Source organism: Autumnicola aciditolerans, assembly GCF_041679265.1.
Classification (GTDB): Bacteria; Bacteroidota; Bacteroidia; order Flavobacteriales; family Flavobacteriaceae; genus Autumnicola.
In genome coordinates, this window is sequence record NZ_JBGFSM010000001.1 from 230686 (window position 1) to 287875 (window position 57190).

General features: G+C 40.2%; 56 protein-coding genes and 1 pseudogene (2 of these 57 running past the window's edge). 31 read left to right on the forward strand and 26 right to left on the reverse strand.

Annotation, left to right across the window (positions count from 1 at the left end; genetic code table 11):
* Positions 1-598, reverse strand: the 5' end (the start) of a protein-coding gene (gene topA / locus AB8M93_RS01035) for a type I DNA topoisomerase (protein WP_373055716.1). It extends 1925 nt beyond the left edge of the window; only the first 598 of its 2523 coding nucleotides appear in the window; the start codon lies at positions 596-598; its stop codon lies off the left edge, out of view.
* A gap of 157 nt (positions 599-755) precedes the next feature.
* Positions 756-2006, reverse strand: coding sequence for an LVIVD repeat-containing protein (locus AB8M93_RS01040; RefSeq protein ID WP_373055718.1), 1251 nt, complete (start codon positions 2004-2006; stop codon positions 756-758).
* 136 nt (positions 2007-2142) lie between these two features.
* On the opposite strand from AB8M93_RS01040, the gene miaB reads away from it, so the two are divergent.
* The 8 genes from miaB to groL all read left to right on the forward strand — a co-directional run bounded on the left by miaB (position 2143) and on the right by groL (position 9345).
* Positions 2143-3588 carry a tRNA (N6-isopentenyl adenosine(37)-C2)-methylthiotransferase MiaB gene (miaB, locus tag AB8M93_RS01045; protein ID WP_373055720.1) on the forward strand — a complete coding sequence of 482 codons (1446 nt, stop codon included), beginning with the start codon at positions 2143-2145 and terminating at the stop codon, positions 3586-3588.
* A 51-nt stretch (positions 3589-3639) separates the two neighbouring features.
* A complete protein-coding gene (locus tag AB8M93_RS01050) occupies positions 3640-4029 on the forward strand; it encodes a four helix bundle protein (protein ID WP_373055722.1) in 390 nt (129 codons plus the stop codon).
* 31 nt (positions 4030-4060) lie between these two features.
* Positions 4061-5329, forward strand: coding sequence for a sigma-54 interaction domain-containing protein (locus tag AB8M93_RS01055; RefSeq protein ID WP_373055724.1), 1269 nt, complete (start codon positions 4061-4063; stop codon positions 5327-5329).
* Positions 5330-5434: 105 nt separating this feature from the next.
* The gene (locus tag AB8M93_RS01060) at positions 5435-5938 is read left to right on the forward strand and encodes an LptE family protein (RefSeq protein ID WP_373055725.1); all 504 of its coding nucleotides are present in this window, start codon (positions 5435-5437) and stop codon (positions 5936-5938) included.
* Complete coding sequence (locus tag AB8M93_RS01065; protein ID WP_373055727.1) at positions 5938-6852, forward strand: DUF8458 domain-containing protein; 915 nt, start codon at positions 5938-5940, stop codon at positions 6850-6852. Before AB8M93_RS01060 ends, AB8M93_RS01065 begins: the two co-directional genes overlap by 1 nt.
* A 2-nt stretch (positions 6853-6854) precedes the next feature.
* Positions 6855-7187, forward strand: coding sequence for a preprotein translocase subunit SecG (gene secG, locus AB8M93_RS01070; protein ID WP_373055728.1), 333 nt, complete (start codon positions 6855-6857; stop codon positions 7185-7187).
* 146 nt (positions 7188-7333) lie between these two features.
* Complete coding sequence (locus tag AB8M93_RS01075) at positions 7334-7609, forward strand: co-chaperone GroES (protein ID WP_311532931.1); 276 nt, start codon at positions 7334-7336, stop codon at positions 7607-7609.
* Between the two features lie 98 nt (positions 7610-7707).
* The gene (groL, locus tag AB8M93_RS01080) at positions 7708-9345 is read left to right on the forward strand and encodes a chaperonin GroEL (protein WP_373055729.1); all 1638 of its coding nucleotides are present in this window, start codon (positions 7708-7710) and stop codon (positions 9343-9345) included.
* Positions 9346-9460: 115 nt separating this feature from the next.
* Here the strand turns inward: groL and AB8M93_RS01085 are convergent, their stop codons facing one another.
* Positions 9461-10102, reverse strand: a complete 642-nt coding sequence (locus tag AB8M93_RS01085) for a copper homeostasis protein CutC (protein WP_373055731.1) — start codon at positions 10100-10102, stop codon at positions 9461-9463.
* A gap of 27 nt (positions 10103-10129) precedes the next feature.
* Positions 10130-11149 carry a helix-turn-helix domain-containing protein gene (locus tag AB8M93_RS01090; protein WP_373055733.1) on the reverse strand — a complete coding sequence of 340 codons (1020 nt, stop codon included), beginning with the start codon at positions 11147-11149 and terminating at the stop codon, positions 10130-10132.
* A 678-nt stretch (positions 11150-11827) separates the two neighbouring features.
* On the opposite strand from AB8M93_RS01090, the gene AB8M93_RS01095 reads away from it, so the two are divergent.
* The 5 genes from AB8M93_RS01095 to arsM all read left to right on the forward strand — a co-directional run bounded on the left by AB8M93_RS01095 (position 11828) and on the right by arsM (position 15732).
* Positions 11828-12163 (forward strand): arsenosugar biosynthesis-associated peroxidase-like protein, encoded by a 336-nt coding sequence (locus AB8M93_RS01095; protein WP_143411608.1) that lies wholly within the window; start codon positions 11828-11830, stop codon positions 12161-12163.
* 101 nt (positions 12164-12264) lie between these two features.
* Positions 12265-13323: an arsenosugar biosynthesis radical SAM (seleno)protein ArsS gene (gene arsS, locus AB8M93_RS01100; protein ID WP_373055734.1), complete on the forward strand. Its 1059-nt coding sequence runs from the start codon at positions 12265-12267 to the stop codon at positions 13321-13323.
* A 6-nt stretch (positions 13324-13329) separates the two neighbouring features.
* On the forward strand, positions 13330-13953 hold the full coding sequence (locus AB8M93_RS01105; protein ID WP_373055736.1) for a TIGR04282 family arsenosugar biosynthesis glycosyltransferase: 624 nt from the start codon (positions 13330-13332) through the stop codon (positions 13951-13953).
* Complete coding sequence (locus AB8M93_RS01110; protein WP_373055737.1) at positions 13950-14762, forward strand: purine-nucleoside phosphorylase; 813 nt, start codon at positions 13950-13952, stop codon at positions 14760-14762. The genes AB8M93_RS01105 and AB8M93_RS01110 overlap by 4 nt, the downstream gene beginning before the upstream one ends.
* Before the next feature lies 1 nt (position 14763).
* Positions 14764-15732 (forward strand): arsenosugar biosynthesis arsenite methyltransferase ArsM, encoded by a 969-nt coding sequence (gene arsM, locus AB8M93_RS01115; protein WP_373055739.1) that lies wholly within the window; start codon positions 14764-14766, stop codon positions 15730-15732.
* Between the two features lie 157 nt (positions 15733-15889).
* Here arsM and AB8M93_RS01120 read toward each other — a convergent pair whose 3' ends face one another.
* Entirely contained in the window at positions 15890-16597 is a 708-nt protein-coding gene (locus AB8M93_RS01120; protein ID WP_373055740.1) for a DUF547 domain-containing protein, read from the reverse strand.
* An 86-nt stretch (positions 16598-16683) separates the two neighbouring features.
* On the opposite strand from AB8M93_RS01120, the gene AB8M93_RS01125 reads away from it, so the two are divergent.
* From AB8M93_RS01125 to AB8M93_RS01145, 5 genes are all read left to right on the forward strand, one after another.
* On the forward strand, positions 16684-17982 hold the full coding sequence (locus AB8M93_RS01125) for an NAD(P)/FAD-dependent oxidoreductase (RefSeq protein WP_373055742.1): 1299 nt from the start codon (positions 16684-16686) through the stop codon (positions 17980-17982).
* A gap of 18 nt (positions 17983-18000) precedes the next feature.
* Positions 18001-19587, forward strand: coding sequence for a 4Fe-4S binding protein (locus AB8M93_RS01130; RefSeq protein ID WP_373055743.1), 1587 nt, complete (start codon positions 18001-18003; stop codon positions 19585-19587).
* 72 nt (positions 19588-19659) lie between these two features.
* Positions 19660-20352 (forward strand): glycosyltransferase family 2 protein, encoded by a 693-nt coding sequence (locus AB8M93_RS01135; protein WP_373055744.1) that lies wholly within the window; start codon positions 19660-19662, stop codon positions 20350-20352.
* On the forward strand, positions 20352-21824 hold the full coding sequence (locus AB8M93_RS01140; RefSeq protein WP_373055746.1) for a cellulose synthase family protein: 1473 nt from the start codon (positions 20352-20354) through the stop codon (positions 21822-21824). Before AB8M93_RS01135 ends, AB8M93_RS01140 begins: the two co-directional genes overlap by 1 nt.
* Positions 21825-21903: 79 nt before the next feature.
* The gene (locus AB8M93_RS01145) at positions 21904-23271 is read left to right on the forward strand and encodes an MptA/MptB family glycosyltransferase (RefSeq protein ID WP_373055747.1); all 1368 of its coding nucleotides are present in this window, start codon (positions 21904-21906) and stop codon (positions 23269-23271) included.
* Here the strand turns inward: AB8M93_RS01145 and AB8M93_RS01150 are convergent.
* The 10 genes and pseudogenes from AB8M93_RS01150 to AB8M93_RS01195 form a co-directional block, all read right to left on the reverse strand.
* Positions 23261-23896, reverse strand: a complete 636-nt coding sequence (locus tag AB8M93_RS01150; RefSeq protein WP_373055749.1) for a lipid-A-disaccharide synthase N-terminal domain-containing protein — start codon at positions 23894-23896, stop codon at positions 23261-23263. The two genes, AB8M93_RS01145 and AB8M93_RS01150, sit on opposite strands and share 11 nt — an antisense overlap.
* A 102-nt stretch (positions 23897-23998) precedes the next feature.
* A complete protein-coding gene (locus tag AB8M93_RS01155) occupies positions 23999-24970 on the reverse strand; it encodes a deoxyhypusine synthase family protein (protein WP_373055750.1) in 972 nt (323 codons plus the stop codon).
* The gene (gene speB, locus AB8M93_RS01160; RefSeq protein WP_373055751.1) at positions 24963-25841 is read right to left on the reverse strand and encodes an agmatinase; all 879 of its coding nucleotides are present in this window, start codon (positions 25839-25841) and stop codon (positions 24963-24965) included. Before speB ends, AB8M93_RS01155 begins: the two co-directional genes overlap by 8 nt.
* 54 nt (positions 25842-25895) lie before the next feature.
* Complete coding sequence (locus AB8M93_RS01165) at positions 25896-27299, reverse strand: arginine decarboxylase (protein ID WP_373055752.1); 1404 nt, start codon at positions 27297-27299, stop codon at positions 25896-25898.
* Positions 27300-27672: 373 nt separating this feature from the next.
* Positions 27673-28521 carry a pseudouridine synthase gene (locus tag AB8M93_RS01170; RefSeq protein ID WP_373055753.1) on the reverse strand — a complete coding sequence of 283 codons (849 nt, stop codon included), beginning with the start codon at positions 28519-28521 and terminating at the stop codon, positions 27673-27675.
* 104 nt (positions 28522-28625) lie between these two features.
* Positions 28626-29102: a nucleoside deaminase gene (locus AB8M93_RS01175; RefSeq protein WP_373055755.1), complete on the reverse strand. Its 477-nt coding sequence runs from the start codon at positions 29100-29102 to the stop codon at positions 28626-28628.
* 145 nt (positions 29103-29247) lie between these two features.
* A complete protein-coding gene (locus AB8M93_RS01180) occupies positions 29248-30153 on the reverse strand; it encodes a geranylgeranylglycerol-phosphate geranylgeranyltransferase (RefSeq protein ID WP_373055756.1) in 906 nt (301 codons plus the stop codon).
* 13 nt (positions 30154-30166) lie between these two features.
* Entirely contained in the window at positions 30167-31105 is a 939-nt protein-coding gene (locus AB8M93_RS01185; RefSeq protein ID WP_373055757.1) for a mevalonate kinase family protein, read from the reverse strand.
* 36 nt (positions 31106-31141) lie between these two features.
* Positions 31142-31494: pseudogene (locus AB8M93_RS01190) on the reverse strand (four helix bundle protein).
* 9 nt (positions 31495-31503) lie between these two features.
* On the reverse strand, positions 31504-32595 hold the full coding sequence (locus tag AB8M93_RS01195) for a diphosphomevalonate decarboxylase (protein ID WP_373055759.1): 1092 nt from the start codon (positions 32593-32595) through the stop codon (positions 31504-31506).
* 94 nt (positions 32596-32689) lie between these two features.
* Between AB8M93_RS01195 and AB8M93_RS01200 the strand changes: the two genes are divergently transcribed.
* Complete coding sequence (locus tag AB8M93_RS01200) at positions 32690-33172, forward strand: TspO/MBR family protein (protein ID WP_373055761.1); 483 nt, start codon at positions 32690-32692, stop codon at positions 33170-33172.
* Here the strand turns inward: AB8M93_RS01200 and AB8M93_RS01205 are convergent.
* Entirely contained in the window at positions 33165-34376 is a 1212-nt protein-coding gene (locus AB8M93_RS01205) for a BaiN/RdsA family NAD(P)/FAD-dependent oxidoreductase (RefSeq protein ID WP_373055763.1), read from the reverse strand. The two genes, AB8M93_RS01200 and AB8M93_RS01205, sit on opposite strands and share 8 nt — an antisense overlap.
* Before the next feature lie 329 nt (positions 34377-34705).
* A complete protein-coding gene (locus AB8M93_RS01210; protein ID WP_373055765.1) occupies positions 34706-35392 on the reverse strand; it encodes a glycerophosphodiester phosphodiesterase in 687 nt (228 codons plus the stop codon).
* Positions 35393-35577: 185 nt separating this feature from the next.
* On the opposite strand from AB8M93_RS01210, the gene AB8M93_RS01215 reads away from it, so the two are divergent.
* Genes AB8M93_RS01215 through AB8M93_RS01225 form a run of 3 tightly spaced genes read left to right on the forward strand, consistent with a single transcriptional unit; the run spans position 35578 to position 37265 of the window.
* Positions 35578-36426, forward strand: coding sequence for an SDR family oxidoreductase (locus AB8M93_RS01215; RefSeq protein ID WP_373055767.1), 849 nt, complete (start codon positions 35578-35580; stop codon positions 36424-36426).
* A 48-nt stretch (positions 36427-36474) separates the two neighbouring features.
* Positions 36475-36996 carry a DUF421 domain-containing protein gene (locus AB8M93_RS01220; RefSeq protein WP_373055769.1) on the forward strand — a complete coding sequence of 174 codons (522 nt, stop codon included), beginning with the start codon at positions 36475-36477 and terminating at the stop codon, positions 36994-36996.
* A gap of 2 nt (positions 36997-36998) precedes the next feature.
* Positions 36999-37265: a SemiSWEET family sugar transporter gene (locus AB8M93_RS01225; RefSeq protein ID WP_373055771.1), complete on the forward strand. Its 267-nt coding sequence runs from the start codon at positions 36999-37001 to the stop codon at positions 37263-37265.
* On the opposite strand, the gene AB8M93_RS01230 is transcribed toward AB8M93_RS01225, so the two are convergent.
* Positions 37266-37703, reverse strand: coding sequence for a hypothetical protein (locus tag AB8M93_RS01230; protein WP_373055772.1), 438 nt, complete (start codon positions 37701-37703; stop codon positions 37266-37268). It lies immediately after the preceding gene.
* Positions 37704-37875: 172 nt separating this feature from the next.
* On the opposite strand from AB8M93_RS01230, the gene gntA reads away from it, so the two are divergent.
* Genes gntA through AB8M93_RS01255 form a run of 5 tightly spaced genes read left to right on the forward strand, consistent with a single transcriptional unit; the run spans position 37876 to position 41330 of the window.
* Complete coding sequence (gene gntA / locus AB8M93_RS01235) at positions 37876-38586, forward strand: guanitoxin biosynthesis heme-dependent pre-guanitoxin N-hydroxylase GntA (RefSeq protein ID WP_373055774.1); 711 nt, start codon at positions 37876-37878, stop codon at positions 38584-38586.
* A gap of 5 nt (positions 38587-38591) precedes the next feature.
* On the forward strand, positions 38592-39212 hold the full coding sequence (locus tag AB8M93_RS01240) for an FMN-binding negative transcriptional regulator (protein WP_373055776.1): 621 nt from the start codon (positions 38592-38594) through the stop codon (positions 39210-39212).
* 11 nt (positions 39213-39223) lie between these two features.
* Complete coding sequence (locus tag AB8M93_RS01245; protein ID WP_373055778.1) at positions 39224-39844, forward strand: DNA polymerase ligase N-terminal domain-containing protein; 621 nt, start codon at positions 39224-39226, stop codon at positions 39842-39844.
* Positions 39825-40739, forward strand: a complete 915-nt coding sequence (gene ligD / locus AB8M93_RS01250; protein WP_373055780.1) for a non-homologous end-joining DNA ligase — start codon at positions 39825-39827, stop codon at positions 40737-40739. The genes AB8M93_RS01245 and ligD overlap by 20 nt, the downstream gene beginning before the upstream one ends.
* Positions 40740-40748: 9 nt before the next feature.
* Positions 40749-41330: a DUF1989 domain-containing protein gene (locus tag AB8M93_RS01255; protein WP_373055781.1), complete on the forward strand. Its 582-nt coding sequence runs from the start codon at positions 40749-40751 to the stop codon at positions 41328-41330.
* Here AB8M93_RS01255 and AB8M93_RS01260 read toward each other — a convergent pair.
* Both AB8M93_RS01260 and AB8M93_RS01265 read right to left on the reverse strand, forming a co-directional pair.
* The gene (locus tag AB8M93_RS01260; RefSeq protein WP_373055783.1) at positions 41320-42033 is read right to left on the reverse strand and encodes a TerC family protein; all 714 of its coding nucleotides are present in this window, start codon (positions 42031-42033) and stop codon (positions 41320-41322) included. The genes AB8M93_RS01255 and AB8M93_RS01260 overlap by 11 nt on opposite strands.
* Before the next feature lie 60 nt (positions 42034-42093).
* Positions 42094-42591 (reverse strand): hypothetical protein, encoded by a 498-nt coding sequence (locus AB8M93_RS01265; RefSeq protein ID WP_373055785.1) that lies wholly within the window; start codon positions 42589-42591, stop codon positions 42094-42096.
* Positions 42592-42781: 190 nt separating this feature from the next.
* Here AB8M93_RS01265 and AB8M93_RS01270 point away from each other — a divergent pair, with 190 nt between their 5' ends.
* Positions 42782-43228, forward strand: a complete 447-nt coding sequence (locus tag AB8M93_RS01270; protein WP_373055786.1) for a GNAT family N-acetyltransferase — start codon at positions 42782-42784, stop codon at positions 43226-43228.
* A 150-nt stretch (positions 43229-43378) separates the two neighbouring features.
* Here AB8M93_RS01270 and AB8M93_RS01275 read toward each other — a convergent pair whose 3' ends face one another.
* The gene (locus tag AB8M93_RS01275; RefSeq protein WP_373055788.1) at positions 43379-43633 is read right to left on the reverse strand and encodes a hypothetical protein; all 255 of its coding nucleotides are present in this window, start codon (positions 43631-43633) and stop codon (positions 43379-43381) included.
* A gap of 421 nt (positions 43634-44054) precedes the next feature.
* Between AB8M93_RS01275 and AB8M93_RS01280 the strand changes: the two genes are divergently transcribed.
* Positions 44055-44519 (forward strand): (2Fe-2S)-binding protein, encoded by a 465-nt coding sequence (locus tag AB8M93_RS01280; RefSeq protein ID WP_373055789.1) that lies wholly within the window; start codon positions 44055-44057, stop codon positions 44517-44519.
* 19 nt (positions 44520-44538) lie between these two features.
* Entirely contained in the window at positions 44539-46818 is a 2280-nt protein-coding gene (locus AB8M93_RS01285) for a xanthine dehydrogenase family protein molybdopterin-binding subunit (RefSeq protein WP_373055791.1), read from the forward strand.
* A gap of 133 nt (positions 46819-46951) precedes the next feature.
* Here AB8M93_RS01285 and AB8M93_RS01290 read toward each other — a convergent pair whose 3' ends face one another.
* Both AB8M93_RS01290 and AB8M93_RS01295 read right to left on the reverse strand, forming a co-directional pair.
* Positions 46952-47620, reverse strand: coding sequence for a DedA family protein (locus AB8M93_RS01290; RefSeq protein WP_373055792.1), 669 nt, complete (start codon positions 47618-47620; stop codon positions 46952-46954).
* 11 nt (positions 47621-47631) lie between these two features.
* Positions 47632-48195 (reverse strand): phosphatase PAP2 family protein, encoded by a 564-nt coding sequence (locus AB8M93_RS01295; RefSeq protein WP_373055794.1) that lies wholly within the window; start codon positions 48193-48195, stop codon positions 47632-47634.
* Positions 48196-48670: 475 nt separating this feature from the next.
* On the opposite strand from AB8M93_RS01295, the gene AB8M93_RS01300 reads away from it, so the two are divergent.
* Positions 48671-50161, forward strand: a complete 1491-nt coding sequence (locus tag AB8M93_RS01300; protein ID WP_373055796.1) for an SLC13 family permease — start codon at positions 48671-48673, stop codon at positions 50159-50161.
* A 172-nt stretch (positions 50162-50333) separates the two neighbouring features.
* Here the strand turns inward: AB8M93_RS01300 and AB8M93_RS01305 are convergent, their stop codons facing one another.
* From AB8M93_RS01305 to gltB, 3 genes are all read right to left on the reverse strand, one after another.
* Positions 50334-51305, reverse strand: coding sequence for an NAD(P)-dependent alcohol dehydrogenase (locus AB8M93_RS01305; RefSeq protein ID WP_373055797.1), 972 nt, complete (start codon positions 51303-51305; stop codon positions 50334-50336).
* 217 nt (positions 51306-51522) lie between these two features.
* Positions 51523-52983: a glutamate synthase subunit beta gene (locus AB8M93_RS01310; RefSeq protein ID WP_373055799.1), complete on the reverse strand. Its 1461-nt coding sequence runs from the start codon at positions 52981-52983 to the stop codon at positions 51523-51525.
* Positions 52984-52985: 2 nt separating this feature from the next.
* Positions 52986-57190: the 3' portion of a glutamate synthase large subunit gene (gene gltB / locus AB8M93_RS01315; protein ID WP_373055800.1), read on the reverse strand. It continues 316 nt past the right edge of the window; 4205 of the gene's 4521 nt are visible here — the last part of the coding sequence; its start codon lies off the right edge, out of view; its stop codon occupies positions 52986-52988.

A 57190-nucleotide genomic window follows, 5' to 3' on the forward strand; every position in this document is an offset into this window, starting at 1 on the left:
CAGTGGCAAACTCAGCATCTATACGGTAAGAAGCTTCTGCAGTAAAATCCTGGATTTCGCGCTCCCGCTCCACGATTAACCTTACCGCCACGCTTTGCACTCTTCCGGCAGAAAGCCCTCCTTTTACTTTTCTCCATAAGACCGGGGACAATTCATATCCTACCAGCCGGTCTAACACCCGTCTCGCCTGTTGAGCGTTTACCAGGTTATAATCTATCCCACGCGGATTTTCAATCGCTTTTAAAATTGCAGATTTCGTGATCTCATGAAATACAATTCTTTTTGTCTTGGCTTTATCCAGCTTTAGCTCTTCTGCCAAGTGCCAGGCAATGGCTTCTCCCTCCCGGTCCTCATCACTCGCCAACCATACCATACCTGCATCTTTAGCAAGCCCTTTAAGCTTTTTAACCACATCCTTCTTGTCCCTTGAGACTATATATTTAGGAGTAAAATCCCCTTCGGTATCCACTCCAAGCTCCTTGGTTGGCAAATCTGCGATATGCCCAAAGCTGGAAGTGACCTTATAATCCTTTCCCAAAAACTTTTCTATAGTTTTGGCCTTAGCAGGAGACTCCACAATCACTAAATTCTTTGCCATAAATTTTATCTTTATCGGTACAAAAGTATATCAATTTTTTTTTAACCTGATAATTCTCTGGGATATTCCCTTTTTATTTCTTCCTGAACGGAAGATTGGAGATTAAAAAAGCCCGCTGATAAAGCGGGCGTTTCAAAAAACCAAACAAAGAAAACAATTAATTCAAACTGAAGGAACTTATCAAATTCACCTCATCGTTTTTATAATTGTACTGATAAAGAATATTATCCCCGATCATTAACAAAACATCATCCAGCGGGATTACGTCATAGGTGTTAACATCCTCAAAATGATCTGCCAGAACAAGATCGGGGGTAGTGGTTAAATCGTATACTTTAAGTCCTGCGGTACCGTCGCAAACAAATAATTTACCTTCTCTAACACCAAGGCCGTATGGATTTTCCATCTCGTAGGTAGAAAGAGTTTTTGGAGCAGCTTTATCAGAAACATCAATAAGCACCAACTCGCTCTCTTCCTGCCCACACCAGTTTCCTCCCCTAATGGTTACGTAAGCGATATCATCCTGCACCACCACAGGGTCACAGCCCATTACATGCTGTACCCGGGATACAAAAGCAGGTTTTTCAGGATTTTCTATACTATATATGTACATGCCGGTGGTGCTACCAAGAAACAAATGGTCTTTTTCCTGAAAAATTGTTTCTACATCCCAGCCCACATATTCTTCGGAAATCTTCTGTGGATTGGTAAGGGAAGAAATATCAAAAACCATAATATTCTGCTGGTCTATAGCATAAAGATAATCTGTAACAATTTTAAAGCGGGCAAGGGAGCCGCCGGTACCGGAATTCCCGCCACCTGCAGAATAAGCGGCTTCCGCATTGTTAAAGAATACCATATCATCCCCATAATCTGTCATTTCGATTTTCCGGGATTCCATCACATATCCTACGACCACATCTTTTTGGGGATCAAAATTTTCATTATCCACAAAGGCCGCTCCTTCAGGAACCATGTAATTGGTATTAGGGAAGACATTCTCCAGTCTTTCCACCTGCCTGATGTTATTAATATCTGAAATATCAAAAACCACCAGGTCCATTCCGCTATCGGCATAAAGCATCTCGTCTTTCACAGCGATATCCACATTCTTGGGAATTTTGAGGTAGGCAATCTTCTCTGGCACATAATGATCCCGGTTGTCAATAACATGAATTCCCTGATATTTGTCATTTACAAACACATAATCCTTATAGGTGTAAATTTTCCCCGCTTCAGTTATTGCTTTTGGCTCCTGGATTTTTACGGAAGCACGGAATTCTGCAATTGGCTGTGTGATGGGCACAGCAACTTCATACATCTCTTCTTGAGCCGTTTCCTGTTTTTCACAGGCATTCAACAGGAAAAAAAGCAGGGGCAAAAATGGAACAACTATTCGTTTTTTCATGATGGTTGATTTCTTACTAGACGCTGCCTTTTAAAAAAGGTTGCGTGAACTTCAGAAAAAAATCACTGTCACTTTGTCATAAAATTGTTTAGTCCTATCTTTGCCCGTCAAAATACCGCAAAGGCATTATTGAATTATGGAGAAGATATTAGACGAAAAACAACAGGGAAACACATTGGTTATGGAGCCAAAAGCAGAGAACAACCGCAAGCTTTTTATTGAAAGTTACGGTTGCCAGATGAATTTTAGCGATAGCGAAATTGTGGCTTCCATCCTTTCTAAAGAAGGCTATAACACTACCCAAAACCTGGAAGAGGCTGATCTGGTTTTGGTAAACACCTGTTCTATCAGGGAAAAAGCTGAACAAACCGTTCGTAAGCGGCTGGAAAAATATAATGCGGTAAAAAGGATAAATCCTAATATGAAAGTGGGCGTTTTAGGCTGTATGGCTGAACGCCTGAAAAGTAAATTCCTGGAAGAGGAAAAAATTGTAGACCTGGTAGTGGGGCCAGATGCCTATAAAGATTTGCCAAATCTTATTAATGAAGTTGAAGAAGGCCGTAATGCTGTAAATGTGATTCTTTCTAAAGAAGAGACTTACGGTGATATTTCGCCGGTACGCCTGCAAACCAATGGAGTTTCCGCATTTGTTTCTATTACGCGGGGTTGTGACAACATGTGTACTTTTTGCGTGGTGCCTTTTACCCGCGGCCGGGAACGCAGCCGGGACCCGCAGAGCATTGTGGAAGAAGTGAACGACCTTGCTGCAAAAGGCTATAAAGAAATTACCCTCCTTGGACAGAATGTAGACAGTTACCTCTGGTATGGCGGCGGGCTTAAAAAGAACTTCAAAAATGCTTCGGACATGCAAAAGGCCACGGCAGTGAATTTTGCAAATTTATTAAAACTTGTTGCCGAGGCCCAGCCCAAAATGAGGATCCGTTTCTCTACTTCCAATCCTCAGGACATGACCATGGATGTAATAGAAGCTATGGCCAGGCACCGCAATATCTGTAATTATATTCACCTGCCAGTGCAGAGCGGCAGCGACCGTATCCTGAAAAAAATGAACCGCCTGCATACGCGCGAAGAATACTTCAGGATGATCGATAATATTAAAAAACTAATTCCCGACTGCGGAATTTCTCACGATATTATTACCGGCTTTCCTACAGAAACCGAAGAAGACCACCAGGATACCTTAAGCTTGATGGAATATGTAAAATATGACTTCGGGTTTATGTTTGCTTATTCTGAAAGGCCCGGAACCATGGCCGAGCGAAAATTTGAAGATGATGTGCCGGAAGAGATTAAAAAAAGAAGGCTCACTGAAATTGTTAACCTTCAGCAAAAACACAGCAGGTACAATACCGAAAGATTTCTTGGTAAGACCGTGGAAGTTTTAATTGAAAAAGAATCTAAAAAATCTGATGCTCACTGGAGCGGAAGGACTTCACAAAATACCGTTGCAGTTTTCCCTAAAGAACATTATAAAATTGGTGATTTTGTAAATGTAAAAATTGAAGACTGTACCAGCGCCACCCTTATAGGTGAAGCGGTGGGGTATAGTGATAATAATTGAATTCAGGTTTTAAATATAAAGTTTCAGGTTTCAGGTTTTAAGTTTTAAAAAATGGCCACAGTACATAGATTTGAAGACCTGGAAATATGGAAAGAAGCAAGAAGATTGGCAAAAGTCATTCATATCATAGCTATTGAAACCGATTTAAAGTCTGATTTTAAATTAAAACAACAAATCAAATCATCTTCTGGATCTATTATGGATAATATTGCTGAAGGATTTGAAAGAGATGGAAATCTTGAATTTAGACAATTTCTTTCTATAGCTAAAGGATCTGCTGGAGAAGTAAGGTCTCAACTTTATCGCATATTTGATTGTAATTATATTGATAAAGAAGAATTCGAAAAGATTGTAAAGGATTATGAAAACTTAAGTGGAAAATTAAAAAACTTTATTTCGTATCTAAACCAAAAACACTACCAAGGGAATAAGTTTCGCTAACCTGAAACTTAAAACCTGAAACAAAGAACTAATGGAATCAGTACAAGCAATAAAACAACGTTTCGGTATCATTGGGGATGACCAGAAATTAAACCGTGCCGTGGAAAAAGCCATACAGGTTGCCCCTACAGATATTTCAGTGCTGGTTACAGGGGAAAGCGGGGTTGGAAAAGAAAGCATTCCTAAAATTGTCCACGCCCTCTCTCACCGGAAACACAATAAATACATTGCGGTAAACTGCGGGGCCATTCCTGAAGGCACCATAGACAGTGAACTTTTTGGGCACGAAAAAGGCGCTTTTACAGGAGCTACCCAAACCCGGAGCGGCTATTTTGAAGTAGCCGATGGCGGCACTATTTTTCTTGACGAAGTGGGGGAATTACCGCTGCCTACCCAGGTACGTCTTTTACGGGTTTTAGAAAACGGGGAATTCATCAAAGTAGGATCTTCAAAAGTTCAAAAAACCAATGTGCGAATTGTTGCCGCCACTAATGTTAACATGTTTGAATCTATTAAAAAAGAAAAGTTTCGGGAAGACCTGTACTACCGTTTAAGCACGGTGGAAATAAACCTCCCCCCGCTTAGGGATAGAAAAGAAGATATTCATTTGCTGTTTAGAAAATTCGCTTCAGATTTTGCCCTTAAATACAAAATGCCCACCATAAGGCTGGAAGAGGACGCGGTGGAATTACTACAAAAATACCGCTGGGGAGGGAATATTCGCCAGCTTCGGAATATTGCCGAACAAATTTCGGTGCTGGAACAGGAACGCAGTATTACTGCAACAGGCTTAAAACATTATCTTCCCGATATTGGCAGTAACCTGCCCGCGATTATTTCAGAAAAAAGAAAGGAAGGAGATTTTAGCAATGAGAGGGAGATCCTGTACAAAGTGTTGTTCGACATGAAAAACGACCTGAACGACCTTAAAAAACTCACTCTTAAATTGATGGAAGACGGGAATTCGCAAAAAGTTCAGGATGAAAATGAAAGTCTTATCCAGAAGATTTATGGTGAAGACGGTACCGATGTTGATACGGAAGAACTGGAAGAAAACGGGATGGAAGTTTTACAAATTCCGCAGAACAGTCCGCAACATGAGCTTCAGGATAACAGTAAGGACAAATATTATTTTGCGGAAGAAATTGAAGAAGAAGAAACTCTTTCCTTACAGGACAAAGAGCTCGAACTTATCAAGAAGTCTCTGGAAAGGCATGGAGGAAAAAGAAAAGCCGCGGCTGAAGAACTAGGGATAAGCGAAAGGACACTTTATCGTAAAATAAAACAGTATAATTTGTAAGGGAAGAGTGAAGTTTAAAATTCATCATTGAAAATTCAAAATTTAAGACAATAATAATCTTGTAGCCTTTAGCTTATCACTTAATGCCTGCAGCTTTTAAAAATTATGAAAAAGACGCTATTCATTTTTTGCTCGATTTTACTGTTAAGCCTCCAGTCCTGTGGAATTTATTCCTTTACCGGGGCTGATATTGGAAACGCTGAAACCTTTCAGGTGAATTTTTTTGAAAACCAGGCCGATCTGGTAGAACCAGGAATTGCAAGACAGTTTACGCTTTCCCTCCAGGATTTAATACTTAATCAAACCAACCTTAGCCTTACCAATAACAATGGAGACCTTATTTTTGAAGGAGAAATTGTAGATTACTATATTGCTCCCATGACGGCCACGGCAGATAACACCGCCGCCCAAAACAGGCTAACCATTGCTGTGAATGTTCGATATTACAACACGCTGGAGCCAGAGAAAGATTTTGAGAGGACCTTCTCCTTTTATTATGATTATGATGCTAATGTCACCCTGGTGGGAGGCGAACTGGAAACTGCGGTAGATGAAATTTTTACCCGCATTACCCAGGATATTTTTAATGCCGCATTGACCGATTGGTAATGGATTTGAAGGATTTCACATATTTGTTGGAAAACCCGGGAAAAGTATCTTCACGGGACATTTCCCTTTTCGAAGAAATCCTCCAAAAATATCCTTATTTCCAGGCTGCAAGGGCACTAAGACTTAAAGGGCTTAAAGAACACCAATCCTTTAGTTACAATACCGCCCTAAAAAAAACCGCCGCTTATACTGCAGACAGGAGTGTGCTTTTTGATTATATCACCTCAGCGGAATTCAATCAAAATGAGATTGCTGAGCAAATAAAACAACAGGAAAAGCGCCTGAAGGAAATCACGGTGTATGAAGCAGAAGAAGTCTTTGGCAAACGCAGCATCGCCATAGACGAGGCCATTAAGATGAAGCAGTCAGAATCTGATAGGGTCATGGATCCTGCTTTATTTGAAAGACCTGAAAACCCTACAAAGACGAAGGAAGCTGAAAAAGAGCAAATTTTAGAAGACCCTAGCGCAGCAGAAGAGCTTGGAATTGGAGCGCCACTGGATTTTAACGCTTCAGAATCCCATTCTTTTTCGGAATGGTTACGTCTTACTTCAGCAAAACCGGTAACAAGGCAAGATGTCCCGGAGAAGCAGCCGGAGGATGAAAAAGAGCAAATTTTACAAGCCACTTCTATTCAGCATAAAAAATTTGAGCTAATAGATGAATTTATTTCGAAAAGCCCTAAAATTAAACCTGGTAAACCTGCCAATAAAGCCAACCTGGCAGAACGCAATGCCATTACCCCTGAGGCCTTAATGACAGAGACGTTAGCAAGGGTTTACCTTGAACAGAAAAACTTTAAAAAAGCCATACAGGCATATAAAATATTAATTTTGAAAAATCCCGAAAAAAGTGGTTTCTTTGCAGACCAAATTCGGGCAATAGAAAAATTACAAGATAACAATACTGACTGATAATGAGCACATTCACAATTTTTTTAGCTTTAATAGTTATCGTAGCATTTTTGCTAATCGTAGTAATTATGGTACAGAATCCTAAAGGAGGCGGACTATCTTCTTCTTTTGGCGGTGGCGGCCAACAAGTAGGCGGCGTTCAGAAAACCAATGATTTTCTTGACAAAAGCACCTGGACCCTTGCCACCTTGCTACTGGTGCTTATTCTGCTTTCTAATGTCACCATTATGGGCAATGGCACTTCTTCAAGCGGGGTTTTTGAGAGTGATGAGGATGTGGAGATGAATGTTCCCCAACAGCCTGCACCACAACAACCGGTGGAAGAACAGGAATAAAGGTAATCCTTAAAAATAGTAATGATGCCAGCTTATGACAAGCTGGCATTTTTTTTTTAGAATTGGCAGTCTTTTTTCACTGGCACAATTTTCGAAATATATACAGCCGAGTTAAAAAAATTAATTAACCTAAATAATATCAAAAAATGGCACTAAACATTAAACCGCTCTCAGACAGAGTTCTTATTGAGCCTGCAGCAGCTGAAACTAAAACTGCATCGGGAATTTATATTCCTGAAACCGCTAAGGAAAAACCACAAAGAGGAAAAGTTGTGGCAGTAGGTAAAGGAACAAAAGATCACGAGATGACCGTAAATGTTGGAGACATGGTTCTTTATGGCAAATATGCCGGTACCGAGCTTAAACTTGAAGGTACAGATTATCTAATCATGAGAGAAGACGACATACTTGCGATTGTCTAAATCTTTTCTGCGGGGTTCACCCGAATATTGAAAAATCAACTAAAAAATTATTAACCGATATTTTCCGCCAGGCGGAAAAGCATAAAAATTAATAAAAAATGGCAAAAGATATAAAATTTGACATCCAGGCGCGCGACGGAATCAAACGCGGTGTGGACGCTCTTGCAAATGCAGTTAAAGTAACTTTAGGGCCAAAAGGCCGTAACGTAATCATCAGTAAATCTTTTGGTGCGCCAACTGTTACCAAAGATGGTGTTACCGTGGCTAAAGAAATTGAACTGGAAGACCCAATCGAAAACATGGGAGCCCAAATGGTAAAAGAAGTTGCTTCCAAAACCAATGATCTTGCCGGAGACGGTACTACAACCGCAACTGTTCTTGCACAAGCCATTGTAAAAGAAGGCCTTAAGAACGTTGCTGCAGGAGCCAACCCAATGGATCTTAAAAGAGGTATAGATAAAGCTGTGGAAGCTTTAACTGCAGACCTTGCCAAACAGACTAAAGAGGTTGGGGATTCTTCTGAAAAGATCAAACAGGTAGCTTCCATTTCAGCCAATAATGATGACCATATTGGAGAATTAATTGCTGAAGCTTTTGGAAAAGTAGGTAAAGAAGGTGTAATTACCGTTGAAGAAGCAAAAGGTACAGATACTTATGTAGATGTGGTGGAAGGAATGCAATTTGACAGAGGTTATCTTTCTCCTTATTTTGTTACCAATAGTGAGAAAATGACCGCAGACCTTGAAAACCCATATATCTTGTTATTCGACAAGAAGATATCTGCGATGAAAGATCTTCTTCCAATCCTTGAACCGGTGGCACAATCTGGAAAACCACTATTAATTATTGCTGAAGATGTAGATGGGGAAGCCCTTGCTACTTTAGTAGTAAACAAACTTAGAGGTTCTTTAAAGATTGCCGCCGTAAAAGCACCAGGCTTTGGAGACCGAAGAAAAGCAATGTTGGAAGATATCGCTCTTCTTACCGGTGGTACTGTAATTTCTGAAGAAAGAGGATTTACTTTGGAAAATGCTACAATAGAGCAATTAGGTACTGCAGAAAAAGTGGCTATAGATAAAGACAACACTACTATTGTGAATGGTGCCGGAGAAAATCAGGCAATTCAGGATCGTGTAAATCAGATTAAAGCCCAGATAGAATCTACAACTTCTGATTATGATAAGGAGAAACTTCAGGAACGCCTTGCAAAATTAGCAGGCGGGGTAGCCGTACTTTATGTAGGTGCAGCTTCTGAGGTTGAAATGAAAGAGAAGAAAGACCGTGTAGACGATGCCCTTCACGCTACCCGTGCGGCGGTGGAAGAGGGAATTGTTGCCGGTGGTGGTGTGGCCCTGGTGCGCGCTATCAAGGCTCTTGAAAACCTTAAATCTGAAAATTCAGATGAAGCTACCGGAATTCATATTATTGCCCGGGCAATTGAGGCACCGCTTAGAACAATTGTTGAAAATGCCGGAGGCGAAGGATCTGTAGTGATTAATAAAGTAATTGAAGGCGAAAAAGACTTTGGTTACGATGCTAAAACCGACACTTTTGTTGATATGATGAAAGCCGGTATTATTGATCCCAAGAAAGTAACCCGTGTAGCTCTTGAAAATGCTGCATCTGTTGCCGGAATGATCCTTACTACTGAGTGTGCATTAATTGATATCCCTGAAGATAACGCCGGAGGCGGTATGCCAGGCGGAATGGGTGGCGGTATGCCAGGAATGATGTAAAAAAAGAAGTTAGACGTTAGATTTTAGACGTAAAACTTTTAATAGTAAGAAAAACCCGCTTTCCTTGGAAGGCGGGTTTTTTATTGGCAATCTCTGCTTATCTCGTCGATCTTTTTTATTCCAGTTTCCCCACTATTAGCTTCCCATGATAAACTTTTGCGCCTAACTGCAGGTGAATATCTTCAACATTCTCGCTGGTTATATTTCCTGCCGGTATAATCTCCACCTGATTTCGGGAAATTTCAATCATATTCTTTAGAACAGGAATTCCTTCAAGCGCCCTTAATTTTCCCCCGGAAGTAAGGATGCTGGTAATTCCACCAATTTGGCAGAGTTCTTTTACGGCTGTTAAAATATGGGGAGTTTCATCAATTGCTTTGTGGATAATTACCTTTAAAGGAAGGGCAAAATTGACCAATTTTGAAATCGCATCTAAATTTAAGGTTTTATCTTTGTTTAGAATTCCGAAGACTACTCCATCTACTCCCAGATCTTTGCAAAATCGGATAGAAGACTTCATCTTTTCCATTTCTTCTTCAGAATAAACAAAATCTCCCGCCCGTGGCCTTATCATTATCCTTAAAGGGATATTCAGCCTATCCATGCATTGTTTTATAAGCTCTTTGGAAGGTGTTATTCCTTCCAGGTCAAGGCGGGCGCAAAGCTCTATCCTGTTCGCTCCAAGATTTTCTGCATTCATCGCCTGCTGAAAAGTTTCTACACAGGCCTCTTTTAAATAATTAGTGGAAATGGACATTTATAAAATAGAGGCTGAAAAAGAAATTTAATCCTGCTTCTTCCTTGTCTTAAGGAAATATTTAGGATTTACACCATACTTTTCCTTAAAAATTTTTGAAAAATAACTGCGATTATTAAGCCCAATCGCCACCACAATTTCAGAAATATTTTTTTCAGAATTAATAAGCATTTCTTTTGCAGATTCCAGCTTTATATGCTGCATGTATTTGTTCACGGTAAGATCATAAACATATTTAAAGCCTTCCTGCAGCTTATTCACGTTTGTTCCCGCCTCTTTGGCAAGGGCTTCCACAGTTAAATTGCTGCCAAGATCCCCCTGTATCCGCTTTGCCACATAGTTTACCTTTTCAATATCAGATTTTCGCAGAATTTTAGGCAGCCTGTCTTCATCTTCATCATCCTGGTACTGGGCAATCTGGATCACCAGCATCTGGAAAGCTTTTCCCTCCAAAAAAAGAGACCTTAGAAAACCGGTAAAATCTTTCCTGTTAATTTCATCCATGAGATCTGCAGCCTTAATGCTGTAATTACCCTGGTAAAAAAATTGCTTTTCAGAAACCTCATCCCTAAAAAGTTCCTTTAAAGTGGGATCCAGGTCCTTGAAATTATAATTAGATCTGTGGGTAAAGACAGACCTGATAATTTCCAGGCTGGCCACATGAGCGGCAACATTTGCTTTAAAATGAAGGGAATGCCCGTTGTAACCGCTACTGGAAACAATTATATTCTGATAAGTATCTATATTATTAATCTTGCCTGAATCTTGAAAGGAATGTCCAACCCTGCCTTCAGAACAAAAAATAAATTTTAGAGGGTGTATGCTGTTCAGGGTAAAACAAATTTCCACATCCTGGAAAAACTTACAATTGTAAGTTATAATTCCAATACCAGAATCAAAATTTGCACCTCTTATATATCCTTCTCCAATCTCCTCCGGGATATTTATAGCTATTTCTCCACTGCCATCAATAATTGGAGCATTTAACGACTCTGCGATATCATGAATTATTTCATTTACTGGTAAGGTTTTAACGTCTATTCTCATAAATTGGAGACCATAAAGGCCACTTGTAATGCCCCAACGGAGCCTAAAAATTAACATTTAATAAAAGGCTTGCATACGGCAAGTCTCAGTAAAATTAATATTTGCGAATAATTCCCAAACATTCCTTTTAAATATTATGGCTATACAGGCAACACTCGTGTGAAAAACGTTATAAGGACACATACACCTGGCACAGCTTCATTATTTTACATTCTAATTGATAACATTAATGCGATTAACCGTAAACATTATTAAAGAAATAGCAGAGCTTTGCCACATGTATACAGAGGCACAACGTACACCTTTGTAAGACCTAATTTTTGTTGCTATGATCTTATTCTTTGTTTTACTTGCACTGGAAATCCTTCTTGTACTTATCATATCCTTTATTCTTATGAGAAGGATATGCAGTAACCTTCATAAAAATTTTAATCTCTTTTAAGTTTTTTCCTGCCACTATTGGCGTATGCGCCTTAATTTAATTATTTTATTCTACTTTGGAGAATAAAAGGATCTTCTTTAACTATTTCTTCCATTTTTATTGCCGCCTTTAAATTTACTTTAAAACTTGTTGAAGGCAATATTCCTGCTGCCCAGGTATTCCTTCATAAAATTTAATCTCCGGTAAATTTCCGCAGGTTCTTTATATTCTCTTATCTTTAAATTTAAAAAATAAATATGTCTAAAAATTATTATGATCCTGCCGATCTAAGGAAGTTTGGTGAGATTACTGAATGGAGCGAGGAACTGGGAAATAAATTTTTTGATTATTATGGTAAGGTATTCGAAGAAGGAGCCCTTTCTGCAAGGGAAAAAAGCTTAATTGCTCTTGCTGTAAGCCATGTGGTAAAATGTCCTTATTGTATTGATGCCTACACCAAAGACGGACTACAACGGGGAATTACAAAAGAAGAAATGATGGAAGCTGTACATGCAGGAGCTGCTATAGAAAGCGGTGCTACTTTGGTGCATGGGGTACAAATGATGAATAAGTATAAAAAGTTAAGCATGTAATTTCTCCTGAAGCGATTCGTCTAAAAACTGGGTAAGCTTTAAGTTCTCTGATGGGTTATTTTACAGCCTCAGGACAATTTGGCGAATACTTAAACTTCCATATGTCTTCAAAATCCTTAAAAGCAAGAAACAGCAACCTTTCCAGTGCTGCCAATCAGCTGGAATTTCTGAATACCGGCATCTTTAAAGAAGGAAATTTTCCTAAATTTAAAGATAAAATTGCCGCAACCGGAAACTATCCCCTTAAACCGAAAAAAATAGAAATTTTACAAATTAACCTGGGCTATATGTGCAACCAGGTTTGTTCCCACTGCCATGTAGATGCCGGGCCGGACAGGAAAGAAATCATGAGCTTGGAAACCATGCAGCAATGTCTGGAGGTGGTAAAAACCACAGGGGCAAACACTTTAGATCTCACCGGCGGGGCACCTGAAATGCACCCGAACTTCCGGTGGTTTGTGGAAGAAGCAGCAAGGGCAGGAATAAATGATTTTATAATAAGATCTAATTTAACCATTATCCTTGCCAATAAAAAGTATCATGACCTTCCAGAATTCTTCAAAAAACACAAGGTACATGTGGTTTCTTCCCTTCCTTTTTACAAAAAAGAAAAGACCGATAAGCAGCGGGGCAGCGGGGTTTTTGATAAATCTATCAAAGCACTGCAAATGTTAAACCAGATAGGATACGGCCGCAAGGAAAGCCATTTAAAACTGGATCTGGTGTATAACCCGGCAGGAGCTTTCCTGCCCACTAATCAGGAAGCCATGGAGCGGGATTTTAAGGAGGCGCTAAAATCTGATTTTGACATTGATTTCCACCAGCTTTTTGCCATTACCAATCTTCCCATAAGCCGGTTTCTGGAGTACCTGATTGCTTCAGAAAATTATGAAGATTATATGTATTCTCTTATACAGGCATACAATCCGGCTGCAGTAGAGCATGTGATGTGTACTAACACTATTTCTGTGGGATGGGATGGCTGGCTTTACGACTGTGATTTTAATCAAATGCTGGAACTAAAGGTAAATAGCAAAGTGAAGCATATAAAAGATTACAATGAAGATTTGCTTAACAACAGGGAGATACTCATTTCCCAACATTGCTATGGTTGTACAGCCGGTGCAGGCAGCAGTTGCCAGGGAAGCGTGACTAAATAATTTTTGATGCCTGAAATTCATTCTAAACAGCTTCTTTTAATCTTTACCCGAAACCCGGAGTATGGAAAAGTTAAAACCCGCCTTGCCAAAGAAACAGGTGAACAGGTTGCTTTGGATATTTATAGGCATCTCCTGGAACATACTGTTTCCATTACAAAAGGGATTGATGTTCAAAAGCAGGTTTTTTATTCTGAAGCGATTTCCTCGAATGATATTTGGAAAAACAATATTTATGAGAAAAAACTTCAATATGGAAACGGACTTGGCGAAAGGATGGAAAATGCTTTTCGCGATAATTTTGAAGCCGGTTATCAAGAAATTATCATAATAGGCAGCGACCTATACGATCTGGAAGAGCAGGATTTAGAACAGGCTTTCAAAGAACTTAAGAATAATGACTATGTTATTGGTCCAGCTAAAGACGGTGGTTACTATCTATTAGGAATGAAATCCTTAAATTCAGATATATTTAAAAATAAAAAGTGGGGCAGCAATTCTGTATTGCAGGCCACACTAAATGATTTACAAAATAACCAGATTAAATTACTGGAAGAGCGCAATGATGTTGATGTTCTTGCAGACATTAAAGGGCATCCTGCTCTCAGAAAATTTTTAAACCAGTCAGAATGATCAAAGAAATAGCAGAATCTACAGATTTTCTTAAATCCAGGGGCTTTGATGCGCCGGAAATAGGCATTATCCTGGGCAGCGGCCTGGGAAAACTTGTTGATGAAATAGAAATTGAAGCTGAAGCCAGCTATAACCATATTCCCTACTTTCCTACGGCTACCGTAGAATTTCATAAAGGAAAGCTTATTTACGGCAGCCTGGAAGGCAAAAAAGTAATTGTGATGCAGGGGAGGTTTCACTTATATGAAGGCTATACCCTTCAGGATGTAACCTACCCGGTAAGGGTAATGAAGCATCTTGGAATTCAAAAATTGCTGGTTTCCAATGCGTCCGGCTCCATAAACCTTGATTTTAAAAAGGGAGAAATCATGCTTATTGAGGACCACCTGAATTTACAGGGCGGTTCCCCCCTGGCATTTTACGGTGTAGAACACCTGGGAGAGCGATTTGTGGATATGAGCCAGCCATACGATGCTGAAATGAACAACATTTTGGAAACTGCCGCTAAAACCAATAATATCACCCTGCACAAGGGGGTTTACGCCGCAGTACTGGGGCCGCAGCTGGAAACCCGGGCAGAATACAGGTATTTAAAAATTATTGGTGCAGATGCCGTGGGAATGAGTACTGTGCCGGAGGTAATTGTGGCAAATCATCTAAATATCCCCGTTTCTGCCGTTTCTGTAATTACAGACGAAGGAAATCCCGACGACCTTGAGCCGGTGGATATTAAGGATATTCTGGCTATGGCTGCTAAAGCCGAGCCGCAAATGATCACCCTTTTTAAGGAAGTAGTTAAATCTGTATAATATGAGTTACCTCGAAACTACAAGAAACGTCTACCGCGATGCCGCTTTAACCCCAAATGTAGGTTTATGCTGCACCACAAATCCTGTTTGGGAATTGCCAAATCTTAAAATTCCAAAAATCATGCAGGAGATGAATTACGGTTGTGGCAGCACAGTACATCCCCGGGACCTTTCCAATAATACCAAAATTCTCTATGTGGGTGTTGGCGGCGGAATGGAACTGCTTCAGTTTGCTTATTTCTCAAGGCAAAAAGCCGGGGTGATTGGAGTGGATTCTGTTGAGGAAATGCTGGAGGCTTCAGGAAAGAATTTCGCAGAAGCTGAATTGCAAAACGATTGGTTCAAAAGTAGCTTTGTTGACCTCCAGAAGGGCGATGCCCTGGATTTACCCGTGGAAGACAATTCTATTGATGTGGCCGCACAAAATTGCCTTTTTAATATTTTTAAAACTGAAGATCTTAAAAAAGCGCTGGAAGAAATGTACCGCGTTCTGAAACCGCACGGCAGGCTGGTAATGAGTGATCCTGTGTGTGAACAACCTATGAATGATAGGCTTCGTAACGATGACAGGCTGAGGGCGTTGTGCCTTAGCGGCTCCCTGCCTCTCAAAGAATACGTAAAGGCCCTCACAGATGTTGGCTTTGGAACGATTGAAATCAGGGCAAAAAAGCCTTACCGAATTTTAGATCCCAAACACTATCCCACCGAGGAACTAATTTACATAGAATCTGTAGAAGTTGCCGCTATTAAAGACCCCATGCCTGAAGACGGACCTTGTATTTTTACAGGGAAAGCTGCTATTTATTATGGAAATGAAAATCATTTTGATGATAAGAAAGGGCATGTGCTTTTGCAAAATCAGCCGCTGGCGATTTGCGATAAAACCGCCACCGCACTGGCAAATCTTAACAGGGATGATATTTTTATAAGCGAATCTACCTTCCACTATGATGGCGGTGGTTGCTGCTGATATTTTACCGTAGCCAAACCTGGCAGGTTTTGGAAACCTGTCAGGTTAAAAATCTGAATTTCAGAAATTTAAATGAGTTTAAAGGCAAAATACTGATTTGCTTCAATGTTCTTTTCTTCGGAAGTGAAGCCAGATGGATGGAAAATCCTGATGCTATTTACAATTCATTTAAATCCCAGTCATAATCATAAAAGTCAATATTTTTATCTGCAGGAATTTTATTTTTTCTGTAGCTGTTTATATACTGAAGAAGACTCGCACCATTTTTAGTAAAATCGTCCTTGTACCACCTGAATATTTCAGAAAGCAGCACCTTATTTTTTTCAATTTTGATAAAATCAGGATCATTTAAGGCTTTCCTCGCCTGTTGTTCCAGCTGTTCATCAATTTTTTCAGGTGTATAGGCATGGGAAGCTAAAGGCGGACAGCTTTTAGCGGCGCAGACCAGCGTGAAATGAAACTTTTCTTCTGAAGGAAAACTGTCAAAAAGGATTTCATGTTCAATATCATCTAATGTAAGAGATTCCTGCCCCAGGCTATGCCGCTGCTTATCAAAAAATCCTTTAACTTCTAACGGTGAGCTTACCGGGTATGCCTCTATAATCCCATCGATTACGGCAAGATTATAAGCATTGATCCAAAAGGCTTTGTAACCCTTCTTATCTGCAGGATCTGGCTTATAGCTCTTGGCAAGGTTCAATAATTCCTTTAATTCATTGCGATTCTCCTTAATTTCGGCGTAATTTACCTTGCCGTTTTCTACATAAGCGTGAAAAAAATCATCCGCTTTAGTAAAAAATTCAGCCTTGTTTTGTGCTGAAAGGCACACGGAAAAGAAGAATATTAAAAGGCTAAAATGCTTCATCTAAATTTTATTTTAAGTCTGGAAGAAATCCTGAAAAAACAGTTACAGCCAATATCTTTCCAAACCCTCTAAAACTATAAAAAATTATGGAGCACATCGTTATCATTGGAAACGGAATTTCCGGGATTACCGCTGCCAGGCACATCCGCAAAAATTCTGATAAAAAGATAACGGTGATTTCTGATGAAAGCGAATATTTTTTCTCCCGTACCGCGCTCATGTACGTTTATATGGGCCATATGAAATGGGAACACTTAAAACCCTATGAGGATTGGTTTTGGGAGAAAAATAAGATAGAGCTTAAAAATGCCAGCGTTGAAAAAATAGACTTCAAAAGCAAACAGCTGATGTTTGCAATGGGAGAACCTTTAAAATATGATAAACTTGTAATCGCAACCGGTTCGGTTTATAACAAATTTGGCTGGGAAGGAGAAAATCTAGAGGGCGTACAGGGATTGATCACAAAGCAGGACCTTCAGCTTTTAGAAGAAAATACGGCAAATTGCCAGCATGCGGTGATCGTGGGCGGCGGATTAATTGCTGTTGAAATGGCTGAAATGCTCTGCACCCGAAAAATAAACGTTACTATCCTGGTGCGGGAAAAGGCATTTTGGGGCAATGTACTCCCATATAAAGACGCTAAAATGATTTCAGAACATATTAAATCCCACGGCGTGAATTTGCTTCATGAAACCGAATTAGATAAAATCCTGGCTGATAAGGACGGAAGAGTGCGTGCGGTAAGTACAAAAAGCGGAGAGGAAATTAAATGCCAGCTGGTAGGTTTATGTACTGGAGTAAGACCCAATGTAGATTTCCTCCGGGAGACTTCTTTAGAAATAGATAAGGGAATTATGGTAAACAATTATCTGGAAACCAATATTCCCGATGTGTATGCTATTGGAGACTGCGCACAACAGCGCGAGGTGATTGGGCAACGTAAACCGGTGGAAGCCGTTTGGTACACCGGCAGGATGATGGGGGAAGTAGTGGCGCAAAGCCTTACCGGTAATAAGATGAAATACAATCCGGGCAACTGGTTTAACAGCGCCAAGTTTTTTGACATCGAATACCAGACTTACGGTTGGGTTTGGCCTGAACCCAAAACTAATGAGCAACATTTTCACTGGCAGCATAAAGATGGAATGAAAGCGATTACCATAGCTTTTAATACTGAAAACAATCAACTTACAGGCATAAACACTTTTGGAATTCGCATGCGACACGAAGTTTTTGACCGGTGGCTAAGTGAGGGCAGAACCATAAATCATGTCCTGGCAAATTTAAGAGAAGCCAATTTTGACCCCGAGTTTTACGACCGGCATGAAAAGGAAATTTTCAGAAGTTTTAAAAATTCAAATCTCCAAGGCCTCAACACACCTTGAGGGCTAATATAAGGAATCATGAGCACCAAAATTCATCATAACATGTCGCTTACAGGCGAGCCTCCAAAAAGCATTTCCAATACTCAAAAAGCGGCATCTGCAATAGGCCTCACCGGCTTATTGATCCTGATCCTGGCTGTTTTTAATGTGAATTTCCCAAATAAAACTCTTTTTCTAAGCCTTTCCATTGGGCTTATAACCGCGGGAACGGTCATTTTTGCCAATGATGCTTATTTGGGAAAACATATAGGAATCAAGAATAACGGGGTATGGTTTAAATCCCTGAGTGGCCGCGGCTTTTGGGCATGGCTGCTGGCCATTGGCCTTACTTTGCTTTACATTGTGCTTTACTGGTTTCCCGAGTATCTTGGTTTAAACCCGAATGGGGAAAACTCCGGCCTGGTTGCGCTTTTCGATCCATTAAGCAGAATGATTAGTGGCCATGCGGCAAGCCAGTGGTTTATGTATGGCACACTTTACACCCTGGCGATACTCATTTTTGGATATAAATTTATTCTGAAGTACCGCCACAACCGGTATGAAATTATCCGTACCTGCTCGGTTATGTTTTTTCAACTGGGATTCGCATTTCTTATTCCTGAAATTTTAATGCGGCTTAACCAGCCATACTTTAATCCGGCAAATATCTGGCCGCTCAATTATGACCTTTTTGCCGATTATAAGCTTGAAACCTTCTTTTCTGCCGGGAATGTAGGTATGTTCATGCTTTTCTTCGGAATTGCTTCCATCTTTATTATCACCCCAATTTTAACTTATAAGTATGGAAAGCGCTGGTATTGTTCCTGGGTTTGCGGTTGTGGCGGCCTGGCTGAAACTGCCGGGGATCCTTACCGGCATCTTTCAGATAAATCTTTGAAAGCCTGGAAAATTGAACGTTGGCTAATCCACAGTGTCCTGGTATTTGTGGTGGTTATGACCATTGCGGTGGTGTATAGTTTTTTAAATGAGAATCCCGGGGAAACCTGGCTCACAAAAGATGCATTTCTCTGGGGTTCGGCTGGTTTTCTCACCCTTCTGTTTGCTCTAATCATGATTTTTAAAAGAAAACAACTTGCCGAAGATGCCAAAAAAGGAGCCATAGTCTATTTGTCCATTATCTTTTGCATTATTGGCATAAACTACTTCAGCGGAAACGGGAATATTTTCTTTATCCATGGCGGCCAACTTCGCCAGTGGTATGGTTTCCTTATTGGGGCAGCATTTTCAGGAGTGGTAGGAGTTGGTTTTTATCCAATTTTCGGCAACCGGGTATGGTGCAGGTTTGGGTGCCCAATGGCAGCGATACTGGGAATGCAGCAAAGGCTTTTTTCACGCTTCAGGATCACCACCAATGGCGGGCAGTGTATTTCCTGCGGAAACTGTTCCACCTATTGCGAAATGGGTATAGATGTGAGGGCCTATGCCCAAAAAGGGCAAAACATTGTACGCTCCAGTTGCGTTGGCTGCGGAATCTGCTCGGCGGTTTGTCCCCGCGGAGTGTTAAAGCTGGAAGACGGCCCACAGGAAGGAAGGATAAACTCTGAAGAAGTTTTACTGGGAAATGAGGTGGATTTGCTGGACTTAATCAATCAGAAAAGCAGGTAATTTGTAAGTAATGCCTTTTATTTGCGTACCAATTAACAGCTTCATCCCAGAAGCTTAAAACCGCAAATCTTAATGCCGCCAATTATAAAAGTTATTATTCCTGCATTTAACGAGGCTGCATCTATTGGTAAAGTTATTTCTGAAATCCCCAAAACAGTATCAGAAGTAATTGTGGTTAGCAATAATTCTACCGATGCTACTGAAGAAAATGCGAAAGCTGCCGGCGCCACGGTAGTTTCAGAAGAAAGAAAAGGATATGGGTACGCCTGTTTAAAAGGAATGGATTATGTGGCTGCACAGGAACTAAAACCCGATATTATTGTTTTCCTGGATGGCGATTACAGCGATTACCCTTCTGAATTAACAAAAATCACCGCTCCAATAATTGATGATAATATTGATTTTGTGATTGGCGCACGGGTGAAGAAATGGCGCCAAAAGGGCTCCATGACTTTCCCGCAGATTTTTGGCAACTGGCTGGCCACTTCTTTAATGAAGCTGTTTTTTAATGCGCGCTTTACAGACCTTGGCCCCTTTAGGGCAATAAAATATGAAAAACTGCTAAAGCTACGCATGGTAGATAAAACCTATGGCTGGACCATAGAAATGCAGCTAAAAGCTTTAAAACATGGATTGAGATATATTGAAATCCCCGTACATTACAAGAACCGCATTGGGGTCTCCAAGGTTTCCGGAACTGTTAAAGGTGCTATCTTTGCGGGTATAAAGATTTTAAAATGGATCTTTAAATACAGTTTTAATTAATGGATCTTGGAATACTCATAATATACTCTTTGGCATCGGCTTTAATTCTTTTTTACAGCCTTTCGCAGCTTAGTTTACTGCTGCTCTACAGGCGTTCAGTAAAAGACAAAGATGATTCGCCTAAATATGACCTTTCTTTTCCTGAAAATCTTCCTTTTGTAACTATTCAGTTACCCCTGTACAATGAAAAATACGTGGTGGAAAGGCTGCTTAGAAACATTGCAGAAATTGAGTATCCACAAGAAAAACTGGAGATACAGGTACTGGATGATTCTACAGACGAATCATTAGAAAACACCGCATTGCTGGTACAAGAACTTCGGCAAAAGGGAGTTAATATCCGGCACCTTTTAAGGGAGGAGCGTATTGGTTTTAAGGCCGGGGCTTTAAAAGAAGGACTCAAAACTGCCACAGGAGAGTTAATTGCTGTTTTTGATGCAGATTTTCTTCCGAAAAAAGATTGGCTGCAGCAAACCGTACCCTGGTTTAAAGATCCTGAACTTGGGGTGGTGCAAACCCGTTGGGGGCATATTAACAGGAATTACTCCATACTTACCAAAGTCATGGCTTTTGCCCTGGATTTTCATTTTATCGTGGAACAATCCGGAAGAAATTATGGAAAGCACTTTATGAATTTTAACGGGACTGCCGGCATCTGGAGGAAACAATGTATAGTTGATGCGGGCAACTGGGCCGGCGATACTTTAACCGAAGATTTGGACCTTAGCTACCGTGCACAGCTTAAAAAATGGAAATTTAAATATTTACAGGATGTGGAAACCCCTGCCGAACTTCCTGTGATTATTAGTGCCGTACGTTCCCAACAGTTCCGGTGGAACAAAGGTGCGGCAGAAAATTTCAGGAAAAATTTCTCACTGCTTTTAAAAGACAAAAGTCAGGCTTCTTCAACAAAAATTCATGGTTTTTTTCATTTGCTTAATTCCAGCCTATTTGTGCTCCTGCTCCTGCTTGCCATTTTAAGCATCCCGGTTTTGTACATTCAAAATTCTAATCCACAATTTAACGGGTACTTTAAGCTGATGGGGGTTTTCGCAATTAGCGCCATTATCTTTTTTGCCTGTTACTGGATTACGTGGAAGAAGCTAAACGGGAACGGTTTCAGAAGTTTTTTCAGGTTCCTGGGAATGTTTTTTGCTTTTTTTTCGGTAGCTATGGGTTTATCGGTACATAATTCCATTGCTGTTCTTGAAGGCCATTTAGGAAAAAAAAGCGATTTTGTAAGGACACCAAAATTCAACATTCATTCTGTTAAAGATTCCTGGAAAGGAAATGTGTACATCAGCAAAGAATTTTCGGTAACCAATTTCATAGAGATCTTTTTGCTGCTTTACTTTTGCTTTGGAATTTACAGCGCGATAAAATTGAATGACTACGGATTATTAATTTTTCACATGATGCTGGTGGCAGGGTTTGGATTTGTGGTATTCAGCTCGCTGAATCCAAAAAGGTAAAGCCTTATTTTGGTAAATTTCAACTTGAAGATCCAAATAATACGTAGGTAAAAATTGGCAAAATCCGGCAAAAATCAAGATGAAAAAATTTCTGAAGCACCATAAATTCTCTATTCTGCTGCTGCTTGCCATTGCTGCATTTTATATAAGTTTTGGATATGGGCTCGAAAGGAGTGATTTTATCAAGCTCATTACCCTCTACGGCTCATTATTCTTTCTTAGCTTCAAGCTTATAAAACTGGAGAAGAGGAATTTTAGATTTCTCATGGGAGCAGCTATAATTGTTCGGCTCTTGTTCCTGTTTACGCTACCAAACCTCTCCCAGGATTTTTACCGTTTTATCTGGGATGGAAGACTGGTCACTGAAGGTCTAAACCCTTTTCTCTACTTACCGGAAGAATTGCCCGCAAATTTGAAGATAATCGGTGATCACGCCGAATTACTTAATGGAATGGGTACTTTAAGCGCCGGAAACTATTCTAATTATCCACCTATAAATCAGCTGCTTTTTGGCATTGCTACTTTTTTTTCAGGTAAAAGTATTTTAGGCGCGGTGGTAGTAATGCGGCTGATCATTATTTCAGCGGACATTGGAGTTTTATATTTCGGGAGAAAACTTCTTTTGGCTTTAAACCTGCCGGAACATCAAATCTTCTGGTTTATTCTGAATCCCTTTGTAATTATAGAACTTACCGGGAATTTACATTTTGAAGGCGTAATGCTGTTTTTCCTAATCTGGTCTCTTTATCTTTTAAGCCGAAAAAAATGGATCTGGAGCGCAATATTGCTGGGCCTTTCCATTTCGGTTAAACTTCTGCCCTTACTAATACTGCCATTATTCCTGAAGTTTTTCCGGAAAAAAGAAACTGAAGAAGAGCAAGTTGCAGAAAAAATACATTTTAAAAAACTGGTAGCATATTATTCCATAAGCCTGCTCGTGGTGGTGCTTACGTTTCTCCCTTTTATATCTGAAGAATTTCTGCGGAATTTCTCTCAAAGCATAAGCCTGTGGTTTGGTAAATTTGAATTTAATGCCAGTATCTTCTATATTATCCGCTGGATTGGATTCCGGTTAACAGGTTTTAATGTGATTGTTTATGCAGGAAAGATCCTGCCTCTCCTTAGCCTTTTGTTATTGGTGCTTTTGGCGGTAAAAATACCAAACCGCGACTTCAGGGGGTTTCTTACCAGCTGCCTGTTGGGAATTTCGGCTTATTTTTTTCTAAGCACCACTGTACATCCCTGGTATCTGGCCACTCCCCTGTTACTCTCTGTATTTACAACCTACCGCTATATGATTTTGTGGACGCTAGTAGTAATACTTAGTTACGCTGCTTACGCGAACCCAGGGTTTCAGGAAAATTTAGGGTTGCTGGCGATAGAATATATAAGTGTTTTTGCCGTTTTGGGCTATGAATTAAAAAAGCGGAAATTTGTTAACGTCTAGGCTCCGCTCCCGTTTTTTGAGAGAGGTATAAATCCCTTATGTAGATAACCCCTCCAAAAAAGTGCGCAGAAATTAATACCGGATCCTTCCTAAAAATTCCGTAAGTAAGTAACAGGCAGGATCCTGTAAGACTTAATATCCAGAAGCCCGTGGGCAGTGTAGATTTTTTATTTTTTTCAGCATAATACCACTGATAGAAAAACCTGCCGGTGTACACCAGCTGCCCCAATATTCCCAGTACCAACATCCAGGGAGCCATATTCTCTCCTTTAATAAGATCTTTCCAGTCCAGCCTGCCAAATAGGGCGATGTATAAAATAATAAGTATTGGAAAGGCCACCACCAGAAGCTTAAACAATACCCTGCGATTTTTCCATTCGTGCTGAATTCTTAAATTTCTCCAGTAAACACCATAAATGAGGAACTGCCCCAGCATGATGGCCAGGTCTTCTCTAAGGTAACCGTAGGTAAATAAGAGCAGGGAAGCTAACAGGCTTAATTTCCAATAGAGTACAGGAGTCTCCACTTTTTTGGCCTTTTCAGAAAGGAACCATTGGGAAACCAGTCTTGCAGAAAACAGAAGTTGCGCAAGAAAGCCTATTGCAAAAATTATCCACTGATTCATGTTGAAATATTAGGAGCTTCCCGAAAAGCAGGAAAACACAACAGCTGCCTAATACTATGAAAACGCATATCAGGCAGCTGTATCTTATATTGAGAATTTATTTTACATATCCAGCAAGTAGGCAAATACCAATGGTGCCACGATAGTGGCATCGCTTTCAATAATATGTTTTGGTGTATCTATATCCAGTTTTCCCCAGGTTATTTTTTCATTAGGTACCGCTCCTGAATAGGATCCATAACTTGTGGTAGAATCTGAGATCTGGCAGAAATAACTCCAGAAAGGAGTATCGGTTCTTTCCATATCCTGGTAAAGCATAGGTACCACACAAATTGGGAAATCCCCGGCAATTCCTCCACCTATCTGGAAAAAGCCAATGCCGTTATTGCTATTTTCGGTATACCAGTCGGCCAGAAAAGTCATGTATTCTATGCCAGATTTCATGGTAGAAGGTTTTAATTCTCCTTTTAAGCAGTAAGAAGCGAAAATATTTCCTAGCGTACTGTCTTCCCAGCCTGGCACCACAATAGGCAGATTTTTTTCTGCCGCGGCGTACATCCAGGAATCCTTCAGGTCTATTTCGTAATATTCTTCCAAAGCCCCGGATAGCAATAGCTTGTAAATAAATTCATGCGGGAAATACCGTTCTCCTTTTTCTTCGGCCTCCTTCCATATCTTCACAATATTGTGCTGAATCCTGCGGAAGGCTTCTTCTTCAGGAATGCAGGTATCGGTTACCCGGTTAAGGCCCTGTTCCAGGAGATTCCACTCTTCTTTAGGAGTAAGATCACGATAATTTGGCACTCTTTTATAATGAGAATGGGCAACAAGGTTCATTACATCTTCTTCCAGATTAGCGCCTGTACAGGAAATGATCTGCACCTTATCCTGCCGAATCATTTCGGCAAAGATCTTTCCGAGTTCGGCAGTACTCATTGCCCCGGCAAGGGAAACCAGCATTTTTGAGCCTTTTTCCAGCTGCTTTTCGTAATCTTTAGCGGCATCTACAAGGGCTGCGGAATTAAAATGTAAATAATATTTTTCAATAAATTGAGAGATTGCTCCTTTACTCATCTTCGTCTTCTTCTTCGTTATAATTTAAATATTTGAATTTGTAGCTCAACATTTTATAATAAAGCTTGGCCGCCAGAAAATCTGAGGACTTTTCCTTTTCATTTGGGCAAAGTTCCACAATGTCAAAACCTACTACGTTCTTCTTTTTGAACAGCAGTTTTAGAAACTCCAGGGTTTCGTACCAAAACAATCCACCCGGCTCCGGGGTTCCTGTAGATGGGAGGATGGAAGGATCAAATGCATCCAGATCTATGGTTATAAAAACATTTGGCGTCATTTGCCCAAGGGCATCGTCCTGCCAGTCTTCATATAAATCGTGGGCAAAATACACCTGGTTTTCATCCATATGGTCCTTTTCTGAAATATCCATAGAGCGGATTCCTACCTGTACGAGGTTGGTGGTTTTACTTGCTTCATGAAGAGCGCAGGCATGGCTGCATTTGCTCCCTTCATATTCTGGCCGCAGATCTGCATGGGCATCCAGCTGCACTACGGTAAGGTCTTCAAAAGATTCATTAAAAGCGCGTATAGACCCTATAGAAAGGGAATGCTCACCTCCAAAAAGGGTTACAAACTTTTCCTGCTTGATATAGTTCTTGGTGGTTTTGTAAACGGCTTCCACCATTTTTTCCGGAGAAGAATTCTCTGTTACCGGAGGGGCCAGGTAAATTCCTTTTTTATAGACCTCACTGCGGGTTTCAATATCATAAAGCTCCATGTTTTCTGAAGCTTCCAAAAATGCATCAGGACCCTTATCTGCTCCTTTCTGCCATGTGCTGGTTCCATCATAAGGGACAGGAATCAATACCACTTTTGCATCGTCTATACGAGCATATTTATCTGGTATCCCTGCGTAATTCTTCTTGCTCATTGTTAGTTGTTGATTTTTAAACTGAATTTTATAAAGAACTAAGGTATAAATTTTTTAGTTGCCTGAACCATAACCTAATATATTCAACATTTCTTCTACATTTTGCTGGGCGCTGAATAATTGTGTTGTTATCCTGCCATTCTCATCCTTATCTATAAGAATATGCTTTGGCTGCGGGATAAGACAGTGTTGTAAACCTCCAAACCCCCCAATGGTTTCCTGATACGCACCGGTATTAAAAAAGCCAATATAAAGGGGCTTGTCCCGTTTATATTTAGGAAGATAAATAGCGTTGGTATTTTGTTCAGAATTATAATAATCGTCACTGTCACAAGTTAATCCTCCAAGGAGCACCCGTTCATATTCATCATTCCACCTGTTTACGGCCAGCATCACAAATTTTTTACTAATCGCCCAGGTATCGGGAAGTGTGGTAATAAAGGACGAATTGATCATATTCCATTTCTCACGGTCATTTTGTTGCTTCTGGTATAGAATTTCATAGATCGCGCCACCGCTTTCTCCCACGGTAAAACTCCCGAATTCAGTAAAAATATGGGGTACATCCACATCTGCTTCGGCGCAGGCCAGTTTTATCTGGTTAATGATCTCCTCTACCATGTAGGCGTAATCATAATCAAAAGCAAGGGAATTTTTTATAGGAAAGCCTCCTCCTATATTCAGACTGTCAAGGCTGGGGCAGATTTTCTTAAGGTTTATATACACCTTAAGGCATTTGTTTAGCTCGTTCCAGTAATATGCGGTATCGCGAATCCCGGTATTGATAAAGAAATGCAACATTCGCAAGTTTACCTTATCATTGCTTTTAATCTTTTGGTTGTAAAAAGGAACAATATCCTTATACCCAATCCCAAGGCGGGAGGTATAGAATTCAAATTTTGGTTCTTCTTCAGAAGCAATGCGAATCCCAACTTCAAAATCCTCTTCAATGTTATCACTAAGAAGATCTATTTCTTCATAATTGTCTATAATTGGAATACAGTTTTTATGCCCTTCATTTACCAATCTTGAAATGTTAGAAATATACTGGTCACGCTTAAAACCGTTGCAGATCACATAGGTATCATCGGTTATTTTTCCTGAAGCCTTTAATTTTTCAACAATATTAATATCAAAAGCAGAAGAGGTCTCAATATGAATATCATTTTTAAGGGCTTCCTTAAGCACATGCTCAAAATGAGAACTTTTTGTGCAATAACAGTAATTATACCTTCCCTGATAATCATGCTTTTCTATAGCATCCCGGAACCACTTCTTTGCCCGGTTAATATTTTCTGAAATTTTGGGCAGGTAAGTGAATTTTAAGGGAGCACCATATTTTTCCACAAGATGCATCAAATCTATATTGTGGAAATGAAGTCCGTTTTCTTCAAGTTTAAATTCTTCCTGCGGGAAATAGTAGGTTTGGTCTATTAGATCTCTATACTTGGTATTCAATGGATTATTTTAATTTTAAAGAGTAAAAATTAGGCATTAATTTATTGTACCAAAAAATATGATTGGTAAATTATTGTTAAGAAAGATTTTCTGAGAGCCCGGCGATACCTTCCCGCTGTTTAGGGAAGACAATTCCTTACGCTGCATGTAAGCAACCTGGATGGAAAAAGAGTATGTCACTCTTTATTATTGTTTATCATCAACAGTTTTAATCTTTAGAATTTAGATCGTAAAACTGATGTAAATGTATAAAAAAATTATTTCAAACCTCATCCTGAGAAAAATTCAGAAGATTTTTTCCTGGCAGGAAATTACCTTAAACAGTGATTAAAGTTTAGGTATTTTGTAAAGCAGCAAAGTCCTTTTAAAATGGCTAAAGATTACGAAGGTTTATGAGTTCCTGGTTGGTTAACACTCTAAACCGGCCCCTTGGAAGATCCTTTTTTGTTAATCCGCCAAAGACCACGCGGTCCAGCCTTACCACCTCATAGCCCAGGCTTTTAAAAAGTTTCTGGACAATATGTGCTTTAATACTTTTAATTTCCAGTCCAATTTCATTTTTTGGCCGGTCTGTAACATAGCTTATCTCCTGGACAGTTAGTTTGCTTTTTTCAATAAAAACGCCTTCCCTTATCTTTTCCAGATCCTCCTGTGAAAGGGGTTTATTTAGCTCTACATGGTAAATCTGTCGGATGCCGTTTTTTGGTTTTGCAAGATTTTTAGCCAATGTCCCATCATTGGTAAAAACCAGTAAACCTGTAGCCTGTGTATCTAGTTTTCCTACGGGATCCAACTTAGATTTTGAAGCCCTGCTCATAATATCCATTACGGTTCTCCCACCTTTTTCAATGCTTCCCGTGGTGTAGAATCCTTTTGGTTTGTTCAGCAGAAAATATTCCGGTTTATCAGGACTTACACTACGGCCGTCAAACTTCACCTCATCATCTAGCTGTACCTTATAACCCATTTCAGTTACCGTTTTACCATTTACGGTAACGTTGCCGGCTGAAATAAAAATATCGGCATCCCTCCTGGAGCATATCCCGGCATTGGCAATATATTTATTAAGGCGAATCCCGCCGGCATCAGCTGCTTTTTTAGGGGGCGCTGCTGTCTTATCCTTTTTACCCACGGGCGCATTTCCCCTGGCATAGGATTTTTTTCGCTCCCCACCTTGCCTTCCGCTCATTTTGCCTCGTGAAGAATTATCGTTTCTGCTCATACTGATATTTTTTGCAAAGATACTGGATAGATTGTGAGTTAAATAAGATTTAATGAAAGATTTGTGGAGACGCTACCATTTCGTGGAAATCCAGTCTTCTGCATTTAATATTCTATACGGTTGTTTTTTTCCTGCCATTTTTTAAAAACAGGCAGGCCTTCTTCCCTGGCCATTTTTACAAATTTTATGCGCCGGTCTTGCATGTCTTTATCTATTTCGTCATAAATAAACTGATCATCAAAACCAATTTCAGCGGCATCATCACGGTCTAAGGCATAGTATACTTCTTTTGGCCGTGCCCAGTAAATAGCTCCAAGGCACATTGGGCAGGGCTCGCAGGAAGTGTACAAAATACAGCCATCCAATTGGAAACTCTCCAGTTCTTTACAAGCTTTCCTAATGGCTACCACCTCTGCATGGGCAGTAGGATCGTTGGTGGAAGTTACCTTGTTGTAAGCTTCAGCTATAATTTCATTATCTTTTACTATTACGGCGCCAAATGGGCCGCCGGCACCTTTATCCATTCCTTTTTCAGCAAGCGCAATGGCACGCTTTAGGAATTCTTCATGAGTTTTATTCATTTAATCTAAATTTTCTTCCGGCTTTGTGCCGAAGGGATTTTAAGAATTTATTGCTAAGTCATTCAATTAAGACAGCAAAATTAATCAAAATGCAACTTCTGCTGTTTTTAATGCCGAAGGATTCTTCCGAAGAAATTATAAGAGATTAAAATACCCGGGTAAGCACCTCATCGGGATCTATGAGCAAAATGCTAAAAACCCCTGCCACAATAATTAATTTCAAAATATTGTGCAACACCAGGTATTGCCACTTTGCTTTACTGAAGTAGAGGAAAAGCAGAAAAAATACCAGCAGGCCCAGCGAAGCAAAAAAGTAGTAATCCATATACCCAATTTCAAACCGGGTGCTAAGCAGCATTAACGGCACTACGGCCAGTACCGCAAGCACGGCAAGGAAGAATTTGCTCCATTTTTCCCCGTAAACCAGCGGGATGGTTCTATAATTCTGCACCAGGTCGCCCTGCATATTTTCCAGGTCTTTTACCAGCTCCCGCATCACAATCATTAAATATAAAAATGTGGCATGAATAAAAATAACGGTTTCAAAATTCTTGTAATAGATGAAAATGGCAAAAAACGGACTTATGGTTAAAATGGAAGCCACAAGATTACCTACAAAAAGAATTTTTTTAAGCCGGTGGGAGTAAAACCAGATCACGAAAATGTAAAGTGAAAAGAACACCACCGCACGAAAGGAGACATAACTCGCAAAGAAAATCGCTGCAAAATTTAGAATAAAATATACAGAGAGCTTGGTGCGCTGGCTAACCACCCTGTCCAGCATGGTTTTTTTGGGCCTGTTAATAAGGTCTTTTTCGCTGTCGTAAAAATTATTTATAATATACCCGGAAGCTATTACCGTTGCGGTGGAAAGGATTAAAAAAAACAGGTTATCATCAAAAAGGATATCCCTTAGGGGCAAATCGTGTGCGAGAATAAACGCTGAAGTTAAATACTGCGCGATAATTACAATAAGGATGTTGTAACCGCGCACCACAGAAAACAAACTAAGCAACTTAAGCAAAAAGCGTTTGTTCATTAAGGCCGACATGTATTTTTAAGTTCTAGAAGTTATAGACTACCTCTAAATTATAGCCTTTAAGCGCTTTTTTGGCCTTTTCTATATCTTCTGTAAAACCTAAAATATATCCACCGCCACCGGAACCACAAAGTTTTAAATAATAGTCGTTGGTATCGATCCCCTGCTTCCAGATTTTATGAAATTGTGCCGGGATCATAGGTTTAAAATTATCCAGCACCACATGGGAAAGGCTTTTCACATTTTTAAAAAGCGATTTTACATCTCCCTTTAAAAAATCGTCCACACAGGCATCGGTGTGTTTTACAAACTGGTCTTTGAGCATCTTCCGGAAAGGTTCCTGCTTCATGTTTTCCATAAAAATACTTACCATTGGGCCCGTTTCCCCGGTGATTCCGCTGTCCAGTAAAAAGACTGCTCCTGTTCCCTTTTCAGTTTGGGAAGGAATTCCCGCAGGCTCGATATTGTCTTTAGAGTTTATGAGAATTGGGATGCTCAGGTAAGAATTTAACGGATCAAGGCCTGAAGATTTCCCGTGAAAGAAGGACTCCATTTCCCCAAAAATTTTCTTCAGTTTCAATAATTTATCCCTGGTAAGGTTTTCGAGAACAGTAATTTTATCTGTAGCGTATTTATCATAAATAGCAGCCACAAGAGCGCCGCTACTCCCTACCCCGTAACCTTGCGGGATGCTGGAATCAAAATACATTCCATTAGCAATATCGGCATTTAAACTTTCCAGGTCAAAATGTACCAGTTGCGGATTTTTCAGCTCAAGGTCTTTCAGATAATCTGCAAAACGCTGCAAATTAAGGTTAGATCTTTTAGCCTCTTCAGAAGGATCCTCAGATACTTTCAAAGCGCCGTTGTAAAAATTATAAGGTATGGATAAACCTTTGGAATCTTTGATAATTCCATATTCCCCGAAAAGAAGAATTTTTGAATAAAATAAAGGTCCTTTCATAAATTTACATTTGACAATGGTTAATGGAAAATGTAATTACTTCTGCTTTGCAGTCTTTAATATTGCTACCAGTAACTTCAAAATTTCCTTAATGTCTTTTTGCGAATCCAGATAATTTTCTTTTTCTAAATAATCTGTCGCATTTAATAGCTCAAGCCAGTATTCTGTTTCATTCGCCTCTTTAAGCGCTATAGCCATTTTATGATAAAATCTGCCTTGCTTTCTGCCTGTTCTGCTTCTCTCACCAATGCACCAATTGCGGTACCCGATCGAAGCAATTGTTTGGACATTACAAATTCTTTATTCACAGAAGTCAGAAGCTTATATAAAGTAACAATTTTTACAGAGAACTGAAAACTTTTTATTTTTATAACATTTTCTCTCTCCATTGTACATTATCAATTTTCCATTGACAACTGCTTTGCTCCGCTTCCCAACTGGTCGCAAATATACTGCCCATTTTCACAACAGGCAACTAACTCATTCTTAATGAATTCAAAAATTTCATTTTTATTTTTCTCAGGGTAAAGTACATGCACATTGGCTCCGGCATCCAGGGTGAAGCATACCGGCAGACTAGTCTCTCTTCTAAAATCCCATATCTTGTTAATGATCTTCAGGGTATTGGGCTTCATCAGGATAAAATAAGGCATACTGCTCATCATCATCGCGTGCAGGGAAAGCGCTTCATTTTCTACAATTTTAATAAATTCCTCCAGATTCCCTTCCGCAAAAACCGGCTTAAGGTTTGTAAGATTTGTCTCTGCCTGCTTAAAACGAACATCAGCAAAGGGATGGCCGTGCATTAAATCATGCCCAACACTGCTGCTCACTTCCTTTTTGCCTTTATCCACAAGTAAAATGGTATCCTGATAGTTTCTAAAAATTTCATGAACCTCATCAGGATAAACAATCCCATACAAATCACTGCTTCCCTTAATATTTTCATGTTCTCCCCAAACCACCATTTCACCTTTTATACTCCTACAGGCACTTCCTGAACCGAGCCTTGCCAGAAAGGATGCTTTCCTATTAAAAAAGCCCTCCGACATTTCAGGGTTTAGTTCCTTTTCCAGGCTCATCATACACAAAGCCAAGGCACTCATCCCGCTGGCCGAAGAAGCAATCCCGCTACTGTGCGGGAAGGTATTTTCAGAATAAATTTTAAAGGAGTAATCTTTAAGAAAAGGACAATAACTTTCAATCCGCTTAAAAAAAGTATTGATTTTTGGCTTAAAATCATCCTTTTTCCTGCCCTCAAAAAAAACTTCAAATTCAAAATCTTCTCCTGAATTTTTCTTCTGAAAATCAAGCCGGGTTAGTGTTTTACAATGATCTAACGTGAAACTTACTGAGGGATTGGCGGGAATCTGCTTTGGCTTTTTCCCCCAGTACTTCACCAGGGCTATATTACTGGGCGACTGCCATTTAAAACTCCCATTTTTAACTGACTCTGAATATTCCTGCGGAAGAAACTCCTCTACGCTCATTTCTGAAATTTTAACAAAGGTAATCTTTTATGGAAATGTTTTATAAAGGAGAGTTTCAAATAAATACCTATTTTAGTAGATAAAACCAACCAGGATGAGCCATAAGTTACTCATAAGCAGCACTATTGCCGTATCCGTCTGTCTTCTTTTTGGCTTTCTTGCAGGTATTGCCACCGAGGCCGGAATTTATGACTGGTACCCAGAATTGCATAAACCCTGGATTAATCTGCCGGAATGGATTTTTGGGCCAATGTGGATTATCATGTACTTTATCACCGGAATTGCCGCAGGCCTTGTATGGCATAAAGGTTTTTATCATAAATGGGTAAAAGTTGCGCTTTACCACTTTGGCTTTCAGCTGCTGTTAAGTGCCTTCTGGTCTATTTTATTTTTTGGATTGCACAAGCCTTTCTGGGCACTACTGGACATTATAGCCTTATTTATTTTGGTTCTCATTACCATTAGATGGTTCCGGATAATAAGTGGTACCGCCACGGTGCTCATGATCCCCTATGCTATGTGGATAATGTTTGCGGCAGTGGTTAATTTTGAAGTGTGGCACCTTAACCCTATTTAGCAGCAACAGCTTTTGCGGCAATAAACCCCCCGGTCCAGGCATTTTGAAAATTAAAACCTCCGGTGACCGCATCTATGTTTAAAACCTCTCCCGCAAAAACCAGGTTTTTGCGCAGTTTGCTTTCAAAGGTTTTAAAATTCACTTCCTTTAAATCCACACCTCCGGCAGTAACAAATTCTTCTTTAAAGGTGCTTTTGCCATTGACTTCAAATTCTGCACGGGTTAGTTGAGATGTGAAGGCCAACAGCTGAGATTTATTCAAATTGGCCCAGGTTTCCCGCTCTGTTATTCCCGCTGCTTCTGCCAGGCTTTGCCATAATCGCTTTGGCAGTTCAAACTGGGCATTTTTGGCTACCTGCTGCCTGGCGAGCGCTATTTTTAACTGCTTTAAATTTTCGAGGACTTCTTCGGAAGATGATCCCGGCAGCCAGTTCACCGCTATTTTAAACTGATAATTCCTCTTATTTAAAAACCTAGCGCCCCAGGCCGATAATTTTAAGATTGCCGGGCCGCTTAATCCCCAGTGGGTAATTAACAAGGGCCCTTCTTCCTGAAGCTTTTCTCCCTGTACCTTTACTTCAGCATAGGTAGAAATTCCCGGTAACTCTTTAATACGTTTATCTTCAATATTAAAAGTGAAAAGAGAAGGAACGGCGGGAGTTATTTTATGGCCCAGCTGCTCCAGCAATTTCCATATCCTGGGATTGCTGCCGGTGGCTATCACTATTTTTTCTGCGGAATAAGTAGCTTTTGAAGTTTCGATTTCCCAAAAATCTTCCTCATCGCGAATGGTCTTTACTGTTTCACTTTTCCTGACGTCAATTTTAAGCCTTTGAACTTCCGCAAGAAAACAGTTAATAATGGTTTCTGAAGTATCCGAAACCGGGAACATCCTCCCGTCTTCTTCAGTTTTAAGCTCTACTCCCCGTTCCTCAAACCAGGCTATGGTATCGCCGGTCATAAACTGATGAAATGGCCCGCGCAGCTCCTTTTCTCCCCTGGGATAGTTTTTAATCAGGTTATTCGGAATAAATTCGGCATGAGTAACATTACATCGGCCTCCACCTGAAATACGAACTTTGGTAAGCACATCCTTTCCTCTTTCCAGGATAAGAATTTTAGCTGAAGGCTTCAATTCCGCAGCATTTATTGCCGTGAAAAACCCTGCAGCACCCCCGCCAATTACTATAATTTCGTAGTTCATTTAGTTGTTGGTCCCTTTCTCAGTTGGCAGTCTTTAGTTATTAGAAGTTTGTCTTTTCTGATAATGAACAAAAAATAATTCCCATTTATTTTTAACGAGTTGTAATCCTGCATCGTAAAAGAAACAGCCCGCAGATCACTGCAGAAATTTTTTTATTTTCCACCCTTAATTCACCATTTTTCTATTCCGAAAATAACTCTTCACTTCTCACTTCTCACTTTTCACTTATCACTTTTCACTTTTCACTTCTCACTTTTCACTTCTCACTATTCACTTTTCACTTTTCACTTCTCACTATTCACTTTCCACTTCTCACTATTCACTTTTCACTACAACCTGTCCGGAAAATCTGAAATAATGCCATCTACCCCAAATTCCTTCATTCTGGCAATGGTTTCGGGTTCATTAACCGTCCACACATTTACCTTGAATCCTTTCGCCTGTGCCTCCACCACATTTTCACGTGTAATTATCCCTGCGGAAGGATGAATAGCTGAAGCGTTGAGCTTTTCTCCTAAATTTATGGCTTCAGCGAGGCTGGCTTTGCTTAAAATACCAATAGGGATTTGCTCATCGTATTTTCTAACTTCAAAAAGTTCATTCTTCTGAAAGCTGGAGAGGATAAAATCTTTATACTCCCAACTTCCAGTTTTAATATGCTCCTGTACTATATCGCAGACCGCCTGGGCGGTATTCAATCCTTTTAATTCTATATTAATGGCACATTTGCCTTCTATAAGTGCCAGCACTTCTGTAAGCAGAGGGATCTTAAATTCCCTTTCTATCTTTAAGGTTTTGAGATATTCCCAACTCTTAGCGGCAACTTCTCCACTTACATTTGTAGTACGGTCTAGGGTGAAATCGTGCATAACCACAATTTCGCCTGAAGCGCATCGGTGCACATCAATTTCTACCATATCCACTCCAAAAGCGATAGCTTTTGCGATGCTCTCCAGGGTATTTTCAGCAAGATGCCCTTTAGCCCCGCGATGTCCAATTTTAATAACTGAATTCATCTCACAAAGGTATCTATTTAGCTGAAAAGCTACCGGATTTCAGGAAATTTTGAAAAGTTTATTTAGAAATACTTAAGACCACTTAACATTTTATTTAAGGAATGCCTTCTTATTTTTAATGTTGCACAACCTTCAGCTATAATACAGGCAGGTTAAGCTCTATTAAATTATAAATATTTGAAGCTATGACACAATCAAAAAATTTTCCGCAGCAGGACCAGAGCCAGCCGGGAGATCAAAATAAGATGCATCCAGAACCGGAAATCATCAGAAAAAATTATAAAGGAAGTGAGAAGCTAAAAGGAAAAACAGCTTTTATCACAGGTGGAGACAGCGGAATTGGCCGCAGTGTTGCCGTTCATTTTGCACGAGAAGGTGCAGCTATTGCCATAATTTATCTTGAAGAAGACGATGATGCGCTGGAAACTAAAAAGATGGTGGAAAAGGAAGGACAAAAATGTTTAATTATTGAAGGCGACCTTAAAAATGAAGATTTTTGCAAGCAATCAATCCAAAAATGTCTTTCAGAATTTAATAAAATTGATATCCTGGTAAATAATGCCGCGGTGCAGTTTCCGCAAGAAAATATAGAGGATGTTACCACAGACCAGATGAAGGAGACTTTTGAAACAAATATTTACCCGTACTTTTATCTTGTAAAAGAAGCATTGAAGCACCTTAAGAAAAACAGCTGTATAATTAACACCACCTCTGTCACCTCCTATCGCGGCAGCTCCCATTTGCTGGATTACTCCAGTACCAAAGGCGCCATTACCACTTTTACAAGGTCGCTTTCCAAAATGTTGGTGGATAAAGAAATAAGGGTTAATGCCGTAGCGCCGGGGCCAATCTGGACGCCGCTTATCCCATCCACTTTTGATGATATTAAGGATTTTGGCAAAAAAGTTCCTATGGGCAGGGCGGGGCAACCTTCAGAAGTTGCACCCGCCTATGTTTTTCTCGCTTCAGAGGATAGCAGTTATATTACAGGACAGGTAATACATGTTAATGGTGGTGAACAAATTGGAGGTTAACCATACTTTCTTCTTACCTTGTTCTACAACTTAATTATTTAGTATTCTATGGAAGAATGGTTTAATACCCGCTGGGAATCTATCGCAGCTATTGCAATAAATGCTGTGGGCATTTACATTGCCATCATTATTTTAACGCGTATTTCCGGGAAACGCAGCTTCTCTAAAATGTCCAGTTTTGACTTTGCAATTACAGTTGCTATTGGATCCATGGTTGCTTCTACGGTCCTCTCAAAAGCGGTTACTATTTCCCAGGGTATTGCTGGGTTATGCCTTATCTATGGAATGCAGATGTTTGTAGCATTTTTAAGAAGGTTTAAAGGAGTAAGTAACGCAGTAGATAACACTCCTTTACTTCTTATGGACGGCCGTGAAATTTTAAAGGAGAACCTTAAAAAAGCCAAAGTTACTGAAGGTGACCTCCGTTCTAAACTAAGGGAGGCCAATGTCCTTAACCTATCCCAGGTAAGAGCGGTAATTTTTGAGGCCACGGGCGATATTTCTGTCTTACATAGCCAGGATAAAAACGAGCAATTTGAAGAATGGCTAATAAGTGATGTAAACCGTTAATTATGCTTGCCTGGACAGATGTATTGGGAATTGTTGCGGGGATTTGCACCACTGTATCTGTTATTCCACAAATTAAAAAAGCCTGGAAAACCAAAAAGGTTGAAGATGTCTCTCCTTTAATGTTTGGAATATTACTGTTAGGAGTTTTTCTTTGGGTGGTTTATGGATTCACCCAGAATGATCTTCCTATTATTGCTACTAACGGTGCGTCCCTCGCTTTAAACGGGCTTATGCTTTACCTGATGGTGAGGTACAGGAAAAAGAAGTGATTAGGCCATCATAAAAACTACTGCTGCAGTAATTCCAAACAGGATATGAGCCACCAGTAACTGGATAAAAAAAGACCTCAGCTCTATATTTGGAGGATCTGTATTAATGGCAAACATGGTTTTCCAGCCACCAATTCCTACAATTCCGGCAAAAAAACCGAAAACCGCACCACTCAGGATGGAGGTTTCCACAGAAAAGTTATTCCAGATCCACTCAAAAATAAGTACAAATGCCAGCCCTATGGCAAAATGGATAATCCAGCCCAGCACATTATTTTTTCCCACCTTAAGAGGTATTGTGGATGCACTGCTGGAAAGTTGGTTTAAAAGCTCCGGGGGCTTAAACTGTGAATGTCTAACTGCTGCACATATATAGGTAAAAATAGTCATTACTGCAGTAGCAGTAAAAGCGGATAAAAGAATTAGCGCAATATTCATTTACTTGTGGGATTACAGGCTAATTTAAAGCATTAAAGTAACGCATATAGCTACGGCTCTTAACGCTAAAGCTTTACAGTAGTTAATCTTCATTAAAATACCACTAAGATATTCTTAAAGAATTTCCATCAGAGGGAACAACATTTTAAATTTAATAAAAATTCACTCGAAAATGTTGACAAAGGAAATAAAAACGCAAAAAGAGCAGCTTTCTGTTGATAAATCTAAAGATATTTCTGAAAAGAAAATGGAACAGGAATTTCAGGATTTCATTATAAAAGATAATCATCCATGCGTAATGGCGCAGACTGTTTTTAGCATGGACCATGTAGATTTTCATGCCTACGAAAATTTTGGGTCTAAACAAGCAGCAAGGGAAATTCTTCGTGACCTTAAAATCTATATTGACAATTATGATTTTGAGTCTAACGATTTCTTTACTTTCATGGCTGCTTTTAAAGGTCGTAAAAATTTTACAGAAGAGCAGTTTGAGCAATTGCTGTGGAAGCAGTTGCAGTTTCTTCATGAGACAGATGACGCTGCATGGGATCCCAATGTAAGTAAAGATCCTGAGAGTGAAAAATTCAGCTTTAGTCTTGGCGGCAAAGCTTTTTACATGGTGGGGCTGCATCCAAACAGTTCAAGAAAAGCGAGACAAAGCCCGTTTCCCACTATTGCTTTTAACCTACACTGGCAGTTTGAAAAGTTAAGAGATATGGGGACTTATCAAACCGTGCGCGACAAAATAAGAGAACGGGATACAGAACTTCAGGGAAACATAAACCCCATGTTGGAAGATTTTGGAAAAAATAGCGAGGCCCGGCAATATAGTGGAAGAAAAGTTGGTGAAGAATGGAAATGTCCGTTTCTTAATCAGAAATAAGCATAATGTACCAACGGGACAAATATAAGAAGACAGATAAAAAATATATTTTTGATTTTATAAATAAACATCCCTTTGCCACGTTAGTTTTACAAGGAGAGCGCCTGCTGGCTACTCACATTCCTGTACTCCCAAAGGGAAATGCGGAGCATTTTGTTCTTCATGGCCATATTGCCTGGAACAATGAACAATACCCCTATTTAAAAGACGGCCTGGAAGCCCTTTTGATTTTTCATGGTGCACAGGGTTATATTTCTTCTTCCTGGTACAGAGAGAAGGACATAAGCACATGGGACTATTCGGCCATACATGTAAATGTTAAACTAAAATTGCAAACTAGAAAAGAGCTGGAGGAATCTCTGGAAATCCTTGTTTCTCATTTTGAAAAGGATCAGGAAAATCCTCTTTTATACAAAGACCTTCCGGAAGATATGCTTAAGCAACATTTACCAATAATTAAAGGATTTTGGGGAGAACCTGTGAAAATTGAAGCGGTCGCAAAATTGCATCAGGGTTTTGAAAAAGAAGATTTGAAATTAATAACCCAACATTTAGAAAAGACCAAAGACTCTAGCTGCCTGGCATTAAAAAAGGATATAGAAAAGGAAAACCAGCAATTGCTCTAAAATATCTTGTTATGGCAACAAAAAGTTTTTTAGAAAGGTACCGCGACAGGAGAGATTTCAATGTTTCTTCTGAACCTTTTGGTGATCCCGAAATCGCCAGGGGAAAAAAGGACATTTTTGTTATACAAAAACATGATGCCACCAATTTACATTACGATTTCCGGCTTCTTGTAAAAGGGGTATTAAAAAGCTGGGCCGTGCCTAAAGGTCCATCTACAGATCCTGATGAAAAACGACTGGCTATAACTACTGAAGATCACCCCATAGAGTATGCCGATTTTGAAGGGATTATTCCTGAAGATCAATATGGAGGAGGAACAGTTATGGTATGGGATGCCGGGACCTATTCGATAAAAAAGAAAGATGCTGAAGGCCATATTATCCCTCTGGAAAAGCAATTGAAGGAAGGGCATGCAAGCTTTCTCCTGAATGGTGAGAAAATTAGGGGTGGGTATAGCCTCATCAGGACTAAAAAAGGGAAGAATGAACAATGGCTGCTTATAAAATCTGATGATGAGGAAGCAGATGCCAGAAGAAATCCTACCAGTACAGAAAATAAATCTGTGCTTACCGGAAGAACAATGGAACAGATCAAGAAAGATTCAGAAGAAAATGGCAACCAGAAAGGATAAGGAAGAATTTGAGTTTGAAATTACCAAAAGGGAAAAAATATTTTTCCCGAAGGAAGGTTATACCAAAGGCGATCTTATTGATTATTATGAAAAAATAGCTGAAGTTATGCTGCCGCACCTTCAGGAGCGGCCAATCACCATGTTGCGCTTTCCGAACGGCATAGAAGATAAACGCTTTTTTCAAAAAGACGAACCCGATTATTTTCCGGATTGGATCCATACTACCGAAATCGAGAAACAGGATGGCGGAACCACCTGCTATGTGCTTTGCAACAATAAATCCACCCTTATTTATCTTGCCAATCAGGCTTGTATTACTCCGCACATCTGGCTGAGCAAAAAAGACCAGCCTGATTTTCCGGACCGGATGGTTTTTGACCTGGATCCTTCAGAAGATAATTTTAACGAGGTAAAGAGAGCCGCGTTAATTTTTAAGGAATTTCTCGAAGAAAAACTAAACCTGCCCGTTTTCCTTATGACTACCGGTTCAAGGGGATTGCATGTAGTAGTCCCACTAAAACCGGAGAAAAACTTTGATGAAATTAGAGCATTTGCTCAGGAAATCGCACATTACCTCGAAAAAAAGCATCCGCAGGAATTTACCACTGCTGCAAGAAAAAACAAACGTGGAAATAAACTTTACCTGGATGTTGCCAGGAACGGTTTTGGGCAAACCACAGTGGCTCCTTATGCAGTAAGGCCTATTGCAGGCGCACCGGTTGCCACGCCAATTGAGTGGGAAGAATTATCTTCGCTGGATTCCTCTCAAAAATATACAATTAAGAACATTTTCCGCAGGATGGGCAGGAAAGAAGATCCATGGAAAAAAATTACGGCAAAAGCAGTTACTTTAGATTCCGCAGAAAAAAAATTAAAAGAACTTTCAGCAAAATAACAAACTACCATGACCCAGATTATTGAAAAGCAAACAGGCGCAGCATTTAAAATAAAAAAAGGACAAAAGCTAAAGGTTACAGATCCTAAAGGCCAACAGGTAAGCGATATGGTGTTGTTTAATGCCGAAGACAAAAGGGAGAAGATTTCCAGCGGGAAAACGCTGGATTTTGAGGAAAGTATTCTTATTAGCCGCGGCAATTTTTTATGGAGCAACCGCAGCCGGAAAATGATGAAAATTCTTGAAGACACTAACGGCCGCAATGACTTTCTTCTTGCCCCCTGCAGTCCTGAAACTTTCCAGATTATGTATAACAATCCTGGGTACCACCCGAGTTGTTTTGAAAACCTCTATACCAATTTGAAAAAATATAATATTGAACCCGATGATATCCCCACCGCTTTTAATATTTTTATGAATGTTCAATTTAATACTGAGGGCAAAATAAGTGTAGATCCACCTTTGAGCAAAGCGGGGGATTTTGTGCTTTTTGAAGCGCAGATGGATCTTATTATTGGTTTAACCGCATGTTCTGCTGAAGATAGCAACAACGGCAGCTTTAAGCCTATTCATTACGAAGTTATTGATTAACCGCCTTTTTACGGTATCGCATATTGAGCATTTCTATGGCAAGAGAGAAAAATACCGCAAAGTAGATGTAGCCTTTGGGCACATGATAATGTGCTCCTTCTACAATAAGCATTACCCCAATCAGGATTAAAAAGGACAGCGCCAGGATTTGAATAGTGGGATGTTTGTTTACAAAATCCCCTACAGTTTTGGCAAAAATCATCATAACCACAATAGAAATAATTACGGCTATGATCATTAATAGTAATTCTTCAGTAAGACCTACCGCGGTAAGAATGGAATCGAATGAAAAGATGATGTCCAGCATTACAATTTGAAGGATAGCATACCCAAAAGAGTTTACCTGCTTCACTTCCTTTTCTTCCTCCTGCCCTTCAATTTTATGATGAATCTCCAGGGTACTTTTAATAAGGAGAAAGATACCTCCGGCAATTAAGATAAGATCTCTCCAGCTGAGATCAAATCCGGAAATAGTTAGAACTGGCTGGGTAAGGCCTATAATCCATGTAATACTAAGCAAAAGCAAAACCCGCATAACCAGTGCTGCGGAAAGGCCTCCGAGACGTGCCTTTTTTTGCTGATCCTGGGGCAACCGGCCGGCAACAAGAGAGATAAAAATAATATTATCTATCCCGAGTACAATTTCCATAAAAGTCAAGGTAAGCAAAGCTACCCAGGTATCGGGTTGTAAAAACATTTCCATAAGATAAGAGGCTTAAATACCTCCTAAAAGTAGAAAAATTGCAGAAAATAGAAATTGCTTTTAGCTCAACTTTATCTTTTCGTTCAGTTGCAGTTCCAGAGCCTCTATCCTATTTCTGTAGAAATGGTTCTTTTTTTCCAGATCGTTCAATCTTTCCAAAATCGTCTCATTCTGCTCCCTAAAAATTTCTCCTCCATAGAATCCCGCTAATCCTGCAAAGATGATAATGACCCAGAAGGTATAGTTGCGCAACAAATCACCCACTTCTATATATTTATCTTCCAGCCCCAGAAATTCTATTTCCTCAATAAAATTCTGAAGATATTTTTCAGCCTTCCTTCTACGCAGTTTTTTCTTTTCATTAGAATCCAATCCCTCGTAGAAATCTGGATCATCATTCAAATTTTCCAGCAATGACACTTTACCTGCAGCGCTTTTAGGAAAAATATTTAAAATTATAGGAATCACTCCTGCCAGCCACTCTTCCCGTGAAACCAGTGGATCCCAGATTCTTCTTTTCTGAAATTCCAGTACCGCTTTGGCCTTGGTTCTTGTCATTGAATTTCTTTAAACATGGATTAGAATAACGTAGACGAATGTAAGAAAATACTTCAATTTTAAGAAATGTTTAATATTTTTTACTTAAAAGTTTTACTTTCCGTGCTATCCATACAATTTAATTTCCTTTAACCCGGGAGATCCCCGGGAGCAGGTGTCCAATTTTTATTACTTTAGAATAAAAACCTGAATGAGAATTTTACGCACCCAGGCGGACCATCCCAAATTTATCACGCTGGTAAAATTACTGGATGCCGATCTTGCAATTAGAGATGGCGAGGAACATTCCTTTTATGACCAGTTTAACAAGCTAAATAGCATAAAACACGTGGTACTGCTTTTTGAAGATGAACGTGCGGTATGCTGCGGTGCTATAAAAGAATTTGAAATGGGCAGTATGGAGATAAAAAGGATGTTTACCATGCCTGATCACCGTGGAAGAGGCCTGGCCGGCTTGGTATTAAAGGAGCTGGAAAAATGGGCTGGTGAACTTGGCTTTTCCAGGTGTATACTGGAAACCGGAATCAGGCAGCCAGAAGCCATTGCGCTTTATAAAAAGAACGGTTACAGGCTTATTCCAAATTACGGCCAGTATATTGGTGTTGAAAATAGTGTGTGCTTTGAAAAATTGCTATAACTTTTTTAAACCTCTTTCGCTCTATTGAAACCTTTAGACTTTTAAAAGGAATATAAAATTTGCTATTTAAAGCTGAAATAGGGCTGGAAAAAGCACTTTATGAATGCTCTTTAAAACAAAGGACGCCAAATATAAAATGTAGTGAACTAATTAAATACTGCAGCAATGTTTGCAAACTTCTACATGTTCAAATTTTTCCTTCCCGGCAGTAATAACTTCTCCTATTTCCTGAAAATGCCCCAGTTTTATCCTTCCCGTTTCCTCCGGTAACAACTCGCAAAATTCTGCATGAATAACATGAGAATTGTTGATCCTGCTTTTCTTTCCAATAAAAAAACAAAATTCGTACTCCTTCTTTTGTAAAGGAAGCAGAAGCTGATTAAGAAATAGGCTAATAAAACTCAAAGGAAATTTTTTTCAAAAATAATTTTCCTCATTCTTCCGAATGTTTAGAAAAAATTAACAAGTAGACCCTATTTTTTATTTTAATGTTAATCTTAAAAGTGAGTTGTGCACAGGATTAAAAATTAAATCCCTGCCTATCTTAAGCTTTCCCCAGTCCGTTTAAATCTATATTCCTGCTTCGGGCATCGCGTTATTCCTGCAACCAATAATTCAAGTACATGTGGAAGAAGCTAACCTGTTTTTATTTTAACTAAGGTTTACTTTTCGAATCTTTTAGGTGAAAAAGAAAGATAACAGGTAATGTTTCCTGTAATAGAAATTCCCACTTAGAAAGATTCATTAAAATTTCATGAGAATTAATTTCTAATTTTCAGGGACTGAAAAGAAATAAATTTGTTATTTTTTACAAAAAATTAAGATCATGGCAGAATTGAATATCAAAATAAACGGAAAGGATCAGACAGTGGATGTAGATCCCAGTACTCCTTTACTTTGGGTTTTAAGAGATCATCTGAAACTAGTGGGTACAAAATACGGCTGCGGAATTGCCCAATGTGGAGCATGTACAGTTCATTTTAATGGCTCTGCCGTAAGATCCTGCCAAATCCCTGTCTCCTCTGCTGCAGATAATGAGATCACCACTATAGAAGGACTTTCTGAAAACGGCGATCATCCTGTGCAGCAGGCATGGCTGGAGCAGGATGTGCCACAGTGTGGTTATTGCCAGGCAGGACAAATTATGTCTGCTGCCGCTTTACTAAAGCGCAATCCTTCCCCCAGTGATTCTGAGATTGAAAATGCGATGAATGGAAATATTTGCCGTTGCGGGACTTATACCAGAATAAAAGCTGCAATAAAATCGGCTTCCAATTCTCAAATCGCTTAAACCATAAAAACACTTAAAGATGAGCAAAGTAAAAACAGGCATAGGCAGAAGATCCTTTATAAAAAGTGTTTCTTTAGCCGGGGGAGGATTGATTCTTGGATTTAACTGGCTTGCCTGCAACAGGGCCAGCGAAGAAGAGACCACCAAAGAAATGGCCATGCAAATGCCCGAAGAGTGGTTTGAATTAAATGGCTATCTTAAAATTGGCGACAACGGAGTGGTGACTATCTATTCCCCAAACCCTGAAATTGGTCAGAATGTTAAAACATCCATGCCCATGATTGTAGCCGAAGAGCTTGATGTGGACTGGAGCAATGTTATTGTTGAACAGGCACCGCTAAATACAGCTATTTTCACCCGTCAAATTGCCGGCGGCAGCCAGTCTATACGGCAAGGCTGGAAATCCCTGCGAATGGCCGGGGCCACTGCAAGGCAGATGTTGCTTACGGCTGCAGGCAGCCAGTGGGATGTTCCGGTTTCTGAACTTAGCGTAAAAGAAGGGGTTATAACCCATTCCGGAAGCGGTAAATCACTTAGCTACGGTGAAATTGCCAAAGCCGCCGCACAGGTAGAAGTTCCAGTGGAGGTAGAATTAAAGAATAATGATGATTTTAATATTATTGGTACCCCCAGGAAAAATGTTGACGCGAAAAAAATTGTAACAGGACAACCTCTGTATGGATTAGACACATATAGAGAGGGAATGTTAATTGCCATGATCGTGCAACCTCCCGCCTTTGGAATGCAATTCAAAACTATGGATGCAGAAAAGGTAAAAGAAATGCCAGGGATTACCGATGTTTTTACCATTAACACCTATCCCGAAGATATGGAGAAAGAATGGTCTGATGTGACTGCTTTCCCCAAACTTGTAGTGGTGGTGGGAGAATCTACCTGGCAGGTAATGCAGGCCAAGAAAGCTTTACATGTGGAATGGGATCTGAACCCCGAACTGACCAAGGAGATTGAAATCCTGGAAAAATCTGCAGGCATGGAAGATGTAAGCGGATTAGAAAGCAGCCCGGTTCACAGTTCCCTTATGGCACAGGTAGGGCCCGGAGAATCTGAAGTAGTACGTAAGAACGGAAATCCGGAAAAAGCTTTTAAAAATGCTGCCCGGGTAATAGAACGTACATACTCCTGCCCTTTCCTTGCACATAATTGTATGGAGCCTATGAATTTTTTCGCTGATGTCACTGACGATCATGCGGAATTATACGGCCCAATACAAACTCCTGAATTTGCTGAAAAAAGCGTAAACAAACGCCTGGGAATAGATCTTGAAAATATTGACGTGAAGATGAGCCGTATGGGCGGAGGATTTGGACGAAGGCTCTATGGTAATTTTCTTGTTGAGGCTGCTGTAATTTCAAAAAAACTGGGCAAACCTGTAAAACTGGTTTATTCCCGTGAAGATGATATGACCAATGGAGTCTACCGCCCGGCCTACCAGGTCACCTATCGTGCTGCGCTGGATGGGAAAAATAATATTACCGCTTTTCATGTAAATGCAGGTGGAATTACAGAAAGCCCATTGTTTGCAAACCGCTTTCCTGCCGGAGCTATTGAAAACTATCTGGCAGAAAGCTGGACCATCAATTCAAATATTTCCACCGGTGCCTTCCGGGCACCAAGGTCCAATTTTATTGCCGGTGCAGAACAGTCGTTTCTAGATGAACTAGCTGAAGAAACCGGGAAAGATCCTATAGAATTCCGATTGGAATTGCTGGAAAAAGCTAAAAATAATCCTGTTGGAGAAGATAACGATTATGATGCTGGGCGCTATGCGGGAGTGCTTAAACTGGTAAGGGACAAGGCTGGCTGGGAAAGTAACAATACAAACTTGAGCAGGGGAGTGTCTGCCTATTATTGCCATAATTCCTATGTGGCACAAATCCTGGAGATGACGGTTGAAAATAATGAACCTGTTATTGATAGGGTAACCTGTGCCGTAGATTGCGGAATTGTGGTAAATCCCGAAGCTGCTAAAAATATGGTTGAAGGTGGGACTATAGATGGAATAGGGCACGCGCTTTATAGCGAGATAACTTTTAGTGATGGTGTGCCACAGCAAAATAATTTTGATACTTACAGGCTTATTCGCCATAAGGAGGCCCCTGCTAAAGTCTCGGTTTATTTTGTTGAAAATGGAATTGATCCCACAGGACTTGGGGAACCTCCTTTCCCTCCCGTTCAGGGTGCTCTGGCTAACGCACTTTATAGGGCCACAGGAAAAAGATTCTATAAACAACCTTTTATTTCTGAATTGAAAAATGAAAGCAGAACGCTTAAAACCTAGTTTTCCAGCCTCTACTTTTCTGAAGAAGATGAAAAAATAGACCCTGCTACATAATATCAGGTAGCAAAGACTTTTGCTTAAACCTGAAGTTAGTAATAAAGCATGACCTGTTTTTATGAATTTGTAAAACAGGTCATTTCTTCTTTTTGCTTTTTTTCCCCTTAAAAAACTGGAAAGCCACAGGGAGAAGAGAAAGCACTACTATTCCCAGAATTACTAGCTCAAAATTATTTTTCACAAAAGTAAGGTTACCAAAGAAGTATCCTACCAATACCAAGATCAGCACCCACATTATTCCCCCTATTACATTAAACCTTATAAATTTCCCATAATGCATATCTCCTATGCCTGCTACAAAAGGGGCAAAAGTTCTCACAATAGGAACAAAACGCGCAAGAATAATGGTCTTGGGACCATGCTTATCATAAAACGCTCTTGTTTTATCTATATGCTTTTCACTTACCAGGGGTTTCCCAAAAGCTTTCCATGCCAGCACTTTTAAGCCTATGGTTTTGCCAAGGTAATAGTTAAGGCTGTCCCCCATAATGGCCGCAGCAGCCATAATTAGCAGGACTATCCAGAGGTTTAATTCGGCGGTCTGTCCTGCATCATTTTGAACGCCTGCACAAAAAGAGCCTGCGGCAAACAGCAAAGAATCTCCCGGCAGGAATGGTAAAACCACCAGCCCTGTTTCAATAAAAATGAAGGCAAATAAAACGGCATAAATCCAGAAACCATAATCCAGAATCATCGTAAATAAATGGCTATCCAGATGAAGAAAAAAATCTATAATATTATTCATTTCATTTTATATTAAAATCTGTAGGTAAAGCCTAATAAATACTGGCCATCATAACTATTGAAGGTGAGATCCATATGTTCCTGCTCGTAAGGAGTTGTAAAGATAAGCGAGCTTCCAATCCCAACCACTGCACCCGCCAGAATATCGTATCCATCATGCTTTTGCGCGTTTATTCGGCTAAATGCTGTAAATCCCGCCAAGGCGTAGGCAGGGATACTGTATTTAAAACCATAGCGCCCATGTATAAATGCAGCACTTTGAAAGGTGGCTGAAGTATGGCCTGAAGGAAAAGCTTTATCTCCACCGTGAAATGGCCTTGGTTTATTTAGGGCAAACTTTAAGCCTAAAGTTACGGCTTCATTCAGCAGAAAACCTTTAGTCATTTGCCAGGTACCTTCTTTATCTTTTAATATTAAAGTGGAAACAAAAGTGGTGGCTGGTATGGCATAAGCCAGCACATCACCCGCTGTTTTTATAGTAGGATTTTTGGGTTCTATAAGCTGGGAATGGCCTGTAAAGGAGATACACAGCAGAAATAAAAATACCCATATAAAATTCTTCAGTTTTAATTCCATAAATTCTCTGTTTTAAACGATTAGGAATCGGGATGCCATTCCTTTTGTTCCGATGGATGCACCAGTAATTTTAGAAAACCTCAGCTTACTAATTATTTTGATCTGGCAGCAACCTTTTCCACGAAAGATTGTCCTTCAATTCCTTAGCATATTTCAACTAATGGAGAGCGAAAGTAAGATGGAATTCTAAAGTTTACCTTAAGATTGGAACTAATGTGAATGCTTAACTTCCTTATCGCACAGGAATAAATTTATTTAATCCCGTTCCTAAAGTTTTAGAGTATATACAGATCCCTCTGCAGAATGAAGAAAAAAGTCTCAGGAAAATTCTTAAGAGGGATTTAAATAGATTCAATCTTACCGGAACAGTGCATGGGAGAGTAGTCTTTTTTATTATGAAAACCTGCATCATGGTGTGTATTTAGAGAAGTTAATGACAACATTTTTTTAATATCTTAGTTCAATACCCTTTAGAATGAAAGATCACTACAAATTAATTTCCCTTTTAGCAGGACCATTAATTTTCCTGGTTTTACAAGGACCTGAAAATCCCGAGGGCTTACCTGCCCCTGCCTGGGATGTACTATGCGTGACTCTTTGGATGGCGCTTTGGTGGGTAACCGAAGTGGTACCTATTGCCGTTACCGCATTGCTTCCCATCGCTCTTTTCCCATTAACCGGAGCACTGGAAATTGGAACGGTTACCAATGCTTATGGAGACAAATATATATTCCTGTACCTGGGGGGCTTTTTGCTGGCAATAGCCATTGAAAAATGGAACCTGCACCGCCGTATTGCCCTTTCGGTAATCATGCTAATTGGAACTAATATGAAATTGATCCTTCTTGGGTTTATGGTTGCCACAGCTTTTCTCTCTATGTGGATTTCCAATACCGCAACTTCTGTAATGATGCTTCCTATTGGAACGGCCATGCTGGGAGAGCTGCAGGAAAACCCGGATACATTTAAAAATAATCATTCCGTTTTTGGCAAGGCTTTAATGTTGGGAATAGCGTATAGCGCCTCTATTGGTGGAATTGCCACCTTAATAGGAACTCCGCCTAATTTAGTCTTAGCAGGAATTATGGAAAAAATGTTTGGAATAGAAATTAGTTTTTTGGAGTGGCTAAAAATAGGCTTACCCGTATCCCTCTTGTTATTGTTTATCTGCTGGAAATATCTCACAGGCTTTGCATTTGATTTTAAAGACATTAAAGTGCCCGGGGAGAAAAAGGAATTAGCTTCTATGTTACGTGATTTGGGAAGAATGGGTAGAGAAGAGAAAATTGTCCTGATTGTTTTTGCAGTTACTGCGCTGGCATGGATTACAAGAAGTTTTCTTTTAGACTCCCTAATCCCTAATATTGATGATACTATTATTGCTATGGGTGCCGGAATTTTGCTCTTTGTTCTCCCCGCTGGTGAAAAGGGCAGCCGGTTGCTGAACTGGGAAGATACGGTAAGGATTCCATGGGGGATAATTATTCTATTTGGCGGCGGAATGGCCCTGGCTAAGGCTTTTGAAGTAAGCGGCCTTGCGATTTGGATAGGAGAGCAATTAACGAGCCTGGAAAATCTTCCATTTTTCCTTTTAATCCTGGTATTGGTCGCGGCAGTAAACTTTTTAACTGAGGTTACCTCTAACCTTGCCACCACAGCCATGCTCTTACCCATTTTGGCTCCTATGGCTGTTGCCCTGGGAATCCATCCATATTTCCTGCTTGTGGCTGCTACATTGGCGGCATCCTGTGCCTTTATGCTCCCTGTGGCCACGCCTCCCAATGCGGTGGTATTTGGATCGGGTCACTTGAATATTCCCGATATGGTAAAAGCAGGCATTTTTATGAATATAATTTCAATACTTCTTATAAGCCTCATCATCTATTATGTGCTGCCGGTAATTTGGGATATTCGTATGGATGAGATTCCTCACCTTATCACAAGTCATCAATCTTACCCTCATTAACAATTAATAGTTGTAATTTTTAGACGTACAGTTTTATTTTCTATTCAGGCTTAATTCAGGCATTTGTTAAACCTTTACAAGCTGCGTGAGGCCTGCCGGGCCTTCAGGCAGGGCAGTTAGCGCGTATAGCCGGCCCTAAAGGCGCGCCCTTATGAATAATAAGATTATAATTCTACTCCTTCTGAATGCTTACCAAAACATTTCCGGTTTTCTCGCCAGTGAGGACGTATTTATAGGCATCTCCTATCTCATTTAGCGAATACCTGTTTTTGTCTATTAAGGGATTAAATTTTCCGGTTTTCATCAAATCCATAGTAAATTCCATACTTTTTTTATGATGTAACGGAACAGGAAATTTTACCTTTTTATTACTTCCAAATCCAGTGGTTACCGATAGAAAAAGATTTTCCATATTAGGACCCAATTCTGAAGAAATATAAGCGCCGCCCCTTTTTATTAAGTGTTTACATTTTGAGAACCGGCTTTTCCCAACAGTATCAAAAATAAAGTCATACTTTGCCCTTTTTTGGGTGAAATCATCCTTAGTATAATCTATCACCTCATCTGCTCCAATAGATTTTACCACGTGGTTATCACGACCTTTGCAAACGGCCGTGACATACCCACCATAATATTTTACAAATTGCAGTGCTGCTGAACCTATAGCACCCGTGGCGCCATTAATAAGAACTTTATCTCCCTGCTTAAGGTTAACCTTATTGATGAAGTTAAGAGCATAATGCGCGCCTTCTATGGCTGCCGCGGCTTGTTCAAGGGAAATATCTGTAGGAAGCTTAAGAATATTTTTCTTTTCCGGATAGGTGAAGAATTCAGCTTGTGAGGAAATACCATTATCCCCAAAACCCCAAACGCGGTCGCCTGCTTTAAAAAGATTAACATTACTGCCGGTCTCTTCCACGATACCGCTGAAAACTGTACCGGGAATTTTTTTCTTTGGCTTGGGAAAACCAAGCATCAGTTTCATGATAAATGGTTTACCGGTAAGTATCGCACAATCTGTACGGTTTACGGTGGTATAAATTACCCGAATTAACACCTCCTTGTTTCCCGGTTCAGGTTTTTCTACCTCTTCAATATTTATTACTTCGGCGGAACCATATTGATAACGAACTGCTGCCTTCATTTTTTTAAGCTGAAATTTTATTCTATAAAATACTGGTAATCAATTTTATAAAAATAAAAAATACAGTTGTTATTGAAGCCTATTTCTGAAATTTATGATTGAAAAATTTTAATGCTGATAATTGCAGGTTTAAAAGCAGGATTTACAGAAAAATAAAAAGTCGTGGAAAAACCATTTTTCAGAGTTTCCACGACTTTTGTAATAGCGCAATTTGTATTTAAACAGCAGGCAGGTCTCCCTGGCCTTTTGTGCGCAATTTGGTTTTGCCCATAAGATATTTATCTACATGATATGCTGCTTCCCGGCCTTCAGAAATTGCCCAAACAATTAGCGATTGCCCCCTGCGCATATCGCCGGCAGCAAAAATGTTGGGTACATTGGTCTGGTATTTTTTATTTGCCTTAATATTAGTTCTGTTGTCCAGATCCAGGCCAAGTTTTTCACCAAGGGTTTTTTCAGGTCCTGTAAAACCTAAAGCCAGCAACGCGAGGTCACAGGGCCATTCTTTTTCGGAATCAGGAACTTCCTGAAGTTTTGGCCTGCCATTCTCCCCTTTTACCCATTCGATATTCACAGTTTTAAGGGCGGTAAGTTTTCCGCTCTTATCTTTAATAAATTCTTTGGTAGAGATACTCCAGTTCCTGTTCACTCCTTCCTGATGGGAAGAACTGGTTTTCAAGGTAAATGGCCAATATGGCCATGGATTATCTATGGTTCGTGACTTTGGCGGCATTGGCATAATTTCAAAATTGGTAACAGATTTTGCTCCATGCCGGTTAGAAGTTCCCACACAATCTGAACCTGTATCCCCGCCACCAATTACAATTACATCTTTACCTTTGGCCTGTAATCTTTCAGTGGTTTCAGCCAGGCCATCTACCACTTCGTTATTTCTTTTAAGAAATTCCATGGCCTGTACCACTCCTTCAGCATCTGCTCCCGGAATAGGCAAAGGCCTTTTTTGAGTGGCCCCGCCGCACAGTACAATGGCATCAAATTCCTTCAATTTTTCAATTTTATAATCCACGCCAACATGAGTATTGGTTTTAAAGGTGATTCCTTCACCTTCCATCACCTCAATACGGCGGTCTATTACATGCTTTTCCATCTTAAAGTCGGGAATGCCGTATCGCAGTAGACCACCAACTTTTTTATCTCTTTCAAAAACAGTAACAGAATGCCCGGCGCGGTTAAGCTGTTGCGCAGCGGCCAGGCCTGCCGGGCCAGAACCTACCACGGCTATGGCCTTTCCTGTGCGGTGGGCTGGAGGCTCAGGTTTTATCCAGCCTTCTTTAAAGCCTCTTTCAGCAATATACTTCTCGATCATTTCTATGGCCACGGGAGGTTCTATAATGCCAAGAACGCAGGCAGACTCACATGGAGCGGGGCATAAACGCCCGGTAAATTCCGGAAAATTATTGGTGGTATGCAATATTTTAAGGGCGCGTTTCCAGTCATTCTGGTAAACCGCGTCATTAAAATCCGGAATCAAATTCCCTACTGGGCAACCGCTGTGGCAAAACGGAATTCCGCAATCCATGCAACGGCCGCCTTGTTTGTTCAATTCTTCATTATCGAGATCCTTGGTAAATTCTGTATAGCTTTTTACCCTCTCAGGCGCGGCATAGGTTTCTTCTTCAGCTCTTTCGTATTCTAAAAATCCTCTTAATTTTCCCATGCTTAAGCTGTTTTAAGTTCTCTTTCGTTCTTCATTTTCTCTTCTTCAATTTTTTGTAATGCTTTTTTGTATTCCACCGGCATTACTTTTATGAATTTGTTTTTATTTTCTTCCCAGTTATCTAAAATTTCTCTGGCCACATCACTTTCAGTATAGCGGTAATGGTTTTCTATAAGGCTAAGCAGTTCTTCCTGGTTTTCTTCGGAAGGGTTTTCCAGCCCAATCATTTCCATATTGAAATTATTGGAATCCTGGTTATTTTCGGGGTCATAGATGTAAGCAATTCCACCGCTCATTCCTGCGGCAAAATTTCGCCCTATTCTTCCAAGGATTACGGCTATCCCGCCGGTCATGTATTCACAGCCATGGTCACCAATACCTTCAATCACGGCTTTTGCGCCTGAATTTCTTACACAGAAGCGTTCGCCGCCAATTCCATTTACATAAGCTTCTCCGGCAATCGCTCCATATAATGCCACGTTTCCTATAATGATATTTTCATTGGATTTGAAGGTGGCTTCTGCCGGTTTTCTTACGGTTAGCGTTGCGCCTGAAAGCCCTTTTCCGAAGTAATCATTGGTGTTGCCAATTACATTAAGCGTAAGCCCACGTGTAGCAAAAGCGCCAAAACTTTGACCTGCAGATCCCACAAAATTTAGGTTGAGGGTATTTGGCGGAAGCCCGTTTTCCCCATGAATTTTGGAGATTTCATTACTTAATATCGCTCCGGTTGTACGGTTAATATTGCTGATGGAAAAGTCCAGGCTCATCTTCTCTTTCCTGTAGATAGCGGGATGTGCTTTTCTTAAAATTTCAAAATCAAGCACATTTTCCAGATTGTGATCCTGTTTTTGTGTGCAGTAAAGCGGCATATCTGGATCAATTTTCGGCTTATAGAGGATATTGGAAAGGTCTATTCCCTGTGCTTTATAATGCTGAATTGCTTTGTTCATATCCAGTTTCTGGCTTTGCCCCACCATTTCGTTCACGGTCCTAAAGCCAAGGTCTGCCATGATCTGGCGAAGTTCCTGGGCAACGAAATACATGAAGTTGATCACATTTTCAGGCGTGCCTTTAAAGTTTTTCCTTAATTCCGGGTCTTGAGTGGCTATTCCCACGGGACAGGTGTTCAGGTGGCAGGCTCGCATCATAATACATCCGGTGGCCACAAGAGGCGCAGTGGAGAAACCAAATTCTTCAGCTCCAAGTAAACAGGCAATGGCAACGTCGCGACCTGTTTTCAGCTGCCCGTCTGCTTCCACCACTATCCTGTTCCGCAAATTATTAAGAAGAAGGGTTTGTTGTGCTTCGGCTATTCCAAGTTCCCATGGGAGTCCTGCGTGGCGTAAGGAAGTAAGCGGCGAAGCTCCTGTTCCTCCATCGTAACCTGAAATTAGTACTACATCTGCCTTCGCTTTGGCAACCCCGGCGGCGATAGTACCCACGCCAACTTTAGAAACCAGTTTCACGTTAATACGGGCTTCCCGGTTGGCATTCTTTAAGTCGAAAATAAGCTGCGCCAAATCTTCAATACTATAAATATCATGGTGAGGAGGAGGGGAAATAAGGCCTACATAAGGCGTGGAATTCCTTGTTTTGGCAATATCGGGATTTACCTTTGGGCCTGGCAGTTGCCCGCCTTCTCCTGGTTTTGCACCCTGTGCCATCTTAATCTGAATTTCCTGCGCGCTGCTTAAATAGTTAATAGATACTCCAAAACGTCCCGAAGCAACCTGCTTGATGGCGCTGTTTCTCCAGTTTCCGTCTAAATCTTTATTGAACCTGTTGGCATCTTCTCCTCCTTCGCCAGAATTGCTTTTTCCTTTCATCCGGTTCATGGCAATCGCAAGGTTTTCATGCGCTTCTTTACTGATGGATCCAAAAGACATCGCACCGGTTTTAAACCTTTTTACAATCTCTGTCCAGGGTTCCACTTCATCTAAAGGTACGGGATTAAGATCGCGAAACTTAAACATTCCGCGTAGCGTCATCAGATTTTTGGACTGCTCGTTGATAATAGCAGCATATTCCTCATAACTTTTAGGATTATTCTGTTTTACCGCCTGCTGAAGTTTGGCCACGCTGGCAGGATTAAACATGTGCCGCTCGCCGTTTCTTCGCCACCTGTAGTCCCCGCCAATTTCAAGGTCGAGTCCTTCTTCAGTTTCCGGCGGATTAAATGCGCTGTCAAAGCGTTTTTGGATTTCTCTTTCAATTTCATATAGACCAATCCCTTCAATCCTTGTAGGGGTATTGGTAAAATATTTATCTACAAACTTGCGGTTTAAACCGAGAATTTCAAAAATCTGTGAACCGCGGTAAGAGTGCAGGGTGGAAATCCCAATTTTGTTCATGATTTTAACAATGCCTTTTCCAATAGCTTTATTAAAATTCTGAACGGCAATTTCGGGATCTTCTGTTTCTATGTCTTTTGATTCTGCCAGTTTGTAGATAATCTCGTTTACCATGTATGGATTAATCGCACTTGCACCATATCCAAATAATAAGGCAAAATGATGTGGTTCACGAGGTTCAGCAGATTCAATTACAATCCCAAAACTGGATCTTCTGTGATGCTTTTTAAGACGGTGGTGCACAAAAGAGCAGGCAAGAAGAGAAGGAATTGGTGCAAGGCTGGAGGAAACATTCCGGTCTGAAAGGATAATGGCATTACAGCCATTATCTACCGCTTTTTTAATTTCCAGCACAATTTCATCAAGTCTGGTTTCTAATCCGTTAAGGCCTTTTTCGGCTTCATATAAAATGGAAATAGAAGTCGCTTTAAAATCTGGGTGATTTATATATTTAATCTTATCCAGATCTTCATTGGAGATTACCGGATTCTGTATTCTTAATTTCTTACAATTCTCTGGAATAATATCAAAAATATTGCGGTCTGCCCCAATGGCCAGGCTGATATCTGTAACGATTTCTTCCCTTATTCCATCAAGCGGCGGATTGGTAACCTGGGCAAACAATTGCTTAAAATAGTTAAACAGCAGCTGTGGTTTATCTGATAGTACGGCTAAAGGAATATCGGCACCCATAGATCCTATTGCTTCCTTGCCACCTACAGCCATGGGAGTAATAATGGTTTTAATATCCTCAATAGTATAACCAAACAGTTTTTGCCGGATCATAAAATCTTCCTTTTCAACCGGGGTTTTGTTCCCGGTATAAGGTACTTCTGCTAAAGGCAGCAAATTTTCATCCAGCCATTTTCTATATGGAAGTTTGGAAACAATTTCTGTTTTTACTTCTTCATCCCCAATAATGCGCCCTTCATTCATATCTACAAGAAACATTTTCCCGGGTTCAAGCCTGCCGTGCAGCTCCACATTTTCCGGCTTTATGTCTATAACCCCGGTTTCAGAAGACATCACCACATAACCGTCTTTGGTCACGGTATAGCGTGATGGGCGCAAACCATTTCTATCCAGTAAGGCGCCAATGTAATTCCCATCGGTAAACGGGATGGAAGCCGGGCCGTCCCAGGGCTCCATGATACAGGCATTGTACTCGTAAAAAGCTTTTTTATCTTCTGTCATGGAAGGATTTTTCTCCCAGGCTTCAGGCACCATCATCATAATGGCTTCCGGCAGTGATCTTCCGGTTTGCAGCAATAATTCCAGCACCATATCCATAGATGCGGAATCTGATTTTCCTTCCAGGACAATTGGAGTGATTTCTTTTAAGTCGTCGCCGAATTTTTCGCTTTCAAACAATTCCTCCCTTGCTTTCATCCGGCTTAAATTTCCCCTAAGGGTATTAATTTCACCGTTGTGGCACATGTATCTAAATGGCTGGGCCAAATCCCATGTTGGAAAAGTATTGGTTGAAAATCGCTGGTGTACCAGGGCGAGCTTGGTTACCAGGTCTGGATCATTTAAATCAGGATAATAGGTATTAATGTCCTGTGGCATTAGCAGGCCTTTATAAATAATCGTATTTGTGGAAAGGCTGGAAACGTAGAAATACTCCGCTTCAGCCAGTTCAGAACCAAATATTTTATGTTCAGTAACTTTTCGGGCAGCAAAAAGCTTGGCATTAAAAAGTTCTTCAGAAAGTTCTTCTCCTTTTCCTATAAAAATCTGTTCCACCGTGGGTTCAGAAAGGCCTGCAATACTTCCCAGGCAACTTTTGTCCACCGGCACTTTTCTCCAGCCCAATACTGTTAATCCCTGCCTGGTGATTTCTTTTTCAAAAA

Excerpts from the sequence above, each read along its gene's own strand:
- AB8M93_RS01130 (WP_373055743.1), top strand. The coding sequence starts at position 18,001 with ATGAGCACCAAAATTCATCATAACATGTCGCTTACAGGCGAGCCTCCA.
- AB8M93_RS01110 (WP_373055737.1), top strand. The coding sequence starts at position 13,950 with ATGATCAAAGAAATAGCAGAATCTACAGATTTTCTTAAATCCAGGGGC.
- gntA (WP_373055774.1), top strand. The coding sequence starts at position 37,876 with ATGTTGACAAAGGAAATAAAAACGCAAAAAGAGCAGCTTTCTGTTGAT.
- AB8M93_RS01065 (WP_373055727.1), top strand. The coding sequence starts at position 5,938 with ATGGATTTGAAGGATTTCACATATTTGTTGGAAAACCCGGGAAAAGTA.
- AB8M93_RS01145 (WP_373055747.1), top strand. The coding sequence starts at position 21,904 with ATGAAAAAATTTCTGAAGCACCATAAATTCTCTATTCTGCTGCTGCTT.
- AB8M93_RS01300 (WP_373055796.1), top strand. The coding sequence starts at position 48,671 with ATGAAAGATCACTACAAATTAATTTCCCTTTTAGCAGGACCATTAATT.
- AB8M93_RS01255 (WP_373055781.1), top strand. The coding sequence starts at position 40,749 with ATGACCCAGATTATTGAAAAGCAAACAGGCGCAGCATTTAAAATAAAA.
- AB8M93_RS01170 (WP_373055753.1), bottom strand. The coding sequence starts at position 28,521 with ATGAGCAGAAACGATAATTCTTCACGAGGCAAAATGAGCGGAAGGCAA.
- ligD (WP_373055780.1), top strand. The coding sequence starts at position 39,825 with ATGGCAACCAGAAAGGATAAGGAAGAATTTGAGTTTGAAATTACCAAA.
- AB8M93_RS01230 (WP_373055772.1), bottom strand. The coding sequence starts at position 37,703 with ATGAATATTGCGCTAATTCTTTTATCCGCTTTTACTGCTACTGCAGTA.
- AB8M93_RS01155 (WP_373055750.1), bottom strand. The coding sequence starts at position 24,970 with ATGAGTAAAGGAGCAATCTCTCAATTTATTGAAAAATATTATTTACAT.
- AB8M93_RS01310 (WP_373055799.1), bottom strand. The coding sequence starts at position 52,983 with ATGGGAAAATTAAGAGGATTTTTAGAATACGAAAGAGCTGAAGAAGAA.
- groL (WP_373055729.1), top strand. The coding sequence starts at position 7,708 with ATGGCAAAAGATATAAAATTTGACATCCAGGCGCGCGACGGAATCAAA.
- AB8M93_RS01265 (WP_373055785.1), bottom strand. The coding sequence starts at position 42,591 with ATGACAAGAACCAAGGCCAAAGCGGTACTGGAATTTCAGAAAAGAAGA.
- AB8M93_RS01220 (WP_373055769.1), top strand. The coding sequence starts at position 36,475 with ATGGAAGAATGGTTTAATACCCGCTGGGAATCTATCGCAGCTATTGCA.
- AB8M93_RS01285 (WP_373055791.1), top strand. The coding sequence starts at position 44,539 with ATGAGCAAAGTAAAAACAGGCATAGGCAGAAGATCCTTTATAAAAAGT.
- arsM (WP_373055739.1), top strand. The coding sequence starts at position 14,764 with ATGAGTTACCTCGAAACTACAAGAAACGTCTACCGCGATGCCGCTTTA.
- miaB (WP_373055720.1), top strand. The coding sequence starts at position 2,143 with ATGGAGAAGATATTAGACGAAAAACAACAGGGAAACACATTGGTTATG.
- AB8M93_RS01290 (WP_373055792.1), bottom strand. The coding sequence starts at position 47,620 with ATGAATAATATTATAGATTTTTTTCTTCATCTGGATAGCCATTTATTT.
- AB8M93_RS01210 (WP_373055765.1), bottom strand. The coding sequence starts at position 35,392 with ATGAATTCAGTTATTAAAATTGGACATCGCGGGGCTAAAGGGCATCTT.
- AB8M93_RS01105 (WP_373055736.1), top strand. The coding sequence starts at position 13,330 with ATGCCTGAAATTCATTCTAAACAGCTTCTTTTAATCTTTACCCGAAAC.
- AB8M93_RS01270 (WP_373055786.1), top strand. The coding sequence starts at position 42,782 with ATGAGAATTTTACGCACCCAGGCGGACCATCCCAAATTTATCACGCTG.
- AB8M93_RS01125 (WP_373055742.1), top strand. The coding sequence starts at position 16,684 with ATGGAGCACATCGTTATCATTGGAAACGGAATTTCCGGGATTACCGCT.
- AB8M93_RS01305 (WP_373055797.1), bottom strand. The coding sequence starts at position 51,305 with ATGAAGGCAGCAGTTCGTTATCAATATGGTTCCGCCGAAGTAATAAAT.
- AB8M93_RS01060 (WP_373055725.1), top strand. The coding sequence starts at position 5,435 with ATGAAAAAGACGCTATTCATTTTTTGCTCGATTTTACTGTTAAGCCTC.
- AB8M93_RS01085 (WP_373055731.1), bottom strand. The coding sequence starts at position 10,102 with ATGTCCATTTCCACTAATTATTTAAAAGAGGCCTGTGTAGAAACTTTT.
- AB8M93_RS01200 (WP_373055761.1), top strand. The coding sequence starts at position 32,690 with ATGAGCCATAAGTTACTCATAAGCAGCACTATTGCCGTATCCGTCTGT.
- AB8M93_RS01090 (WP_373055733.1), bottom strand. The coding sequence starts at position 11,149 with ATGAGAATAGACGTTAAAACCTTACCAGTAAATGAAATAATTCATGAT.
- AB8M93_RS01135 (WP_373055744.1), top strand. The coding sequence starts at position 19,660 with ATGCCGCCAATTATAAAAGTTATTATTCCTGCATTTAACGAGGCTGCA.
- arsS (WP_373055734.1), top strand. The coding sequence starts at position 12,265 with ATGTCTTCAAAATCCTTAAAAGCAAGAAACAGCAACCTTTCCAGTGCT.
- AB8M93_RS01180 (WP_373055756.1), bottom strand. The coding sequence starts at position 30,153 with ATGTCGGCCTTAATGAACAAACGCTTTTTGCTTAAGTTGCTTAGTTTG.
- AB8M93_RS01095 (WP_143411608.1), top strand. The coding sequence starts at position 11,828 with ATGTCTAAAAATTATTATGATCCTGCCGATCTAAGGAAGTTTGGTGAG.
- AB8M93_RS01185 (WP_373055757.1), bottom strand. The coding sequence starts at position 31,105 with ATGAAAGGACCTTTATTTTATTCAAAAATTCTTCTTTTCGGGGAATAT.
- AB8M93_RS01120 (WP_373055740.1), bottom strand. The coding sequence starts at position 16,597 with ATGAAGCATTTTAGCCTTTTAATATTCTTCTTTTCCGTGTGCCTTTCA.
- speB (WP_373055751.1), bottom strand. The coding sequence starts at position 25,841 with ATGAGCAAGAAGAATTACGCAGGGATACCAGATAAATATGCTCGTATA.
- secG (WP_373055728.1), top strand. The coding sequence starts at position 6,855 with ATGAGCACATTCACAATTTTTTTAGCTTTAATAGTTATCGTAGCATTT.
- AB8M93_RS01050 (WP_373055722.1), top strand. The coding sequence starts at position 3,640 with ATGGCCACAGTACATAGATTTGAAGACCTGGAAATATGGAAAGAAGCA.
- AB8M93_RS01075 (WP_311532931.1), top strand. The coding sequence starts at position 7,334 with ATGGCACTAAACATTAAACCGCTCTCAGACAGAGTTCTTATTGAGCCT.
- AB8M93_RS01140 (WP_373055746.1), top strand. The coding sequence starts at position 20,352 with ATGGATCTTGGAATACTCATAATATACTCTTTGGCATCGGCTTTAATT.
- AB8M93_RS01260 (WP_373055783.1), bottom strand. The coding sequence starts at position 42,033 with ATGGAAATGTTTTTACAACCCGATACCTGGGTAGCTTTGCTTACCTTG.
- AB8M93_RS01215 (WP_373055767.1), top strand. The coding sequence starts at position 35,578 with ATGACACAATCAAAAAATTTTCCGCAGCAGGACCAGAGCCAGCCGGGA.
- AB8M93_RS01205 (WP_373055763.1), bottom strand. The coding sequence starts at position 34,376 with ATGAACTACGAAATTATAGTAATTGGCGGGGGTGCTGCAGGGTTTTTC.
- AB8M93_RS01055 (WP_373055724.1), top strand. The coding sequence starts at position 4,061 with ATGGAATCAGTACAAGCAATAAAACAACGTTTCGGTATCATTGGGGAT.
- AB8M93_RS01040 (WP_373055718.1), bottom strand. The coding sequence starts at position 2,006 with ATGAAAAAACGAATAGTTGTTCCATTTTTGCCCCTGCTTTTTTTCCTG.
- AB8M93_RS01225 (WP_373055771.1), top strand. The coding sequence starts at position 36,999 with ATGCTTGCCTGGACAGATGTATTGGGAATTGTTGCGGGGATTTGCACC.
- AB8M93_RS01175 (WP_373055755.1), bottom strand. The coding sequence starts at position 29,102 with ATGAATAAAACTCATGAAGAATTCCTAAAGCGTGCCATTGCGCTTGCT.
- AB8M93_RS01245 (WP_373055778.1), top strand. The coding sequence starts at position 39,224 with ATGGCAACAAAAAGTTTTTTAGAAAGGTACCGCGACAGGAGAGATTTC.
- AB8M93_RS01295 (WP_373055794.1), bottom strand. The coding sequence starts at position 48,195 with ATGGAATTAAAACTGAAGAATTTTATATGGGTATTTTTATTTCTGCTG.
- AB8M93_RS01280 (WP_373055789.1), top strand. The coding sequence starts at position 44,055 with ATGGCAGAATTGAATATCAAAATAAACGGAAAGGATCAGACAGTGGAT.
- AB8M93_RS01195 (WP_373055759.1), bottom strand. The coding sequence starts at position 32,595 with ATGAGCGTAGAGGAGTTTCTTCCGCAGGAATATTCAGAGTCAGTTAAA.
- AB8M93_RS01150 (WP_373055749.1), bottom strand. The coding sequence starts at position 23,896 with ATGAATCAGTGGATAATTTTTGCAATAGGCTTTCTTGCGCAACTTCTG.
- AB8M93_RS01240 (WP_373055776.1), top strand. The coding sequence starts at position 38,592 with ATGTACCAACGGGACAAATATAAGAAGACAGATAAAAAATATATTTTT.